Origin of the sequence: uncultured Brachyspira sp. (assembly GCF_944393015.1) — a bacterium.
Taxonomy (GTDB): domain Bacteria; phylum Spirochaetota; class Brachyspiria; order Brachyspirales; family Brachyspiraceae; genus Brachyspira.
This window is the reverse complement of sequence record NZ_CALXYQ010000024.1, coordinates 1-47445: the sequence shown is the minus strand read 5'-3', so window position 1 is coordinate 47445 and position 47445 is coordinate 1. Positions and strand designations below refer to the sequence as shown.

42 protein-coding genes are annotated in these 47445 nt (G+C 28.6%); 13 read left to right on the top strand and 29 right to left on the bottom strand.

Translation table 11 applies throughout. The features are described 5' to 3' along the window. Positions 1–1077, bottom strand: a 1077-nt coding sequence (locus tag Q0K19_RS09280) for a hypothetical protein (RefSeq protein ID WP_297247481.1), incomplete at its 3' end; no start/stop codon positions are given. 437 nt (positions 1078–1514) lie between these two features. Here Q0K19_RS09280 and Q0K19_RS09275 point away from each other — a divergent pair. The 3 genes from Q0K19_RS09275 to mltG all read left to right on the top strand — a co-directional run bounded on the left by Q0K19_RS09275 (position 1515) and on the right by mltG (position 5943). Then, on the top strand, positions 1515–3578 hold the full coding sequence (locus Q0K19_RS09275) for a hypothetical protein (protein ID WP_297247479.1): 2064 nt from the start codon (positions 1515–1517) through the stop codon (positions 3576–3578). A 27-nt stretch (positions 3579–3605) separates the two neighbouring features. Beyond that, positions 3606–4856: a histidine--tRNA ligase gene (gene hisS / locus Q0K19_RS09270; RefSeq protein ID WP_297247477.1), complete on the top strand. Its 1251-nt coding sequence runs from the start codon at positions 3606–3608 to the stop codon at positions 4854–4856. A gap of 79 nt (positions 4857–4935) precedes the next feature. Further along, complete coding sequence (mltG, locus tag Q0K19_RS09265) at positions 4936–5943, top strand: endolytic transglycosylase MltG (protein ID WP_297247475.1); 1008 nt, start codon at positions 4936–4938, stop codon at positions 5941–5943. A gap of 77 nt (positions 5944–6020) precedes the next feature. On the opposite strand, the gene trpS is transcribed toward mltG, so the two are convergent. Beyond that, on the bottom strand, positions 6021–7019 hold the full coding sequence (gene trpS / locus Q0K19_RS09260) for a tryptophan--tRNA ligase (RefSeq protein WP_048594319.1): 999 nt from the start codon (positions 7017–7019) through the stop codon (positions 6021–6023). A 418-nt stretch (positions 7020–7437) separates the two neighbouring features. Further along, complete coding sequence (locus Q0K19_RS09255) at positions 7438–8421, bottom strand: regulatory iron-sulfur-containing complex subunit RicT (RefSeq protein ID WP_297247472.1); 984 nt, start codon at positions 8419–8421, stop codon at positions 7438–7440. A gap of 194 nt (positions 8422–8615) precedes the next feature. On the opposite strand from Q0K19_RS09255, the gene Q0K19_RS09250 reads away from it, so the two are divergent. From Q0K19_RS09250 to mnmH, 3 genes are all read left to right on the top strand, one after another. Beyond that, positions 8616–9224, top strand: a complete 609-nt coding sequence (locus Q0K19_RS09250) for a hypothetical protein (RefSeq protein WP_297247471.1) — start codon at positions 8616–8618, stop codon at positions 9222–9224. A 133-nt stretch (positions 9225–9357) separates the two neighbouring features. After that, the gene (locus tag Q0K19_RS09245) at positions 9358–10032 is read left to right on the top strand and encodes a hemolysin III family protein (RefSeq protein ID WP_297247469.1); all 675 of its coding nucleotides are present in this window, start codon (positions 9358–9360) and stop codon (positions 10030–10032) included. A gap of 59 nt (positions 10033–10091) precedes the next feature. Continuing rightward, entirely contained in the window at positions 10092–11120 is a 1029-nt protein-coding gene (gene mnmH / locus Q0K19_RS09240; RefSeq protein ID WP_297247467.1) for a tRNA 2-selenouridine(34) synthase MnmH, read from the top strand. Between the two features lie 70 nt (positions 11121–11190). Here the strand turns inward: mnmH and Q0K19_RS09235 are convergent, their stop codons facing one another. From Q0K19_RS09235 to Q0K19_RS09225, 3 genes are all read right to left on the bottom strand, one after another. Then, positions 11191–13317, bottom strand: a complete 2127-nt coding sequence (locus Q0K19_RS09235) for a methyl-accepting chemotaxis protein (RefSeq protein ID WP_297247464.1) — start codon at positions 13315–13317, stop codon at positions 11191–11193. A gap of 145 nt (positions 13318–13462) precedes the next feature. Next, positions 13463–14164, bottom strand: coding sequence for a tRNA (adenosine(37)-N6)-threonylcarbamoyltransferase complex dimerization subunit type 1 TsaB (gene tsaB / locus Q0K19_RS09230; protein ID WP_297247462.1), 702 nt, complete (start codon positions 14162–14164; stop codon positions 13463–13465). Beyond that, entirely contained in the window at positions 14161–14616 is a 456-nt protein-coding gene (locus tag Q0K19_RS09225) for a YaaR family protein (RefSeq protein ID WP_048594312.1), read from the bottom strand. Before Q0K19_RS09225 ends, tsaB begins: the two co-directional genes overlap by 4 nt. A gap of 193 nt (positions 14617–14809) precedes the next feature. On the opposite strand from Q0K19_RS09225, the gene Q0K19_RS09220 reads away from it, so the two are divergent. Continuing rightward, on the top strand, positions 14810–15505 hold the full coding sequence (locus tag Q0K19_RS09220; protein WP_297247459.1) for a YggS family pyridoxal phosphate-dependent enzyme: 696 nt from the start codon (positions 14810–14812) through the stop codon (positions 15503–15505). Positions 15506–15740: 235 nt separating this feature from the next. On the opposite strand, the gene Q0K19_RS09215 is transcribed toward Q0K19_RS09220, so the two are convergent. Together Q0K19_RS09215 and Q0K19_RS09210 are read right to left on the bottom strand one after the other, a co-directional pair. Further along, positions 15741–16271, bottom strand: a complete 531-nt coding sequence (locus Q0K19_RS09215) for a hypothetical protein (RefSeq protein WP_297247457.1) — start codon at positions 16269–16271, stop codon at positions 15741–15743. A gap of 654 nt (positions 16272–16925) precedes the next feature. Continuing rightward, positions 16926–17075 carry a type I restriction enzyme endonuclease domain-containing protein gene (locus tag Q0K19_RS09210; RefSeq protein WP_297247454.1) on the bottom strand — a complete coding sequence of 50 codons (150 nt, stop codon included), beginning with the start codon at positions 17073–17075 and terminating at the stop codon, positions 16926–16928. Between the two features lie 254 nt (positions 17076–17329). On the opposite strand from Q0K19_RS09210, the gene Q0K19_RS09205 reads away from it, so the two are divergent. After that, positions 17330–18364, top strand: coding sequence for a LacI family DNA-binding transcriptional regulator (locus Q0K19_RS09205; RefSeq protein WP_297247452.1), 1035 nt, complete (start codon positions 17330–17332; stop codon positions 18362–18364). A 62-nt stretch (positions 18365–18426) separates the two neighbouring features. On the opposite strand, the gene Q0K19_RS09200 is transcribed toward Q0K19_RS09205, so the two are convergent. The 12 genes from Q0K19_RS09200 to Q0K19_RS09145 all read right to left on the bottom strand — a co-directional run bounded on the left by Q0K19_RS09200 (position 18427) and on the right by Q0K19_RS09145 (position 30855). Continuing rightward, positions 18427–19179 (bottom strand): ABC transporter ATP-binding protein, encoded by a 753-nt coding sequence (locus Q0K19_RS09200; protein WP_012669982.1) that lies wholly within the window; start codon positions 19177–19179, stop codon positions 18427–18429. A gap of 18 nt (positions 19180–19197) precedes the next feature. Next, a complete protein-coding gene (locus tag Q0K19_RS09195; protein WP_297247448.1) occupies positions 19198–19956 on the bottom strand; it encodes an ABC transporter ATP-binding protein in 759 nt (252 codons plus the stop codon). 21 nt (positions 19957–19977) lie between these two features. Continuing rightward, positions 19978–20778, bottom strand: coding sequence for an ABC transporter permease (locus tag Q0K19_RS09190; protein ID WP_297247446.1), 801 nt, complete (start codon positions 20776–20778; stop codon positions 19978–19980). Positions 20779–20791: 13 nt separating this feature from the next. Further along, a complete protein-coding gene (locus tag Q0K19_RS09185; protein ID WP_014487861.1) occupies positions 20792–21622 on the bottom strand; it encodes an ABC transporter permease in 831 nt (276 codons plus the stop codon). Positions 21623–21660: 38 nt separating this feature from the next. Then, positions 21661–22701: an ABC transporter substrate-binding protein gene (locus tag Q0K19_RS09180; RefSeq protein WP_297247440.1), complete on the bottom strand. Its 1041-nt coding sequence runs from the start codon at positions 22699–22701 to the stop codon at positions 21661–21663. A gap of 41 nt (positions 22702–22742) precedes the next feature. After that, positions 22743–24167, bottom strand: coding sequence for a sulfatase-like hydrolase/transferase (locus tag Q0K19_RS09175; protein WP_297247438.1), 1425 nt, complete (start codon positions 24165–24167; stop codon positions 22743–22745). Positions 24168–24400: 233 nt separating this feature from the next. Further along, the gene (locus Q0K19_RS09170) at positions 24401–25228 is read right to left on the bottom strand and encodes a carbohydrate ABC transporter permease (RefSeq protein WP_297247436.1); all 828 of its coding nucleotides are present in this window, start codon (positions 25226–25228) and stop codon (positions 24401–24403) included. Then, positions 25228–26082, bottom strand: coding sequence for a carbohydrate ABC transporter permease (locus Q0K19_RS09165; protein ID WP_297247433.1), 855 nt, complete (start codon positions 26080–26082; stop codon positions 25228–25230). The genes Q0K19_RS09170 and Q0K19_RS09165 overlap by 1 nt, the downstream gene beginning before the upstream one ends. A gap of 394 nt (positions 26083–26476) precedes the next feature. Next, positions 26477–27799 carry an extracellular solute-binding protein gene (locus Q0K19_RS09160; RefSeq protein ID WP_297247431.1) on the bottom strand — a complete coding sequence of 441 codons (1323 nt, stop codon included), beginning with the start codon at positions 27797–27799 and terminating at the stop codon, positions 26477–26479. 151 nt (positions 27800–27950) lie between these two features. Next, entirely contained in the window at positions 27951–29294 is a 1344-nt protein-coding gene (locus Q0K19_RS09155; RefSeq protein ID WP_297247429.1) for a sulfatase-like hydrolase/transferase, read from the bottom strand. Between the two features lie 216 nt (positions 29295–29510). After that, positions 29511–30494, bottom strand: coding sequence for a hypothetical protein (locus tag Q0K19_RS09150; RefSeq protein WP_297247427.1), 984 nt, complete (start codon positions 30492–30494; stop codon positions 29511–29513). A gap of 10 nt (positions 30495–30504) precedes the next feature. Beyond that, entirely contained in the window at positions 30505–30855 is a 351-nt protein-coding gene (locus Q0K19_RS09145; protein WP_297247426.1) for a hypothetical protein, read from the bottom strand. A 198-nt stretch (positions 30856–31053) separates the two neighbouring features. Between Q0K19_RS09145 and Q0K19_RS09140 the strand changes: the two genes are divergently transcribed. The 3 genes from Q0K19_RS09140 to Q0K19_RS09130 are packed head-to-tail and all read left to right on the top strand — an operon-like array spanning position 31054 to position 35642. Next, positions 31054–33201: an ATP-grasp domain-containing protein gene (locus tag Q0K19_RS09140; RefSeq protein ID WP_297247424.1), complete on the top strand. Its 2148-nt coding sequence runs from the start codon at positions 31054–31056 to the stop codon at positions 33199–33201. Positions 33202–33225: 24 nt separating this feature from the next. Next, a complete protein-coding gene (locus tag Q0K19_RS09135; RefSeq protein WP_297247422.1) occupies positions 33226–34266 on the top strand; it encodes a hypothetical protein in 1041 nt (346 codons plus the stop codon). A 14-nt stretch (positions 34267–34280) separates the two neighbouring features. Further along, positions 34281–35642, top strand: a complete 1362-nt coding sequence (locus Q0K19_RS09130; protein WP_297247420.1) for a tetratricopeptide repeat protein — start codon at positions 34281–34283, stop codon at positions 35640–35642. A 149-nt stretch (positions 35643–35791) separates the two neighbouring features. On the opposite strand, the gene tsf is transcribed toward Q0K19_RS09130, so the two are convergent. The 5 genes from tsf to Q0K19_RS09105 form a co-directional block, all read right to left on the bottom strand. Then, positions 35792–36646 carry a translation elongation factor Ts gene (gene tsf, locus Q0K19_RS09125; protein ID WP_297247418.1) on the bottom strand — a complete coding sequence of 285 codons (855 nt, stop codon included), beginning with the start codon at positions 36644–36646 and terminating at the stop codon, positions 35792–35794. 47 nt (positions 36647–36693) lie between these two features. Then, positions 36694–37509 carry a 30S ribosomal protein S2 gene (gene rpsB, locus Q0K19_RS09120; protein WP_297247416.1) on the bottom strand — a complete coding sequence of 272 codons (816 nt, stop codon included), beginning with the start codon at positions 37507–37509 and terminating at the stop codon, positions 36694–36696. Positions 37510–37745: 236 nt separating this feature from the next. Continuing rightward, a complete protein-coding gene (locus Q0K19_RS09115; protein ID WP_297247414.1) occupies positions 37746–38702 on the bottom strand; it encodes an ROK family protein in 957 nt (318 codons plus the stop codon). A gap of 83 nt (positions 38703–38785) precedes the next feature. Continuing rightward, positions 38786–39808: a sugar kinase gene (locus tag Q0K19_RS09110; protein ID WP_297247413.1), complete on the bottom strand. Its 1023-nt coding sequence runs from the start codon at positions 39806–39808 to the stop codon at positions 38786–38788. A gap of 165 nt (positions 39809–39973) precedes the next feature. Next, positions 39974–41356 (bottom strand): sialidase family protein, encoded by a 1383-nt coding sequence (locus tag Q0K19_RS09105; protein WP_297247411.1) that lies wholly within the window; start codon positions 41354–41356, stop codon positions 39974–39976. A 193-nt stretch (positions 41357–41549) separates the two neighbouring features. Between Q0K19_RS09105 and Q0K19_RS09100 the strand changes: the two genes are divergently transcribed. Next, on the top strand, positions 41550–41972 hold the full coding sequence (locus Q0K19_RS09100) for a hypothetical protein (RefSeq protein WP_297247409.1): 423 nt from the start codon (positions 41550–41552) through the stop codon (positions 41970–41972). A gap of 57 nt (positions 41973–42029) precedes the next feature. Next, a complete protein-coding gene (locus Q0K19_RS09095) occupies positions 42030–42221 on the top strand; it encodes a hypothetical protein (RefSeq protein WP_297247407.1) in 192 nt (63 codons plus the stop codon). A 75-nt stretch (positions 42222–42296) separates the two neighbouring features. Here the strand turns inward: Q0K19_RS09095 and epsC are convergent, their stop codons facing one another. The 4 genes from epsC to Q0K19_RS09075 form a co-directional block, all read right to left on the bottom strand. Next, positions 42297–43025: a serine O-acetyltransferase EpsC gene (gene epsC / locus Q0K19_RS09090; protein WP_297247405.1), complete on the bottom strand. Its 729-nt coding sequence runs from the start codon at positions 43023–43025 to the stop codon at positions 42297–42299. Positions 43026–43036: 11 nt separating this feature from the next. Next, positions 43037–43951 carry a PLP-dependent cysteine synthase family protein gene (locus tag Q0K19_RS09085; RefSeq protein WP_297247403.1) on the bottom strand — a complete coding sequence of 305 codons (915 nt, stop codon included), beginning with the start codon at positions 43949–43951 and terminating at the stop codon, positions 43037–43039. Positions 43952–44042: 91 nt separating this feature from the next. Then, entirely contained in the window at positions 44043–45482 is a 1440-nt protein-coding gene (locus Q0K19_RS09080; protein ID WP_297247401.1) for an aminoacyl-histidine dipeptidase, read from the bottom strand. 130 nt (positions 45483–45612) lie between these two features. Next, positions 45613–47235 (bottom strand): peptide ABC transporter substrate-binding protein, encoded by a 1623-nt coding sequence (locus Q0K19_RS09075; protein WP_297247399.1) that lies wholly within the window; start codon positions 47233–47235, stop codon positions 45613–45615. Positions 47236–47445 lie beyond the last annotated feature (210 nt).

The following is a 47445-nucleotide window of genomic DNA, read 5'->3' as shown; positions in this document are numbered from 1 at the left end:
TGATTTATCTTTTATATCATCTATAGACTTCTCTAAAGAATGTGCCTTCTGTTCTATAGAATCCAAAAACTCCTCTTTATCCTGACTTATTTTCTCAAGTCCTTCTTTAAGAGTAGAGTAGAGCATCTCTTTAGTTTTTTCCATTTCATCTTTGAATTCTAATACACTTGATTCAGTTATAGAATTAAGTCTGTCATGTATAGTATCTCTTAAATTGTTTAATTCTGTTTCAAGACCGTCTTTAGATTGGCTTAAAGTTTCATAACGATTTTCTATATCTTTAGATTTAACATCTATCTCATCAGCGAATGATGAATATTTGTTTATAAGCTCATCTCTACCTTTCTCAAATAGTTCTGCTAATTGTTCTATATTATGACGGGCTGTTCTTTCAGCAAGCTGAGTAAGCTGATTAGTAAATAATTCTTCTTTTTTAGCGACATGGAGTTTGAATTCTTCTGTAAGAGCTGATATTTTCTCTTTTTCTTGTTCTGCCATAGTACTGTAATGAGCATCACGAGCTAAAAGGTTAGTAGTAAGGGCATCAAATCTCTTATAAAGTTCGCTTTCAAACTCATTTAATTTAGAATTATAAGATTCTATCAATTTATCCTGTATAGATCCGACATTCTTTTCTAATTCTGTCATTTTAGCCTTAACATCGGATATTCTTTTATAAGTCTTTTCTATAGTATTACGTTCTTTTAATACAGTATCTACTTTATTCAATATCTCCAAATAAGCTTCTTCAAGAGAATCAACCTGCTCCTGATACTGAGATACCGCAGCCTTATAGTCTTTATATGACTCAATCCTTTTATTTAATTTAGCTAGATCCTCTTCCATAGATTTGCTTATAAAGCCAGCCTTTTTAACTGCTATTTCCAAATCTATAGCATTATCTCTAACTTCAGATATTTTTTCTTCTACAATACCTTCCAAAACAGCTTTTTCTTCAGCAAACATTTCATTAAAATCATTATTGCTGTAATTTTTTTTTCTATTGATTACGCTGTATATACCGATAAATAATAGAGGAACAACGAATGTTAGTATTAATTGAAGAACAGGGGTCATAAAAAAACTCCGTAAATATAGTATATTAACATAATTCTATATTATGTTAATGTATATGTCAATAGTATTTAAATGTTTTAGTTTCTTAGGATGGTAAAATTCGCTTAAAATTTCCATTTTTTCTATATTATCATAATATTTTCTTATGTAAACTATCAAATTTTACTATTATATATAAAAAATATTTAGCATAGTATTAATTCATAAATCTAAACAAGATATTGCAAATTATGATATAAAACATTAAAATATATAATATATTTTTATGATAGTAAAATTATGAGTTTATATTTTACTATTAAATTAATATTTAGTTTAATTATACACAAAAATATTTTATCATGCTTGATATTATATTTTTTTATAGTAAAATAACTTAAGTTTTTTAACAGATGTCGATATTTTAAAGAATAGTTAAAAAATATTCGGAGATAACAATGAAAAAAGTTATTGCATTTATATTGCTGCTATATTTCCCATTATTTTCCCAAAATAGTATAACATTTCCAGATTATATAGAAGATTTACAAACTAAATCTCCTAAAAAATCTATAGATTGGTTTAAGAAAAATTCTTATTCCGATGAATATGGTGTAAATGAATATGTATTTGACTTTTACAGAGGTGTAAGCAGATATTTATCATTTGTAAAATTTAGAAGTGCCAGAACAGAAGTTAATAGGGCAGCTAGTGATTTTAGAAAGGCTTTAGAATTACCTAACGACCCTGTATATTCTTACAATGATAGAGCTTTCCTATATTTAGGAGGAATACTTACAATACTACCTGGAGATAAAGAATTACCTGCTAGGATATTTAAATACTATGCTGACAATTGCAAAACTTCTAATCCCCACTATCCTACAGCAATATATTGGACTATGTATTTAAGTTATATTACTCCTATGGTTTATGAAAGTTATTATGAAACTTTAAATATTTTATCAAAAAATCCTAATAATAAGATATATGATTATTTTTCAGGGGAGAATAAGCCTATAAATGAAATGATGAAAAAGTTAAAATCTCCTCAAGATATGACTCAGAAGGTTTATGAATGGACTACTTCTAATATGGACGTTTATACATTAATAAAGAATTCTATTCCTATACTTCCAGAAGAAGAAGGACTTTCTGTATTTACAGCACAAAAATTCGATACTTTTGAAAGATATTCTCCTGCTAAAAATATTGATGAAATAGAAAAAGAAATAGAAAAAAATGAAGAGTCTGAAGAAGATTTAGTAAAAACAGAAATAGCTCCAGAGGAAAAAGAAGAATTAGATGAGCTTCAGGATATAGCTAAAAGAGAAAAAACTCCTGAAAATGCTTCAAATAGAAAAATACCTTCTATAGAAAAAGAAATAGTTGATGAAATAGTTATAGATGACCCTAAAACTATTGAATATAAAACAAATATACTAAGAGGTACAAAAGAGGAAAAAGATATTCCTGAACCTACAAATATAGAAACAGAAATTGAAAATGAACCTTTATACCCATTAACTATATTGATAGATAAAAGCCCTAATAATGGCCCTATAGGTGTTGATATAGAAGATTATTCATTCAATACGGAAGTTTCTACAAACTTCGTTATAGATGTTTCTGAAGGAATGTATGAGGCTTATATATCTTTCGGAGATAAACTGTATACTAATGCAGTAAAAGTTGAAAAAGATAAATACAATCTATTCTCTATAATAATAAAAGATCATACTAGTACTACTACAAATGATTTAGATGGACTAAAAGAAGAGATAAAAGAAGAATTAAATGATGGAGAAGAAGAAATAGTAGAAGAAGAAAAGAAAGAAGATGTTTCAGTAACAGTAGGAAAAGAAAATACACCTGTTAATAGATATGACGGAAATGCTGAAAACACAAGAAATATAATAAGAGATGTATTATCAAGACCTGCTAAAGTGGCAACAGAATGGTTTAATACCAATCCTTATAATGAATATATGGGAATATCCGTAGAGGAATATACATATTATAGAGGAGTTGCCTATTATTCAAGATTTCTAAATGAAGGAAGAAGATCTGCAGAATTTGCTGCTCAGGCTAAATCAGATTTAACATTTGCATACAATAAAAAAGATAATTCTAATCTTTTGATGAGAACTAGACTTTATTTAGGTGCAGTTAACTTATTCGCTTATAATGATTTATATGAAGCTGATAAGATGTTTGCTGAAGTTGGTTCTTCTTTAGCCGAAGATCATAGATATTATCCTACTGTTCTTTATTGGAGAAGCAAAATAGGTGTTGCAGATGCTGCTAAATTGGAAGAGTTTTCAAAAATACTATCATCCAAACCACAAAATACTCAAATATTAGATTATTCTTCTACAATGTTTAAAGATTTATCATCTATGCCTTCTTATGAAGAAAAAATAACAGGTATTAGAGCTGTTAGAAATTCAAAACCTATATATGAGCCTCCAAAGAATGCATCTAAGGCTGGAAGCAGTAAAACTCAGGAAGTTTTAAATTAAAAAAATAAATAATTAGGACAAGTTAATATGTTAGATATAAAAAAACCTAGAGGTACAAACGATTTTTTCTATGATTCTTCTAAAAGACTAGAATATATAGAAAATAAAATAAAAAATATAGTAAAACTTTATGGATACGGCAGAATAAGAACGCCTTTATTTGAGTATACAGACCTTTTCACTAGAGGAATAGGAGAGGGTACTGATATAGTAGGAAAAGAGATGTTTACCTTTGAAGATAGAGGAGGAAGATCACTCACTTTAAGACCTGAAGGTACTGCTTCTGTAGCTCGTGCTTATGTTGAAAACTCTATGCAAAATGAGTTTGCTATAAACAAATTATTTTATTTAGGTACTATGTATAGGGCGGAACGTCCTCAAAAGGGAAGATACAGAGAATTTAATCAGTTTGGAGTTGAGTGTATAGGAAATTCCTCTCCTTTGATAGATGCTGAAATCATACTTCTAAATATAAATGTATTAAAAGAATTTGGCATTGATGATGTTAATCTTCTAATAAATACTGTAGGATGTTCTAAATGTAAGCCTTCTTATAATAATGCTTTAAAAGAGGCTATTGGAAGCAGAAAAGAAGAACTTTGCGAAACTTGTCAAAAAAGATATGAGGGTAATATATTAAGAATATTAGACTGCAAAAATGAAAAATGTAAAGAAACAATAAAAGATATACCAAAATTCTATGATTATGTATGCGATGAATGTAAAGAACATTTTGATAAATTATGCGAAGAACTTACAAGAATAGGACAGAAATTTACTGTTGATCATAAACTTGTTAGGGGCTTAGATTATTATACAAAAACCGCTTTCGAAGTTCAAACAAATGCTTTAGGGGCTCAAAGTGCCATACTTGGAGGCGGAAGATATGATAATTTGATTGGTATTTTCAATAATGGAAAAGATGTTCCAGCTGTTGGAAGTGCTATGGGTATAGAAAGGCTTTTACTTGTATTAGAAAATCAAAATAATATCATTACTGAAAGACTTGATGCTTATATTGTGGCATTTAAAGAAACTGAAAATGAAGTTTTAAAAATTATGCAGTCTTTAAGAGCTAATAATATAAGCTGTGATTATGATTTTGCTGTTAAATCTATTAAAAGTCAGTTCAAATCCGCTAACAAAAGAAATGCTAAATATGCTGTTGTTCTTGGAGAAGATGAATTCAAAAGAGGAATGTGCAAATTAAAAAATATGGACAGCGGCGAAGAAAAAGAAATATCTATAAATGATATACATAACAATATAGAAAAATAATTATGTCAAAAATTATTACATATTGTATTATCATTTGTTTTATCTAAAAGCAATTACCTAATAAAAAAATGGGAAAATTATGAAAAAATTATTTATTATATTAATTATACTTGCTGCTATAGTATCCGCTTCATCTGTGGCATTCATTCAGTATATGATTAGTCCTATTAGCAAAGATAGTGAAAAAGTATACTTTGAAATAAAACAGGGTGAAGGTGCTTCAACTATAGCTAATAAATTGGAATTGCAGGGACTTATTAGAAATTCTAAAGTCTTCCTATTATTTGCTAAATATCTTAAATATGACAGAAAACTTTTAAGCGGCTATTATGAAGTTAGCAGAAATATGAACATGATAGACATTATGAAGCATCTTAATAGCGGAAAACAGGCTATGGTAAGACTTACTATTGCTGAAGGAAAAAATATTTATGAAATAGGAACTTATTTAGAATCTCAAGGCTTTACTACTAAAAAAGAGTTTTTGGAAGTTTGCCATGATAAAGAGATATTAAAAAAATATAATATTCCTTCCGATAGCGTTGAAGGCTACATATTCCCTTCTACTTACTATATAGTAAAAGGAAATCCAACTAAAATATTAGTTATGTATATGATAGACTCACTTTTTAAGCAATTTCCTGATTTAGAGGAAAGGGCCAAGAAAATGGGTAGAAATGTTCATGAAATATTGACTATGGCTTCAATAGTAGAAAAAGAGATGGGACCTCTTGATGATCCTAGATTAATATCATCTGCTTATTACAATCGTTTGAAAATAGATAAAAGATTGGAAGCTGACCCTACAACAATATATGCTATGACTTTGGTAAAAGGTGATTATATAGAAAAGCCAAATCTTAAATATGCTGATTTACGTATGGAACACCCTTATAATACATACAAAAATACAGGACTTCCTCCTGGTCCTATATGTTCATCTGGTGCTAAAGCTATAGAAGCGGCATTGGATCCTGCAGATACTGATTATATTTTCTTTGTAGCAGACGGAACAGGAAAACATGCATTTTCTGTTACTTATGAAGAACATGTGGAAAATATTAACAGATATATTTTCAAAAAATAATTATTTACAATTAGACAATACCAAAATTAATAATTAAGTTTATAAAAAAGGGGCTTTAATAAGCCCCTTTTTTTTACTTACTTTCTTTTATTATCAACTAAACCCATTAAATTTCTTACTTCATACAATGTTTTTTCAGCTACTTCAGAAGCATTTTTTGCTCCTTCTTTTAGTACATCATAAACATAATCTTTATCATTAGAGTATTTATTTATATTTTCTCTTATAGGTGCCAATTCATTATTAATATTTTTAGCAAGCATTCTCTTACATTGTACACAGCCTATAGAAGCATTTTTACATCCCTCACAAACTTCTTTCTGCTCATCTTCGCTTGAAAATATTTTATGATAGCTATAAACATTACATATATCAGGATTACCCGGATCAGTTTTAAGTTTTCTGTTAGTATCAGTCATTGCTTTCTGCATTATTAATTTTTCTGTTTCTTCTGCAGTTAAGGATAATGCTATATGGTTATTCAAAGACTTACTCATTTTATTTTGTCCGTCTAGTCCCAATATTCTCAACACTTTTCCATGATAAGTATCAGGTTCTTTGAAATATTCACCATATCTATTATTAAACTTTCTTACTATCATTCTTGTAAGCTCTACATGCTGTTCCTGATCTTCTCCAACAGGTACTATATCAGGATGATAAAGCAAAATATCTGCAGCCATTAAAGAAGGGTAGGTTAGAAGTGCTGCATTAATATTTTCAACATTCTTTCTTGATTTATCTTTATACTGAGTCATTCTTTCAAGCTCAGCTACAGGTATAATAGAATTAAATATCCAAGCTAATTCTGTATGTGCTCTTACATCTGACTGAACAAATATAGAACATTTATTAGGATCAAGACCGCATGCCAAATATTCAACAGCTGCATCCATTATTCTTTTTTGCATTTGAGAAACATCATATTCAACGGTTATAGCATGATAATCAACAATACAAAAAAATCCATAATAATCATTAAGTATATCAGCCCAATTCTTCAAAGCTCCAAGATAATTCCCAATATGAAGAGAACCAGTTGGCTGTATCCCACTTAACATAATTTTTTTTGACATATTTCAGCTCCATTTAATTTTTTTTCATTATTGCTATGTTCGCCTACGCCCAAAGGTTTGATTTAATAAATTAAATCAAAGGCTTCGGCTCACTTTTTATATTGCTATGTTCGCCTAGCGTAGCTACCTACTTGGTCGCCCAAATGTGTGACTTAATAAATTAAGTCACACACCTGTGTACCTTCGGTAAAGGCTTCAGCTCACTTTTATATTGCTATGTTCGCCTAGCGTAGATACCTACTCGGTCGCCCCCAAAGGTTTAACTTAATAAATCAAGTAAGATCCTGAGCACCTTCAGTAATAGCTTAATCTCACTTTTATATACCTAACTAATGACAAAACTAATTAGTAAATTAAGTTATATCATTAGTTAATAGCTTTTTTATTATTACTAATAAAATCCTAAATACTATAATATTTATTCTGCTTTAATATTAGCTATTAAAAAACCTTCCTCATTTGTTTTTAAATCACTTACACTAATATATATAAGTCTCTTATCTTCTGTTTCTATTAATAATTTTTTATTTAAAGGGTTCAATTCTTTTATAACAGCTGGTACATTATTAAATACTAATTTAGTACCAACTTTAGGCAAATCTTTTTTAAGAGCACAATAAGCCTTATATTCATGAGCCAAACAGCACATAAGTCTTCCGCATTGTCCGGATATTTTCATTGTGTTTAAAAGCATACCCTGTTCTTTTGCCATTTTTATAGTTATAGTTTCAAATTTACCCTTTATCACTTTACAGCATAATTCTCTTCCGCATATTCCGCATCCGCCTATGGATCTAGCCTCATCTCTTACACCTATTTGTCTTAATTCTATTCTAGTTTTGAAATGTGCCGCTAAATCTTTTACCAATTCCCTAAAATCTATTCTCTCCTCAGCTATAAATTCAAATAAAAGTTTTGCTCTGTCCAAAAAATAATAAGAACTTATTAATTTCAAATCCAAATTATGATTATTTACTTTTTCTTTGCATATTTTAAAAGCTTCAGCTGCATCTTCCATATTAATTTTATATTGTTCTAAATCTTTGTCATCTGCTATTCTTAGAATATTAAATATTTTATTTTTATTATTTTTAATTTTTACATTATTATTTTCTTCTTCAGCAGCAATGTCTTTTAATTCCTCAGATATTTCATCTTCATTAATAGTTTCATTATCTTCATGTATTTCATCATTATTTTCTATATTATCAGAGTGTACATTATTCTCTTCTTCTAATAAATCTACATCTATATCTTCAAAATTTAGCACATGTCCTATCTCTACACCTTCATCTGTTTCTATAACACAGGCATCTTTTACCTTTATATTTTCTATATGTAAATGTTCAAATTTACCTATATTAGATCCCCTGAACTTTATATGAGCTATATTTTTTATCATTATTAACTCTCCGCTTCATTACTATAAATTATAATATTTAAAGTTATTATATTTTATTTTTAAGTTGATATTATTGCAAGTATTATTTTCAATAATAATATAAAAAATATACATTATTAAATTATAAAATTAGTTGCTAAATATTTCATATAGTATATGATATAATATCTGAATAATATAGTATGCAGTTCATTATGAAGTTATTTTTATTGTTTCCATTATTTTTTTTTATGCTATCATGTCTAACTGCACCTGAAATTTATTTAAATAATAATGTAATATATTGGAAAGAATATGTAGTAAACAAATCAGCATCAGATGTTTATCAGAATATTTATAGATTCGATAAAAATGCTGATATGTACTTTATTGTATATGGTTATAAATCTAAAATAAAATATAAATTATTCTTAATGAAAGAGCCAGATGAAGCATTTTATTATAAAAATACTACATTAAAAAGTTATATAATAGGGAGTCTTCCTTCACTTAATTTATATGAAGATGCTTTAAAAAACAATAATAATTCTAGGTTATACATTAATGATTATTTTAATAGATCATTTTCTGACAGAACTATTTATATGCCTATAGGTTTAGCATTTAAAGATGGTAATTTGTATATAGCAAAAAACTATGGAAAAGATTATCAAGATAGATTATCACATTGGCTTAAAAAAAATGGTTATGGTACAGGTAAAGAATGGATACCGGCTATAAATGTGGATTGGAATTCATATCCTGTGCCTATTGAGCATGAAATTGATTGGAATGATTTAGAAATTGTAGGAAGGCTCTTCTAATATATGTATTAAATGTATTTTTAATATCATTATCTAGTTATAATATGCTAGTAATAATATAATAATATAGTTATTTTTTTCCATTCCTATTTTTAATTTATGCATTAGAATTGTAGATAATAGGAGGAAATAGATGGAGAAAAGCGCTTTTTATATTGATATACAAAATAAAGATCATAGATCAAAAAGAATAGGGGAGCTATACTCTGCAATATCCCATGGTATAGGTGCTTTACTTGGCATTGCCGGACTTGTTCTTATGCTTGTAAAAATAAAAGTTAATCCTATACCTATAATTATTTATGGTACAGGAATAATATTTTTATACACATTTAGTTCTCTATATCATTTCTTTCCTGATAGTAAGGTTAAGCAATTATTCAGAAAATTTGATCATATAGGAATATATGTATTTATAGCGGCAACTTATACTCCGGTTTGTATATTTTCTCTTCCTAGAAATGTAGGCATATTGATATTATCTGTTATATGGTCTTGTGCTTTGATAGGAATATTGTCAAATACAGTGATAAAATACAAAAACATTGTTCTAAGACTAGTTTTATATATATTAATGGGCTGGATAATTATATTTGCATTCAAACCTTTGATGAATAGATTTGATATTCTGCATTTAAATTGGCTTATATGGGGCGGAATATTCTATACTATAGGAGCATTCTTATATGCTTTGGGTAAAAAATGTAATGATAAAACTAAGCAATTTACTCATGATATTTTCCATATATTTGTATTAATGGGTTCTTTTGCTCATTATTGGTTTTTATATAGTTATGTTATAAATTAATGTCTTTACTTTTTTAATTTTTTCTATATTATATTTCCATAATAATATAAGAGGTTATTATGGTTAAAGTTATTGATATAGAAGAATTTTTGAAATTAGCAAATAATGATGAATTACCTATAATAGATGTACGTTCCCCAATAGAATATAATCATGCTCATATTCCCAATGCCCACAATGTATATTTATTTAATGATGAAGAAAGAAAAGATGTTGGTACCATATACAAGCAAATAGGAAGAAAAGAGGCTATATTGAAGGGATTAGAATATGTATCTGTTAGAATGACTGCTATATTAAAATCCATTGATGAAATAGCTAAGAAACATAATTCTACTAATAAAATACTTATGCATTGTTTCAGAGGCGGAATGCGTAGTGAATCAACTGCCTGGCTTTGTTCAAGTTATGGATATGATGTTTATATGCTAAAAGGCGGATATAAAAGATATAGAAACTATGTACTAGATTCATTTGAAAGGGATTATAAAATATATTTGCTTACAGGAAGGACTGGAAGCGGAAAAACATTGATATTAAATAAATTAAAATCCATAGGATATAATGTAATAGATTTAGAGAAAATAGCAAAACATAAAGGTTCTGCTTTTGGATGGATAAATGAAGGAGAACAGCCGTCTCAAGAACAATTTGAAAATAATCTTTCCTACGAACTATTAAAATATGATATTAATTCCACACTTTGGTTTGAAGATGAAAGTTTACTTATAGGAAGAAGAGCAATACCTAAATCATTATTCAATAAAATGAGAGAAGCTCAAAAAATCATATATTTAGACATACCAAAAGAGTGCAGAGCTGAATATATAGTTAATACTTATGGAAAATATAATATTGATGATTTAAAAGAATCTATTCTAAAAATAAAAAAACGTTTGGGCGGAGAAAGATTAAAAGAATCTTTAGAATTGCTTGATAATGGAAATATATATGAATGCGTACTTAATATGCTTTATTATTATGATAAGGCATACAAACTTAGTATAAACGAAGACAAATTAGTATCAATAAAATGTGAAGATAATAATTTTGACAATATAGTAGAATCTATTATAAAAGCAATATAAAATTAACTGTTAAACTAAAAAGCGATAGAGAAAAACTCTATCACTTTTTTTATTTATTATTTAATAAAGATTAAAATGATTCAAAACCATCTGAAGTATCTTTAGAAGTATCAAATGTATTGCCAAACTCATTATCTTTTACTGTTCTAGCTGGAGTTGGAGCAGGCATTTTTTCTTCATGATGTTTTTTAATAGGGCTTTTTAACTCTGGTTTTTTAGTAACAGGTTTTTGAGGTTCAGATTTTGGAGCAGGTTTATTTTCTTGTACTGCTTTTGTATCTGTAGTAGGTGAAGCTTTTTTTCTTTCAACTTTAGATATATTCTTTTTATAGTTAGAACCTCTTAATTTGAAGAATTCCATAGCAGATAATAATTCTTCAGCTTGAGAGAATAAAGCTTCAGAAGTGGCAGTAGATTCTTCTACTAAAGCAGCATTTTGCTGAGTAGTCATATCCATTTGAGTGATAGCTATATTAACTTGATCAATACCTGCCTGCTGTTCCATAGCTGTAGAACTTAGATCCTGCATAATTTTTGCTGTTTCTTCTATTTGAACTCTTAAGTTTTGGAATATTTCTTTAGATTCTCTTGCAGTTTCTGTAGCAGCAGCTATTTTTTCCTCAGAATCTGCAACTAAAATAGTAATATCTTTAACAGAAGTTTGAGTTGTTTGAGCTAAGTTTCTAACTTCAGAAGCAACAACTGCAAAACCTCTACCTTGTTCTCCAGCACGAGCAGCTTCAACTGCAGCATTAAGAGCAAGTATATTAGTTTGGAATGCTATATCTTCAATTATTTTAGTAATAGCACTAATTTTAGAACTTGATTCATATACTGCCTCAATATTTTGTGTACTTTCTTCTATGATTCTTCCAGCTTCTTCAATAGCTTTTTTAGAGCTAATCATCATATTATTACCTTCTAAAGTATGTTCAGCAGAAGATTTTATTGTAGAAGCAATCTCTTCCATAGACGAAGCAGTTTCTTCAAGTCCTGAGGCCTGATTTTCTGTTCTATTTGATAAATCTATATTACCTTGTACTACCTCATTAGCAGATGCCTTTACAGTATAAGCACTGTCATATACTATTCTTACTTTTTCATTCAATTGATCTAATGTATTTTTTAAAGCAACGGCTATTTCTCCAAATTCGTCTTTTCTTTTTTCAAATTCAGGAGGAGAATACCATGAAATATCGCCTTTTGACAGTCTAATTAAATCTACAGCAAGAAGATGTAGTATAGATGTTATCTTATGCATATAAGACACTATAAAAGTAGAAGCCAAAATAAGTATTGCTATTGCACCAATAATAGCATATCTTTTCATAGCATTTACATGTGAGAATAATTCATCAGATTCTATACTCATTACAACTGACCAGCCGGATATAGGTTCTTTGTAGAAAGTAGCTATTGAATCTTTGCCATTAAATGGAGATTTAAACTCATAATAGCCAGATTCATTTGCCACAGCATATCTAATATAATCTGCATTTCTTAAAACTTCACTTCTAACATGCGAAGGAATAGGGTCAGCAATTACCCATCTGTCTTTATCCACTATGAATGGGTGACCTGTATTACCAAATTTAACAAGAGTTAATTCTTTATCTATAAATCCTAACCAATCAATCATAGTTGATATTGCACCAACTATATTGCCTGTACTATCTTTTATTGGTGAAAAAATCTTAACTACATATTTGTTATTGTCTGCCGGAGAAGGATCAACAGTGTAATGCATTGATGATTGCCCTGTCATAATTTTCTGCCATAATTCTGTTCCGCTGAAATTTCTAGCAGTATTAACTACTTTACCATCTAAATTATCAGCTATTACATTTCCAGCATCATCAAGTATAACAATACCTTCAACATTATGATTATTAGCAACAATATTTTTTAATGTAGCTTCAACAGCCGCTTTTGATTCTGGTGTTCTAGTTCTAATATAAGTTATAAATTCAGGGTAACCGCTACTTATAGCTTCAGATGTAAATATCGCCTGATCTAACCATACATTAATCATTCTTGAATAAACTTTTGTAGTAGATTCAAAACCAAATATGGCTGAACTTCTTATTCCTTGAGAGCCTATATTAATTATTAATGTTACTAATATTATTGTCATAACAGTAACAAGCAGCATTACAAAGAACGGGATTTTAACTTTCAAGGATTGCAATTTTCTCACTTTTCAAACTCCAACAATTATTTTACAAAAATATTATAATTCATATATATAATAACAATATTTTTTATGAAGTCAAGATATATTTTTCATATATCGTAATAATTATCGGATATTTTTTATATATTTTTAATAATTGGAAGGTTTTCTATTGTTTTTCATTCATTTTTTTATTTTCAGCTTCGCTATTTCTCAAATAAAGAGGCAATAAATTGAAAATATTATCAAAATTATTTGATTTTATCCTTGGTATCGACAGTTTTATACTATTGGAGGCTTTTATTATATTGAATGATTTATCTATGTCATTTATTTTATAATTTTTTAATTTTTCTTTGAAATAATCTTGATTTTTATAAAATCCATCTCCGCATAGAGTAAGTGTTTTATCATTACTTTCTATAGAATTAATGATATTTATAAACTCTTCATAGGTTAAATCTAAATTTTCTTTTATTTTATTATTTCCGGAATATATATCAGCATAAATACTTCCTTTCCTAGCATCTATCATACTTGCTTTTATTCCGTTATAATCTTTGATATTTTCATACAATGTTTCTAAACTTGAAATACCTATAATATGTATATTTTTAGCATAGCAAATTGTTTTTACTGTGGCAAATGCTATTCTTAATGCAGTAAAAGATCCTGGGCCAATTCCCAATACTATATAATCTATTTTATCAAGTGAGATATCATTTTCTTTTAGAAAGTTATTTAAGACAGGAAGTATTTCCTCATTATGATTTCTTACATCTTCTTTATTATATTCAATGATAGAATCATTATCTTTTTGCAAGGCTATAGAAAAACTGCTGGATACTGTATCAAATGCTAATATATTCATGACATTAAATCTAATACTAAACCTTTAAGTCTCATAACTTTATTTGCAATAGCTATATGATTCTTTTGTTCTGACATTATTAATCTATATAATGAATCAAGTTCTTCATTTATCTTTGAAACTACTTGATATTCACGGCCTCTTCTCATATATGATGATACTATTCTTATTCTATAAGCATCTTTTACTAATTTATCCGTTAACGATCTTATTAAATCTCTAAATTTTTGAAAGTCTTTCATATTTGCACTTTTTTCAAGCATATTTCCAGCATCGTATATTTGTCTTTTTAATTCATCTAATTCATAAGAATATCTTTTAATTTCCTTTTCCTCTTCGAGCATTGCAGCAAATGGAGAAGATGATACAGCCATTTTCATAGAAGCATCTTGCGATGTCATCAATAGACTGTTTAAATTCATTTCTCTATTTCTTCTTTCCTGAACTCTCATTATTTTTCTCCATAATTTATTTTTATTAAAATATTATGTTAACTTAACATGAATCAGATAAAATTTCAATATATACAACATATAATAAATCGTATTTTTACTATTTTACTTTATAACTTTATTTTTATATTTATTAAATAATTGAAAAAAATACTAAAAGTTTTATAATATGATAAAGCCTAAGGAAGTAACTATGAATAGAAATGAAATATTAGAAAGATATAATCAAATATTAAATAATATTAATGCAGCAAAACAAAAATATAATATAGAATACGATATAAATATAGTAGCTGTGAGTAAATATTCTTCTATTGAAACTATAAAAGAATTTCTATCATTGGATATAGATTTACCTCTTGGAGAAAGTAAGGCTCAAAGTTTAAGAGATAGAGCAGGGGAGATTGCTCAATTAAAAAATAATGTTAGATGGCATTTTATAGGAAGAATACAATCAAACAAAGTAAAATACATAGTGAGATATGCTGACTTAATACAGAGTGTAGATTCTGTTGAAATAGCTGAATATATCAATAAAGAGGCGATAAAAAATAATAAAGTTCAGGATATATTATTACAATTCAATATAAGCGATGAAGATCAGAAGGGCGGATTTAATATAAATAATTATATAGATATATATGAAAACATTATAAAAATGTCTAATATATCTGTTAAAGGTTTAATGGGTATAGGGAAAGATAGTGAGAATTTACTACTCATTGAAGAAGAATTTGAAAAACTTAATACTATATATAAATCCATTAATTTAAAATACAATAATCCTTTATCAATACTTTCTATGGGAATGTCTTCAGATTATGAGCTTGCAATAAAACATGGTTCAAATATGATAAGAATAGGAAGCAGTTTCTTGGGTAATTCTTAATCTTATATATTGTATAAAATAGGCTAGGGTAGAGAAAGAAATTTTTTAAGAATTAAATATTATGATAACCTATAAATATAATAATCTTATAGCATAATAAATATGAATTATAAAATACTTAAAGTTAATATCAAATATTTATTTTAAAGTAGGTATTCAGACTAATATAAATGCTATATATTATAGAAGAAAATAAAAAATATCTTCTATAAATAAGAGCAAAATTAAATAATAATCACTGGAAACGTCTTGGTCTTTCTATTGTTATTAAATAATTCCAAACATAATAAAATACAGTATCTTCTGTTGTGAAATTCTCTACAGCTTCATCTTTTTTTAATTTAATCATAGAATTAGAGAAAGCTTCATCTTTTTGCAGTTCATCTATTTTCAATGATAATTGATCTGTATGAGCTTTTACTTTAGCCATAAGATCTACAGGCAAATTTCTTTCATAGTCTTTACTAGTTAAAGTTTCAAGGGCATATTCTATTTTATCTGGCGTTATTCTTGCTGATATTTCTTGTTCTCTTTTAGCTTCTTCATTAAGTATATTATCAGTCCAAGTATTGAACTCATTAATCCATTCTTTATACATATTACCATATTTATCAGAGTTTAAAGTATAATCATTCTTTACATCGTCTGGAAGTATATTCAAAAAATTTCTATATCTTTGTTCCATAGCATATATAGAACCGCCGTCATTTTTACATGCAACAAGTATTATAAATAAAGTTAATATTAAAAGTATTATTTTCTTCATTTTCTATCCAATTATATCCAAAATTATTTTTTTTATTATTGCTAATAAAAATTGTTCGCTAGCTTTGCATACTTACGGCAAAGGCTCACAATTTTTATAATTAATGCTAGATTATACTATAAATTATAAAAAAGTTCAAATTATTACTAATAAAAATTGCCAGCTGCTTATGTATAAAATTCTATATAATATCTGCAATGAGTAAACTTCTATACAATAATAATTTTAATATAACTTATAGCTAAAAAAACATAACTAAACTATATATTCTAAGCACGAACATATATAAAAAAATAACATGTATAAGTTAACATAATACACATTATCGGAATATAAATTTATTGTTTTTCCGGGGTATTTATTATTGGATATATAATTATTTGATTATTTTGATAAGTTATACTATTAGATTATATATAACTATTTATTACTATTCTTTATAGCTATTATTAGTATCAATAATAATAGCTATAACTATATTACAATTAAACTATTTTTAAGCTTGTTTGGTATATTATAGCTTGTAAATTAACTGTATTTTTAGTATTTTGGATACATTTATATATATGCTTTAATTATTGAAATTTACCCATAATACTATACCTTATTAGCTATACTTTAATATCTCATAATTCTCTGCCTGTCTTAATATTATTATGCAGTATTTTCAAACTCTTTATGATATTTATGCATTTTCAAAAATCTCTTTATATCCATTTTCATTTTGGATCCTGTGGATTCCTTGCTTTGCCAATCTATATCTTCAGAGTTCTTTTCTATTATAACAGCCAATTCTCTAGCCATTGTTTTAATTTCTTCTTTATTATAGTCTGTATTTATAGGACAAGCATAGCATCATATATAGCCTTTTCTCATTTGTAAGCCCTAAATCATTTAAAATATTTCGGATTATATTATGTTTACTTATATTTGTGTATTGATAATATATCATATACCATAAAAATATGATAGTTACAATACTTATTTTTTTAATAAAATATTTGACATATAAAATAAAAATATTTATTATGTTTATTAGACAATCAAAAGGAATTTATATGGCTACCATAAGAGAAATAGCAAAATTAGCAGGGGTTTCAATAGGAACAGTTGACAGAGCTTTAAATAACAGAGGAAGAATAGATCCTGATGTAGAGCAAAAAATATTGGATATTGCAAAGTCATTAAATTATAAACCCGATAAAATAGCCAAATCATTAGCCATTAGAAAAAAGAAATTCAAAATAGCTGCGGTTCTAAATACTTATAACAATTTATTTTTTGAAGATGTTATAAAAGGAATAGAAATAGCCGGAAAAGAAATAGAAGAATTCGGAATGTCTGTTATTATAAAAAGATGTAAAGACTTTGATGCTGATAATCAATTAGAACTCATTGAAGAAGCCATTAATGAAGGAGCTAATGCTATGGCTATAGTTGCCATAAATGATGAGAGAGTCATAAATAAAATATCTGAACTTTATAATAAGAATTTCCCTATAGTACTTTTAAACTCTTTTGTGAACAGTAAAGATTGTATAGCTTATGTCGGATGCAATTATGATTTGGCTGGAGAGATAGCAGCTTCACTTTTGAATATCATATCAAATGGAAATAATATTAATTTATTAGTTTTTTCAAATAATTTTAATAAAATGCTTGGAAACAAAAAACGTGTTGACAGTTTAGTGAGCAGACTTAATTCTGATTATAAAAATGTAAATGTACAATCAATAATAGAAATGGAAAAAGATAATAATCTTAATTTTGATAAAAGTAAAAATAATTTATTAAAACATATGGATACTGATGTTGTTATATGTCCGGGTGCCGAAACTAGTAAATATGTTATAAACGCTATTAAAGAATTAGGACTATACAATAAAATAAAAATCATCACTTATGACTTTTCCGATGTTGTAAAAGAAGGGCTTTTAGATAGAGGCATAATAGCTTCAATAACACAAAATCCTCAAGAGCAAGGATACAGAGCAATAAAAGTTTTATTTGAATACTTGCTTACAAAAACTATACCAGATAAAAGATACACTTATATAGAAACACAAGTGATATTCAGAGAAAATTTATTGTAACTCTACCCTACTCTATATTTATAATTTTAAATATAATAACAGCTTAAAATTGTAATAATGATTTACCACCATTTTATAAGTTCTGTTATTTCTTCTCTATATTCAACAAATTTAGGATCAGCTATGTTTCTAGGATGTTCCAAATCTATATGTATTTCTTTTTTTATAGAAGTTGGCTTATTGGTTAATACTAAAACTCTTTCACCTAAATAAACAGCTTCCTCTATGTTATGGGTAATAAATATAATTGTAGTACCCAAAGTTTTCCATATATTCAAAAGCTCATCTTCCAATTTGAATCTCAAAGAAACATCTAATTGTCCGTAAGGCTCATCCATCAAAAGTAATTCAGGCTCCACTGCAAATGCTCTGGCTATAACAACCCTTTGAAGCATACTAGCAGAAAGCTCGCTTGGATAAAAGTTTTTAAACTTCTCAAGCCCAACCATTTTTATTACTCTGTCAGCCCTCTCTTCAATAACATCTTGAGGAAGTTTTTTTATTTTCAATCCGAACTTGACATTCTCCTCTACTTTAAGCCAAGGCATAGTAGAATATTCCTGAAATATATATGCTATATCATGTTTTTTTAAGTCAACATGTTCGCCGTCTATCTGTATGGCTCCATAAGTTGGTTTGTATAACTTTGTAAGGCTATTTAAAAATGTAGTTTTACCGCAGCCAGTAGGTCCTACTATACATAAAAATTCACCTTTCATAACATTAAATGATATATCATTTAAAACCAATAAATCACCGAATTTTTTTGTTAATCTTGAAACTTTTACTTTTACTTCTCTAGTATCATTTGTCATAAATATATCCTTTTTATGTTATAAAGTTATATCCATATTATCATTTATTTCATTTCTAATTTTAAGGAAATTAGGATCAGTCAATCTTCTAGGTCTAGGCAAATCTATAATATATTCTTTTTTTACAACTGTAGGACAGTTTGTAAGAAGTATTATTCTGTCACCCAAATAAACAGCTTCTTCTATATTATTAGTAACAAATACAACAGTTCTTTTTTCTTTCTGCCAAATCTTTTCAACTTCTTCTTCCATCATATATCTAGTCTGTGCATCCAAGTGTCCAAAAGGCTCATCAAGAAGCATAACAACCGGTTCATTACAATATGCCCTAGCTATACCTACCCTCTGCCTCATACCTCCGGATAATTGATTCGGATAACTATTTTCAAATCCATTTAATCCCACCAAATCTATATAATATTTTGCTTTTTCTCTTCTCTCTTTCTTTGGTATTCCTCTTGCTCTAGGTCCGAACTCTACATTTTTCATAACAGTCAAAAAAGGAAATAAAGCAGTAGTTTGATATACAACACCTCTTTCAGGATGAGGTTCAGTTACTTTTTTACCATTAACTTCTATATCAGAATTTTCTGCTGTTTCAAGTCCTGCTATCAAATTTATCAATGTTGTTTTTCCGCATTGACCGGGTCCGAATAATACAACAAATTCATTTTCCTTCACTTCAAGACTTATATCTTTTATAACTTCTTTATATCCATGCTCGCTGAAAAACACTTTATTAACATGATTCATTTTTATAATAGTTTTATTTTCCATATTGACGCCTCAAATTAATTATTATATACCAGTAGAATTCCAAATAGTTAATCTCTTTTCTATATATCTCATTAAAGAAGATAATAATAAACCAACTATACCTATAGCTATCATACCAGCTAAAACTTGAGGTATATTTGCAGTATCAGAACCTCTTATTATAACCCAACCTACACCGGCAAAAGAACTAACCATTTCAGCTGCTAATACACCCATCCAGCTTACTGAAAAACCTACCTGCATACCATTGAATATTTGAGGTACTGAAGCCGGAAGTATAACATGCAAAAATATATCTCTGTCATTAGAACCAAGCATCTTAGCGGCACCTATTAAAGTAGGATTAACCTGAGAACTTCCTGCATAAGCATTCAAAGTAACATTAACAAAAGTACCAATAAATATTATAAATATTTTAGGTACTTCGCCTATTCCAAACCAAAGTATAGCCATAGGTATCCAAGCTATAGGAGGAATTTGTCTGAATACTTCAAAGAATGGTCTTACTATTGCTCTTGCATATTTATTAACTCCCATAGATATTCCTAATATAACACCTGTTACAGTACCTATAGCAAAACCTGTTAATACTCTGAATATACTTATTAATATATGTCCTAATATAGTTTGCTGCCCTATATCATGTGTTAAACTCCATACTAAAAACTTGAATACTTCTAATGGTTTAGGTGTGGTAATTTTTATAGGAGTATAAGTTGTTAATAATTGCCATACAATTAAAAATCCTATTATAGAAATAACAGCCCAAATAGGTTTTTCAAAATCAGATAATTTTAATCTTGTTTTTTCTTTATTTTTCATAAATTACCCCTAATTATCTTTTAACATATTTCTTTTCTAAATAACCTAATCCAACAGATAAAATTGCTCCTACAGCTCCTATTGTAAGCATACCTACTATTATTAAATCTGCTCTTGCTAATTGTCTGTTTAACTGTATCATAAATCCTAAACCTCTGCTTGCTGCTAACATTTCAGCGGCACATAAAGAAGTCCAAGAAGAACCTAAAGATACTCTAAGTCCTGTAAATATATAAGGTAAAGCTGTTGGTATAGCAACTTCTTTAAGCATTTGTCTTCTTGAAGCACCAAAAGTTTGTGCTACCCATAAATGCACTTGAGTGGTTGCTTTTATTCCACTATAAGTATTAATTACACAAGGTACAAATGCAGACATAAATACTATTGCTGATTTTGCTCCTAATCCTATTCCAAACCATAATATCATCATAGGTATCCATGCTATAGTAGGTATTGGTCTTATAAGGTCAAATAATGGAGTTGCAACTAAATTGAATTTTTTGAACCAAGCCATACATATTCCAAGAGGTATTCCTATAGCAGCACCTAAAAAATAACCTGTCAATGCTACCTGTAAAGATGCTAATATATGTTGAAACAATGTACCATTATCAGGTGCTTTATTTGTAAGTTTATAAATAAAAGATTTAAAAACTGTATAAGGACTTGGAAGAGAATATGAAGGAAACAATTTAAATACATCTGTTATTAACTGCCATATTATAAGAAATACTACAACTGATATTACAGATATAATAAAAAATTTACTCTTCTCTTTCTTTTTGTTGGCTATGACGATTTTTTCTTTTTCTTTTAATGAAATATTTTCTATATTCTCTTCCATATAGATGTCCTCTTTTATTAATTAATTTAAGATTATTTTTAATTTAATGCTTTACCTAATAATTCAGTATCTACATTTTGATCAACAACAGTTAATTTATCCTCTGTTATTAAAGATTGACTTGCAAAGAAGTCAGCTGTTATTCTTACAGAATCACCTGTTTTTATATTTTTAATTTCTTCTGTTGTAACAAAAGGACGAGTTTTAACTTCAGACTGACAAGCTTCTAAAGTAGAAGTAGAACCATTTTTTGTATACCAATTCAATAATTCTTGAGCAGCCATATTAGGATCAGCTTGTAATGCATCGCATGCTTCTAAGAATGCTTTAATATATAAAACTATAGTGTCTTTTTTATTTTTAAAAGCTTCATCAGATACTATTATTGAATCGTACTGAGGTATATTTAATGTAGTTAAACTTGAAACTATTTTCATTCCATCAGCTTCAGCAGAGAAAGAAGTTGGAGGATTCAAAGCAGCAGCATCTATTTTTTTAGCTTTTAAAGCCTGATATGCTTGAGGGAATTCCATATGAACTATATTAACTGTATTAGGATCAACATTTATAGCTCTAAGCCAATGTATAACATTCAAATGTGATATTGTTCCAGTAGGTACAGCTATAGTTTTACCTTTTAAAGTAGCAGCATCTCCATAAACTTCTGGGAAATCTTTATTAACACCTTTAACTTTTAATATATCAGAATCAGGATTAACTAATACTTCTATACCGCCTTCAGAGTGTCCTATATCAGCTACAACATGAGCATTATAATTAGCTAAAGAATATACAGAAGCAGCACTTAATGTACCAACTTCCCATAAACCAGCACCTAATGCTTCATTCATAGGACCGCCTGATGGAAAATATACAGTTTCAATTTTAAAACCATATTTTTCATCTAATTTGTTATTAATCATGTACTCAATAGGTACAGAGTTTAAAAAAGGCATTACAGCCACTTTTAATGTTTTTGCATCTCCAGAAGATGATGCACCTTTATTAGCACATGAAGCTAATAAAAACAAACATGTAATTAAAACTAATGAAGTAATAATTTTCACTGTTTTTTTCATTTTGATATCTCCTTAAAATTATTAATTTATTATAAAAATAATTACCAGCTAGCATATCTTTTGTTTAGAGGATCACTGCATTCTATCATTTTATGACACATCTCTAATAATAATTTATTTTTTATTTCATCATACTCTTTATTAAAAAACAAATTATTTTCCTCATTAGGATCTTTTTCTAAATCATAAAACTCTCCATATTCTTCATCTAAAAATATTGAAAGTTTATATTGTTTAGTTCTATATGTTTTTATAAATATGCCTCTGTCATGAGCATCATAAGTGATTACTGCACCTTTTTTATATTTTTTATTTTTGTCTTCACCTGTTAAAATATTTTTTAAACTATGTCCCTGTATTCCATAAGGTATTTCTTTTCCTAGCATATCTAAAAGCGTTGGAACTATGTCTACATTTTCTATAATTTCATCACTTCTATTCTTTACTATGCCTTTACCATAAAATAATAATGGAACTTTTATCAAACAATCATACATAAAAGGACCTTTTTTTAGAAGTCCGTAATCACCTAAATATTCACCATGATCGCTTGTAAATACTATTATTGTATTATCAAATTCATTCTTCTCTTTTAGTTTATCAATTATTCTGCCGATTTGTGAATCTATAAAACTTATCATTCCATAATAGAGTCTTTTTATTTCTTTTATTTCTTTTTCACTATAATTATGTTCTTCTCCGCCGCCAGGCCAATATCCTCTTTCACCTTGTTTAGTTAAATGTTCAGGTCTTTTCTTATCCAACTTCAATTTACTATTAAGTTCTTTAGGATTAATATCTTTATAAATATCATAGTATTTTTTTATAGGATCAAATGGATGATGAGGATCTACAAAACTTACCCACATAAATAAAGGATTATCAAAATTATAATTATCTATCTCATCTATAGCTTTTTGTGCTGTCCAATAAGTTTGATGTAATTCTTCCTTTATAGGATTTATTCCATCATATCCCTTACCTATTTCTAAATTGCCTCCATGACTATTAGCAAAATCTAAATACTCACCCTGTTTATCATCTTCTGTAATATGTGTTATATCGAATCCGTAATAAGTTTTATCTCTCTCTCTTACTCTATCTCTCTTTGGTACATCTTCAAATTCCCAATTTAGATTTTTAAGCTGAGGCCTGAAATGCATTTTACCTGAAGCAACATTGAAATAATTTTCTTTTTTCAAATAATCAGCTAAAGTTATTTCATCTTCATTTAATTCAGTACCTATATTCCAAGCTCCTATATTCATAGGATATCTGCCTGTAAAAATAGATGCTCTTGAAGGAGTACATACCGGACTTGTACAGAAAGAATTTGTAAATACTGTTCCATTTTCTGCCAGTTCATTTAATACCGGAGTTTTTACTTCCTCATTCATATACTCTACAGAATCAGCTCTCATCTGATCTGCTGTTATTAATATAATATTTGGTTTTTTATTATTCATAATTTTAAACTCTTTTATATTTTTGCGTGTACTGTAACATATTATAATTATAGTATAGTAAATAAATAATTCATTGTCAATTTTTTTATCAAATATTTTTTATTTTATTATTTTTATTGAATAAATTTTAATAAAAATTGATAATATTATTATAATTGCCTATACTTATAGAAACAAATCTAGAAATATAGGCAACTAATTATATTATAAAAGAATATTTTTATTAATTTATATTACTCTTTCACAGCTCCGCCCATAAGCCCTGATATAAAGTATTTGCTTGAGAATAAGAATGCTACCAAAACAGGAAGTACTGCAAAAATTGCCCCAACCATAATTTGTCCGTAATCTATACGAGTATCACCTTTCAATACAGAAAGTGCAACAGGTAATGTATACATATCTTCAGTATTTAATATTATAAGAGGCCAAGTAAAATCGCTCCATTGTCCCATAAAAATATATATTCCTAAAGCAGCAAGAGAAGGTATCATTAGAGGCATAACTATTTTAAAGAATATATATATTTCACTTGCTCCGTCTAACCTTGCAGCTTCTATTAATGCATCAGGTATACTTAAAAAATTCTGTCTCATTAAAAATACGCCGAATGCTCCAGCTAATCCAGGAAGTATAAGGGCTATATGTGTATTTTGTAAATTAGCAAATGTCATCATTCTATATAAAGGTATTAATCTGCTGTAAACAGGAATCATCATAGAAAGCAGTACGCAAGTAAATAAAAAATTCTTACCTTTAAAATCAAATTTAGCAAAAGCATAACCTGATAACGAACATAAAAGAAGATTAACAACTGTAAATATTATTGATACCTTCAATGAATTAAATAGTGCTGTCCATATAGGAATTCTATTGCTAAGTGAATTCAAATTTTCAAAGAAATAATTACCAAAAAATACAGGAGGCGTATTCATAAATATTTCTCCTGAACTTTTTGTTGCAGCTACAAACATAAAATAAATAGGATATATGCTGAAAAAAGCTCCTATAGATAAAAATACATATAGTATTACAGTGATTATTTTATTCTTTTTATCCATTATTTTTTATCTCCTAATTTCAATTGTAAGAAAGTCAAAGCACCTACTATTAACAATATTATTACAGATATTGTTGCTGCATAAGTCATATTCAAAGATACGAATGCCTGATTATATATATAAAGCCCCAGAGTCATAGTGCCATTATTAGGACCTCCATTTGTAAGCAGGAATGGTTCTGTAAATAAATTCAATGTTCCTATAGTAGACATTATAGAAGTAAATAAAATTATTGGTTTTAAAGAAGGCAAAGTTACATATAAAAATTTCTGCCAAGAATTAGCTCCGTCTATAGTTGCAGCTTCATAATAATCTTCTGGTATATTCTGCATGGCTGCAAGGAAAAGAATCATATTATAACCAGTCCAACGCCAAGTAACAACAATCACTATAAGAAGTTTTGCTGGTATAGATTGCTTAAGCCAAGGTATAGCGTCTATTCCGAATTTAGATAATATAAAATTGATTATTCCTCTGTCTTGAAATATCAATAAAAATATCATACTATAAGCTACAGCATCAACTAAAACAGGTATAAAATATGAAGCTTCAAAGAAAGATTTTAATTTCTTTACACCTCTATGAATAATACTTCCTAATAATGTAGAAGTAATAAGCATTATAGGAAGTCTTATTATATAAAATATAAGAGAGTTAATTATTGCTGTTCTAAATATTGTATCACCGAAAAGCCTTTGGTAATTTTTTATTCCATTAAATACAAACTCCCCTCTTCTTTGCGTCATAAAACTCAATACAATCGTTTCAACAAAAGGCCAAAAGTTGAACAATACTAAAGTAATAATGACAGGAATTGATAAATAGAATCCGAATCTCCTAGAATATTTCTTCATTATTCCTCCAATCAGAATTTAATATTTAATTTTAAAGTAGCATTCGCCATTTAAAAATCAAATTTGCTTTCAAATAAAATAATTTTTTCTAGTTTCTAATGATAAACTTTTTTATTTATATAATAAAAAATATATATCAGTTAAAGTCATAAACTATTCATTTACAGCTTTAAAAATGAATAACATAATTAATATGTTTTATCATATATACAATATAGTAAAAAAGATTATAAAACTCAAAAAATAATTTTACCGCATTAATACGGAAATTAAATTTTATATTTAGTTATTTATTATAATGAAATATTTTTAATAAAAAAATAAACAGTTAGTTCACATATTAATAAAGCAAACCAACTGTTATAAAACCTATTATAATAAATTTATATTTGTATTATTTAGCCATTTCTACGCCTGTAGAATTTTGTAACTGTTCAGCTGTACTTTGAAGAGTTTTTTCTACATCTGCTTTATCATTTACTATAGCCTGATATGCTGATTCCATAAGAGTTTGTGCCTCTGGGAATGATTCTGTATATTTAGCTGATAAAGGCATAGCTTTTACTAATTCACCCAACAACTCATTGAAATCTGCACCAAAATAAGGATCAGCTTCTAAAAATTTAGCATCTTCATAAGTAGGTAAATATGTAGGAATCAATCCATATTGCTTATATGCTATTAATTGTCCTTCTATTGTCATCATAGCATTTTTAACAAATTCTACAGAAGCAGTTTGTTTTATAGGGTCACCAACATTAACTATTGCCCCTGAAGCACCTCCCCATATAGAAGTTCTTGGCTGTCCTTCAACTAATACTGGTAAGAAAGTAACTTTCCATTTACCTTTCATTTCAGGAGCTTGATCTTTCAAAGTTCCGCCCCACCATATTCCATAAGGTATTGTAGCTATATCATCTGTTTTTGAAGCTCTTATAGTTCCTGTCCAATCTGTTGTATCAAAAGCTATACCTTCATTTACAAATCTCTGCATCAATTTTGCAGCTTCTATTCCTTCTTTTGAATATATAGCTATTTTTCCATCTTTATCAAAATAATCTTTTCCTTGCTGAAGCATAGTAGCTCTTATAAAATGTGAAAATCCTTGAGGATAAGGAAAACCAATCATTTTAGTATTAGGCAAAGCAGCCTGCAATTTCTTTCCTGCCTCAATAAAGTCGTCCCAAGTTACTATACTATTAACATCTATACCTGCTTTTTCAAATAAATCTGCTCTATAAAATAAAGCGGCAGGAGCTATACCGAAAGGCATTGTAACTTGTTTTCCTGTAGAATCAAAACTTGTAGGTATCTTTGAAGCAACTACAACATTACTCCAATTTTCAGGCATTTGATCTTTCAAATCCAAAAAATACTCATGATATTGTTCAGTAATAAGAGGAGTATCTATATCTTCCATTTGAACAACATTTGGTAAATCGCCATTACCGCCAAGACTAACAAATAATTTTTGTTTCAAAGCTGGAGGTCCTCCAAACTCAGTAACATTAACTTTAACTTTTGGATATTTAGCATTAAAAGAAGGAACAGTATCCTCCAAATGATTAGCTGCTACATTCCAAGCCCATACTTCTATTGTAGTTTCTGTATCTGGTGTTATTTCTGTCCAAGCATTAACATTATTATCAGATGTTTTTTTGGAACATGAAATAATAAACAAAATACTAAATGTAATTACGAGTATATTTTTTAACATAATAGTATTCTCCTTTTTACTATTTTATTATGTAAAATTTACTGATTCTACTATTATAGTATATGCATAAAAAGACTAAACTCAAAAAAGTATTTTACCGCATTAATACGGTAATTAATTATTACTATTTTAGTATTTTATATTAATCAAATTAATCTATTTTCACATACAATTTTTCTATACTCATAATCTTTTCTTTTATAATACTTTTCAATTTCATTTTTACATCATTGTAACTTTCATCATTAACTAGATTATTTAATTGATATGGATCTTTTTTCAAATCATATAATGAATAACTTTTATATGTTAAACTGTCTTTATCTTCAAGCGGATTCTTATCAGGATCATATATACAATATGAATAATCTTCTGTCCTTATTGCTCTTCCTACAAAACTTTCGCTTATCTGTAAAAATACTACATTTTGATAATTTTTATCTTCTATAATATCCTGTATAGATCTTTCATCCATATTTTGATATTTTATATCAGCCATTTTTAATAAAGTAGGAGGAAGATTTATCAAACTTACCAATTTCTCTTCTCTTTTTCCTGTATCGAATTCTCCTCCTTTGATAATCAAAGGTACATGTATTGCCGCATCTTCTGAAGTTCTTTTATAATCATCTTGTCCATTTTTAGGCATATTTTTATTTCTAGTTCTAAAATGCGAACCATGATCACTTGTATATACGATATAAGTATCATCCCAAATATTTAATTTTTCTAACTTCTCTCTTATTCTTCCAAAATTATAATCTATAGAATGACATGCTCCCAAATAATCAGCATAATTTTCTTTAGCATCTCCGCATCCAAGTGCCTCAATATCTTTAGGAAGTTCAAAATTTGAAAACTTTTCTTTAGAATATTCAGGCCCCTCATATCTTCCTTTATCATTTTGATGATGAGGCTCTAAATATGAAATAAATAAAAAGAATGGCTTATCTTTTTCTCTATTATCCAAAAAATCAAGAGCATAATCTGTAACAGCATCAACTCTATATTTATTGAATTCAACTTTTTTCATATCTTTATCAAATAAATATCCTCCGAATCCATGAGAGGTTAATTCTAATGCATCTGAAACAATCCAATAATCTTTATAGCCTCCCCTTTTATCTTCAGGTATAGGATTGTATATATAATCTTCACTAGACCCATCATTTCCTACACCTGTTGAAGCTAAATGCCATTTCCCAACATAAGCAGTTTGATAACCATTCTCAGAAAAATATGATGCAATCGTTTTTATATTTTTATTCAAAGGAATAGCATTTACAAAAACATCTGTCTTGCTAGAATATAAACCAGTTTGTAATGAAGCCCTTGCAGGTCCGCATACAGGCTGACAAGTAAAGGCATTGTTAAATATAGTAGATTCTTTACCTAATTTATCTAAATTTGGAGTAGTATTCAATTTTTGTCCGTAAATCCCCATTGTATCCCATCTCTGCTGATCCGAAAAAATAAATATTATATTTTTATTCATAAGAATTCTCTCTATTTTGTTATTTTATTTATTTATTATAATACAAATATAATATAACAAACTCTTTAATTGTCAATATTAATATATAATCTTATTATTTTATATTCTTTATATTAATTTTTTACATGTAAAAATATAAAAAAGTATCAACAATATAAAATTAGGCCGCCATTTAATAAACAGCAGCCTAACTTAATTAAATATTTAATTAATATTTTATTTTCTAGATTTAGCTCTTATAACTTCTTCAACTGTTAATACTTTATCTATAGGCATTCTACTAAATTTTGAATAATCAAAGTTAAGCATTTCGCTCTTTGATGTTGATGGTGTAGTAGAAATCTTTATTGGGGCAATCCATATAACATCATTAGCATTAATTTTACCTTCAACATCAACAGAATCAAATTTTGGATTCCATACTAAATAAAGATTATTTTCTGCATCCAAAACTTGTTTCTTAAGACCTTGAATATTATCTAAATTATATTTATTAGCATCATAAATTATAAATCCTCCAGGTGCTAAAGGCAATCTTTGACTAGAATCCATTAACGTACGATCAAAACGATCATCCATAAAATCCATAGTATCAAATTTAATATCACTAACTTTACCATTATACATATCTTTTATCCAAGATTTAAATATTTCCTCTACACTATTACCGATATTTAAACCTTGAACAGAATTAACCAATCTAGCTCTTGTCTCTAATGAAGGATCTGAATTTGCTATAGCTCTAATAGCTTCTTTACCGCCTTTCTCTAAAATCCATTTCATAAATACTGATGAAGAAGAATAACTTACATTAATAGCATCAAAAGAACTTCGTGTAGGTATTATATCATTAATATACCAAGAATAAAAAGAATAGTATGGTAATAAATTAAATATTTTGTTTCTACCTCTACTTATACCATGGGCAAATAAAACAGATGTTGATTCTGAAAGTGCTTCATTAAGCCATAAATTCATAGTTTGTTTTTCATTAACTCTATTGACACTAACATTAATCAAATGCTGAAATTCATGAAGCATTATGCCAGCTACCATATCAGGCTTTCCTAGATATGCGGCATATATATACAGATACTTACCATGATTGAGAGTTTTAGGATGATTATCATATAAATCATACGGATTAGAAAGTCCAATACCAGCTATACCACTGTTAAAATTATATATTAAAAATACCACTTTATCATCATTAATTTGGAAAAGATATTGGTTCTCCGTATATTCTTACTTCCTCATCATAATTTTCTTCAAATGCTGCAAAAAACTTCTTTACATTATTCATATCAAATGATTGACCGCTTTGAATATAAACTATAGCATGAGAAGATTCAGCAATTTTTTTAAACTCTGTATCCTTAACTATCTCTGGATTATTAGGGTCATTATGAAAAACGGCAATATTAAATTTAGCTGTTTCAGCATTATTAACATCATAATAAATTATATAATTACCACTTACTGATGGCTTTGTAACTTTATTACCGCATGATAATATAAATACAGTAAAAATACTTAAGTAAATAAATAATAATTTTTTCATTTTACTCACCATTAAATAATCAAAATAATATTATTCATAGATATACAATTTTTTAATAAATTGTAACACATATTCAATAATATTTAAATAATATTTACAAACTATATAATTAAAATTTCTCTAGTTTGGTATTAAAATTTCGATACTAATAACACTATATAGGAATATTTTAAATTAATTATAAAAGGCAATATTGATATGAAAGGCAAACGTATAATAATAATAGGCGCAGGACTTCTTCAAGTACCAGCAATACAAATAGCTCAGGAAATGGGACTTTATACAATAGTTTTTGATTATAATAAAGATGCTCCAGGTATGAAGATAGCAGATTATCCTATGATAGTATCAACTAGAGATGTTGATGGAAGTGTAAGGGCGGCAAGAGATTTAAGCCAGAAAATGGAAATACATGGAGTTATTACTGTAGGTACTGATGCTTCTACTACAGTTGCTGCTGTGGCTAATGCTTTAGGACTTCCCGGAAATAGATTTGAAGATGCTTATGCTGCTTCAAATAAGATAAGAATGCGTGAAAGATTCAAAAAAAATAATGTACCTCAGCCGAATTTCTTTCCTGTATGGAATTATGAAGAGGCAATGGATGCATACAAGCATTTAAATACACCTGTTGTTGTTAAGCCTGCTGATAATATGGGAGCTCGCGGTGTAATGAAAGTATCAAGTGAAAGCGATGTATTAGCAGCATTTAACAGAGCTAAAAGTGCTTCACCTTCAGGAGAAGTAATAATAGAAGAGTTTATGGATGGACCTGAACTTTCTATTGATATGCTTATATATAATGATGAAATATATGTTACAGGTGTTGCCGATAGAATAATAGAATTCCCTCCATTTTTCATAGAAACAGGTCATATAATGCCGTCTGCTTTAGAAAAAGAAAAGCTAGATGATGCTATTAATGTTATGAAAACTGGTATAAAAGCATTAAATTTGAAAATCGGAGCGGCTAAAGGCGATATAAAAGTAACAAAAAATGGTGCTATGGTTGGAGAAATTGCGGCAAGATTATCCGGCGGTTTTATGAGTGCCTATACCTACCCTTTTGCTACAGGGGTAAATTTAATAAAAAATGCAATAGAAATAGCATTAGGAAATCCTCCAAGCGATTTAAAGCCTAAATGGGATAAAGTTTCTGTTGAAAAAGCATTTCTTCCGGGTACAGGAATAATAGAATCTATTGACGGCGTTGAAAATGCTAAAAAAATAGAAGGTATTAAAGAAATATTTATTAAAACAAAACCTGGTGATATATTAGTTACACCTACAAACAATTTAGAGAAAGCTGGTAATATAATAGCCGTAGGAAATACAAGAGATGAAGCTATAGCTATGGCAAATAAAGCTATGAGCTGCGTACATTTCAAATTAACAGATGAAAAAAGTATCACTATAGATGAAATCAAAAAAGTTGCTAAAGAAAAATTGTCATCTAATTCAAATGCTTCATATTTATTTGTTGAAGATACTGAAGATAAAACAGGACTTTCTGAATATAATTTCAGCCCTAGTATAATTCATAAAGAACCAGAGGCAAATATAGAAGCCAATCTATTTAATATGCATATATCTCAGCCTACTATAATAGATACAATCCATAATTTAAGAGAAGCAATAAACGGTATTATGGATATAAAAGAATATTATGAAACAGTTATAGATGTAGCTTCTAATTGTGAAGTACTTGCCATATTCAATGACTTTAATGATAATGAAATATTTGAATTATCCTTAAAAACTATAAAAGGAAGAAAAAGAGGTATTATTATGATAGATGGTAATAATACCCAAGAAATAGTAACACAGAAATTACAATCAGCAGAAAGAAATGGGGCTTGTGCTGTTGGTATAGATTTTACTTACTGCTATAATATAAATGAATTAAATAAGATACATTTTAAAACTGAAAAAGATTTAGCAAAAATATCCAAGCAATTAGATATACCTTTAATCATAAAAGGTATATCAAGCAATAGAGATTTAGATAATATGAAAATATCTCATATAAATAATGTTTATTTTTCAAATAATAATAAGTATGCATTAAAAGGTATGGAAAAAGTTGCCGATACTGTAAATAAAGTAGATTTTAATTCAAATCACCACTTTAATATACTTGCAGAATCTCCTAGATATGGAGTTGATGTATTTAAATATTTAGTATTAGGAGCAAATGCTGTTTGTGTTACTGAAGAAAGTTTTATCTCTATTATAGGAAAAGGAAGAAAGGGACTTGAATATTTATTATATTCAAATAGAGATAAACTAGAAAAGATGATAAAGCTATTTGGACAAACAGGTGATGTTAATTATATTAAATATTAATTAGTACAAAATTAGGTAGCTATTATGGAAGATAAACAAATAAACTTATCTAAATCATATATATACGGCTTTTTTGCTGCTATGATATGCACTTTGATATATAGTGCTGTAATTATACCTATATACATATTGCTAATATCACCTAATACTCAAAATTTCTTTGTGTATTTATTATATGCACTTGATGTTTGGGTTTGGATATGGATTGGAATTTCTATATTATATGCTTTTATTATAGTATTAATGCAGCCTACAAAAAGTTATACAGGTGTTTCTAGAACAATAGAAAATTTACTTTTTTTTGTTGTTACTTCCGTAATATTAATATTATCTTTAAGTTATGTTCCTGAAGTACAAAAGTTATTATATAAAAGAGATTATACATTCTATAGCAGCATATTAGCTATAGGATTATTCTTTATATCTATACAGTTATCATATAATTTGAAAAAACTTATGATATTTATGTATAAAACTATATTATACAATTTGGGCTATAATATAGGCGATGATACTGTAGAAGAAGATAATGAAAATTATTATGAAAACAATGAATATGAAGTAGTTAGAATAGATAAATCAGAATATGAAATATTTTCAAGCACTATAAAAAATATAATAGCATTTTCACAGAGATATAAGCATGCTATAGGAATAATAGCTTTCAAAATATCAAATGCAAGCTCTATAAGAGAAGAATATGGAAATGCTGCTTATAAAAAATTAGAAGATGAACTTATAAAAGCTATAAAGAAAAATGCAAGAATTGGAGAAAACCAATGCCTACTTTATGAAGGTATTATATATTCTGTGATTTTTGCCAATGAAGAAGAGGCTTGGAAAGCTACAAAAAGATATTTTAAAGCATTAAAAAATTATAATTTTGAATACAATGATGAATCTGTAGATATTAATGTATCTATGGCTGTAAGCGGATTTGATTTTTCTCATAATATGTCAAACAAGATGTCTGTATTTGTTGTTAAAGACAATATGATGAAAAAAATCAAAGATGCTTTAAATGAATCAGAAGAAACTGGAAGTCCAGTTATATATTATGAATAAAAGGGATAAGAACCGTGGAAGCTTCATTAATTGTAATATTAGTCTTAATTGTTTTATTAGGTTTCGCCACTCAATATGTTATAAAGAGCGGCTCATACCCTATTAAACTTAAAAAAATTGTTCAGGCTTATAATGAACAAAACTATGATGTAGCCATGCGCGAGATTAATACTCTAGACCCTAAATATAAAAAAGATGCTAATATATTATGGATGACTGCTAATATGTATTATAAACAACAGCAATATATATTGGCTATGGCAGCATTGCAAAATATGATAGATGGGGCTTATTTTACAAAAGAATTAACAGAATTAGCTGTAAGAGAATTCTTAGCAAAAATATATGAGCAGACAGGAAACAGTAAAAAAGCTATAGATGAATATGATATGATTACAAAAATTAGGGATCAGGATTATGATTCATTATATAAAGCAGGACTTGTTTGTTATAATTATGGTGAATGGGTACAAGCACAAAAATATTTCTCATTAGCCGTAGCTCAAAATGACAGCAACCCTCAGTTATTATATATGTTAGCTTTTTGTTTTTACAAAATTCGTTCATATCATGCAGCTCAGCAGCAAATAGAAAAGGCTATTGCTTTGGATAATTCAAACCCTGAATACCATTTACTTTTAGGGGAAATATTATCTTCAAGCCGAGACTTCCAAAATGCTATAAAAGAATTAGAAATAGCTTATGAAAGTAATGAAATATCAGATAAAGATGCAATATCTTTGAATCTTGCTAACTCTTATTATGAACTTGGCAACTTCTCTAAAGCTAGAGAATATTACGGACAGGTTTTAACTAAAGAAAATATAGCAAGCGAAAAAGTTGTAGATGAAAGGTACAGATATGCTGAAACTTTGGTAAAAAACAAACAGTTTGAAGCTGCTGTTAAACAATGGGAAATAATTAAATCTATAAGAAATATATACTTAGATGTTGATCAAAAATTGAAAACTTATAGTTCTATTATTGCCAATAATGCATTCAGAACTGCATTGGAAATGGATATTATAGAATATCTTGAAAAATACTTCTATAGAATATTAACATTAAACGGATATGTAGTTACAGATCATACTAAAAAATCCGACACATTAGTATTCTTCGTAACTATTAAGAAATTCGGTTCTGAAGGTCAGTCATATAAGAGTACATTTGCATTAGATACTTCAGGATATCCTATGAGACAGGATACTGTTGATCAGTTTATGGAATATGCAAGACAATACAAGAGTGCCCACTCTTTCTTAATAAGTATAGGTGATTTCGCTCCTAACTTGAAAGTAGATGATACAGTAATGATCATTGAACCTGAAAGATTTGAGGCTATTATTGAAGGTGTTATATCATTCAGCGATTAATGAACTAATAACTCATTTATTATACTCTATTAAAAAAGGTTATGATATTTGTCATAACCTTTTTTATTATTTAAAACTAATTGATACAAAATAAAAGCGGACTGCCAAAATGACAATCCGCTTAATTTTTATTTTAAGTAATTATTTAATTATAAACCTAATGAAACAATTACAAAGTTTTTAATAGTTGCAGTAGAAGCTGCTTCTTTAGAAACTTCATCTATTAAACTTTTAATAGAAATTTTGTTGTCAGTAAATAATTTTTGGTCTATAAGAACACTTTCAGAATACCAAGAACTCATTTTACCATCAACGATTTTTTCTATCATGTTTTCAGGTTTTCCAGCATCTCTAACTTGTTTTTCAAATATTTCTTTTTGCTCTTTAACAGCATTAGGGTCTATTCCTTCCCTATTCAAAGCTAAAGGTTTTTCACTAGCAACATGCATAGCTATTTGATCAGCTATTTCCTGACATTTACCTTTAGGCTTAACATCAAATTCTACTATAGCAACAAGTTTATTATTGAAGTGAGCATAAGTACCGAAGAAACCATCAGTTTTCATAACTTTAGCTTCAGCAAGTACAGTTTTTTCACCCCATTTCTGTATGCCTTCATTTATCATACCTTGAATAGTGTCGCCATTAGAACCTTTAGCATTCAAAACTGTTTCTACTGATACATCATCTAATCCCATAGCAGTATTAGCGATTTCTTTAGCTAAATTGATGAATAATTCATTTTTAGCAACGAAGTCAGTTTCACACTGAAGTTCTATACAAGCAACTTTTGTTTTATCATCATTAACGCAAAAACCTATAGAACCTTCTTTAACAGTACGTTCATTCTTTTTAGCAGCAACAGCCGCACCTTTTTCTTTAAGAAGGCGAATAGCTTTATCCATATCGCCGTCAGTTTCTTGAAGAGCTTTTTTACAGTCCATTATACCTACGCCTGTACGTTCTCTAAGCTCTTTAATAGTATCCATACTAATATTTGCCATTAATTTTTCCTTTATATTAAATATTTTATTATTAACAATTTATATTATTACTGATCATCTTCTTGAGAAACACCATATTTTTCAGCAACAGCCTCAGCAGCTTCTGTAGCGCTATTATCATAAACTTCTTCAGCAACTTCATCAGAAGAACTTTCATGTTTAGCTAATGTTTCTTTTCCAGCTTCATTTTGTCCTTCTATAACAGCAGAAGCAACAACACCTGCAAATAAGCTGATAGCTCTTATAGCATCATCATTACCAGGTATTGGGTGATCAATAACTTCAGGGTTACAGTTAGTATCAACAACTGCTACAACAGGTATTCCTAATTTTCTAGCTTCACTTACAGCAATAGCTTCCTGCATTGGGTCTATTACGAAAAGCATATCAGGTAAATTTTCCATATCTTTAATACCTGCAAAGTTTTTCTCCAATCTTTCTTTTTCTTTAAGAAGAAGTATAACCTCTTTTTTAGGAAGTTTATCAAAAGTACCATCAACCTCTTCTTTTTCTATCTTTTTGAGTCTTGCAATACTTTTTTTGATAGTAGCAAAATTTGTAAGCATACCGCCTAACCAGCGATTATTAACATAGTACATATCGCATTTTTCAGCAGCTTCTTTAATGCTCTGAGAAGCTTGTTTTTTAGTACCAACGAAAAGAACGTTTCCGCCGTTTCTAGCCATTTCTTTTACTGCTTCATGAGCTTTTTTAACATAAGTTAAAGTTTTCATAAGGTCAATGATATAGATATCATTTCTCTCTTGGAAAATAAAAGGTTTCATTCTAGGATCCCATTTTCTAGTTGGGTGTCCGAAATGTACGCCTGCCTCTAAAAGGTCTTTCATAACTGGTAATGACATAATCATATCCTTTAAAATAAAAATAGAGTACCGATTAAGGCACCCTATCCATAAATTTCATATATAAACATTAGTATTATAAAAATCATAATGCTTTGATTACTAAATTAGTAACAATGTCTTTTATGTATTCTAAAATAGAATAACTAAGAACATTTTGCTATTATGGAAAAGTTTACCAATATAATCGGTTTAATTTATAATACCATAAATATAAAAAAAGTCAATTACAAATATCAATTATTTCTAAAGAATAAAGCAGCACATCCTAAAACACCGGCATCATTTCCTAAAGAAGCAGGTTTTATTTCAAGATTACCAACCATCATTCTAAGCCCATAATTTCTTACAGCTCTATTAATATGCTCTATCATCATATCAAAGTCCTTACAAAGTCCTCCGCCTATAAGAACCAAGTCTAAATCAAGCATATTCAAAGCCTGTGCTATGGACATACCTAAATAGTAGGAACATTCAGCTATAGTTTCTTTTGCAAGTATATCCCCTTTTTTTGCAGCATCAAATAAAGCCTTAGCCTTTCCTTTATCTAATTCTTCATAAGTTAAAGTAGTAGGAATAACCCCTTTATGAATTTTTTGTTTAGCCATAGCAATGAATCCTGTAGCAGAAGCATAACGCTCAATACAGCCGCTTGATCCGCAGTTACATTTATCACCATCAGGAACTACAAATACATGTCCGATCTCTCCTGCTCCTCCTAAAGAACCTGTAAATAATTTTCCATTAAGTACAAATCCGCCTCCAACACCTGTTCCAAGTGTAACAAACATTACAGACTGATAATCCTTTTCTTTACCGCTTCCATATTTTGCCTCGCCTAAAGCTGCCATACTTGCATCATTAGCTGTCTTTGTAGGTAAATTAAATTTATCGCCTATATCAGAAAATTTTAAACCTTTAAGCCCCGGTATATTTTCAGCTCCTCCCATATGAAGTGTTTCTCTATTCATAACTCCCGGACAGTCTATTCCCAAACCTACAGCTTTATAATCATTAGGTATATTGCTTTTTAATTTTTCAATAAATTCTGTAATAATTTTTTTATGTTCTTCTGTTGTATGACTAGGATTTACATCAAAATTATCTTTATATAAAATATTGCCGTTTTCCTCTATAACAGCACCTTTCATAGATGTTCCGCCAATATCTATAGCTATAACTGCTTCTTTCATAATTTAAAACTCCTAGTTATTTATTTTATATATATAATTGTAGTCTTAAGACTATAAATTGTCAAGAATAAAATAAATTATAATTATCTTTGAATACGTCCTGAAGCATCGCCATTATAAACAGTCATAACCTCATCAACAGTTACAACATTAAAATCACCTTCAATAGAATGTTTCAGACAGCTAGCAGCAGATGCAAACTCTAATGCCTCTCTGTCATCTTTACCATTTAAAAGTGAATATATAAGTCCGGCAGCAAAACTATCTCCGCCTCCTACTCTATCCACTATTTTTATTAAATACTCTTTTGAAAAGAAATATTCTTCTCCATTATAAAGCATACAAGACCATAGATTCTCGCTTGCAGAAATTGAACCTCTTAAAGCAATTCCAACTTTTTTTACTTTAAATCTATCTACTATTTCTTTAGCCACATCTTTATAGCCTTCATGGGATAATTTACCTTCTATTATATTACTATCTTTTGCTTTAATGCCGAATACTTTTTCAGCATCTTCTTCATTAGCTACACATATATCAACATAAGGCATTAATTTACTCATAGTTTCATTAGCTTCTTTTGATGTCCATAATTTCTTTCTATAATTTAAATCTAAACTAATAGTAATATTTTTTTCTTTAGCTTTTTTGCAAGCTTCAATACAAACTTCAGCAACATTTTTTCCAAGTGCAGGAGTTATACCTGTAAGATGAAACCATTTAGCTCCGTCAAAAATTTTATCCCAGTCAAAATCTTCTTTAGTGCATTGTGATATTGAAGAATTAGCTCTATCATATATTACTTTAGAGCCTCTTTGACTTGCTCCTTTTTCAAGGAAATATATACCTATTCTATTACCGCCCAAAACTATATTAGATACATCTACACCATAACGTCTTAATTCATTAATACAAGCCTGACCTATATCATTATTAGGAAGTTTAGTAACAAATGAAGCATCAACTCCAAAATTAGACAAAGCAAAAGCAACATTAGCCTCGCCGCCTCCGAATCTTACGTCCAATGAATTAGCCTGTACAAATCTTAAATTTGAAGGGGGAGAAAGCCTAAGCATTATTTCTCCAAAAGTAACAACTGAAGCCATAGAAAAATCCTTTGTATTTATAAAAATAACCAATCACATAATTAACATAATTAACTTAACATAATAGTACATTATATTTATAATTATTTCAATGAAATTCTATAAATAAAAAAAGAAAGGAAACAAATTCCTTTCTTTTTTATAGTTTTATGTAGTATCAAATTACTATCTTCTTCTAAGAGCTTGATTAGGAGGAGTATAATAATCTTTCATATCTGTCAACCATCTTAAATTAAATCTTCTAAATACAATATTATAAAGTTCATTCTTAGTATTAGGTAAGTTTGCTTGTCCGCCCTGCTCCTCACTTAAAGTAACTATTGTACCATCTTTTAATCTAGCCAATGCAGCATATCCTGCCCTTCCTGAATTTAAAACCTTTTGCTTTTCCCAAGACATTCCCTCATCATAACTTATAAAAGCAGTTAAATTCTGTCTTGTAGCTGACTCTGAATCCAATGCTAAATGTATAAGTCTATTTTTATCGTAACCATCTAGAGTAGAAGTAAATAAAATACCCTCAGCATTACAAGCCCCATCAAAAAAATTACCCTTAGGGGTAAATTCTTCCCAAGCAGAGCCCAAATTAGCTTGAGATCTGAACCATACTCTTTTCTTCACTTTAGTTTCCCAGTTTCCAGAACGGACAGATAATAAAATTCTTCCGTCATTTAATTGAGTAATAACTTTAGGCTCATCCTGCTCCTTAGTTCCTTGTGTTCTTTTAGCTACACTTCTAACTGTCCAAGTATATCCATTATCTGTTGATACAATTACAGCAGCAGCAGATTGAACTTTCATTGATGAATTATTAACAAGCATAGCTCCCATTAAAGTACCAAAAGAATCATTAAGCCTTGCACCTGTACCTGAAGCAGCAAAACCTCTGTCATATCCCTGTAATTTACCAGAATTAAAATTATTAATATCCCCCTGTACATCTTTCCAATCACTCCAAGTAAGCCCATCATCTGTACTTCTCGATATCATAATCTTAGAAGCTCCAAAACCCTGATCTCTTTTATATCCACCTCCCGCAGCACATAAAACTACTAAATCACCATTAGCACAAGAGAAAAATAGAGAATCTCCATGAGCATTTTTATTATCTGTAGCCACAGGAGGTATAATTATCTCAGGCCCCCAATTTTTACCACCGTCTGTACTTCTTCTTACAACAATATCTATATTTTTGGAACCTGTAAATCCAACATCTTTATAGCTTCCTTTTCTATTATCAGCAACTGCTATTATAGTATTTTTTTCAGAAACTGTTATTCCTGGTATTCTATATATTTTTTTAGGTAAAGGATTGCCGCCTGCATCTTCTTCAGGACCTGCTTCGCTTTTAAAAATAATAGTCTGCTCCATAAAAGGTTTAATTTGTTCTTCAGGAGGTAAAAACCATTCTGGATCATTTTCACCGCCGCCATTACCACTGCCGCTATTTGGAATAAAAGGATTTAACCTTTTAGAACATGAAACCGCTCCAAACACTAACAACCCAATAACTACACAAATCAACAAAATAAAACTCTTACTATTCATACTTTAAAACCTCTCCAACACTTTTAATATTTTCAGTATAATGTACTTGCAATATATAAAAAATTATATTATTTTTTAATAATAAACAATATAATACACCTTAATAATAATAATAAGTATTACACTTAATAGCAATAGTAATATACCTTATTTTAATTAAAAAGTTAATATTTACAATTTTATTGGAGTTTATATGGCACAGAAAAGAATATTTACATTAATTATATTATTTATAATGATATGTAAAACAACATTTTCAGAAGTAAAAGGAGGTTTTGAAGCAATAGTTAATGTTCCTTTAGGTATGGGTATTACCGTAATTCATAAGAATGTAAATGTAGAAGGCAACCCTAAAGGTGAAGTAAATTTTCAGGGAGGCATTGAAGCAAATCTCGGTTATATGTTCCAAATAAAGAAAAAAATGGGAATTAGCTTATTAGGAGTAATGGGATATAGTTATACTGAAACTAAATATTCTAAATATAATAATACAGTACGTTATAAATTTACAGATAATGATTTGTATTTTGGAATAATGCCTAAATTCAATTTTTATTCTTGTTCAATAGGATTAAATATAGGATACAAAATCATATTAACACCAAATTCTTCATAATATACTCCAGAATTAGGCAATATAGAAATAAAACATGATTATTATGCTAGACTTTATATGAGAGCTACATTTGATTATTCATTTTTTGTAGGTATAGATTCAGCAGTTAATCTGGGATTCTATATAGGATATGATTTTGGAAATTATTGGGCTCAAACAAGCAGCTATTTAAATGTTGTAGAGAACGAAACATTTGGTAATGTAGATATAGGCATACAATTTGGATACAGATACGGACCAAAATTCTAAGAATAGTATAGTTAATATAAAAAATAAAGCCTGTATTCAATTAGAATTCAGGCTTTATTTTTATGATATTACAGATTATACAGACATATTATCATTAAGAGTTAACTTTCTATTTTCTTCAACCGACTCTAAAACTATACAGTTAGCTCCTATCACAGCATTTGCCCCTATAGTAGTGTTTCCGCCAAATATAGAAGCATTAGCATATATTGTAACATTATCACATACTGTAGGATGTCTTTTCTGACCTTCTAAAGCTCTTCCATTAGTTAATGATAATGCTCCCAACGTAACACCTTGATATATTTTTACATGATGTCCAATAACAGTAGTTTCACCTATAACAATGCCTGTGCCATGATCTATAAAGAAATAATCCCCTATTTCAGCTCCGGGGTGAATATCTATACCTGTTTTTGAATGTGCAAATTCGGATATAGTTCTAGCTATCAAAGATTCATTTTGCTTATAAAATATATGCGCTATTCTATAATGAAATATAGCTCTGAATCCCGGATATGTGAATATTATTTCATCATAAGATTTTGAAGCTGGATCTGACTGATAAAAAAATTCTAAATCATGTTCTAAACTTATAACAATATCATCAAGCTGTTCTATAAAATCCAATAAACGAGAATCATCAGTAACTATTTTCATATAAAGTTTAGCTATGCTTTTTTTAACAATATCTCTATTAGGGCTCTCTCTAAAAAAATTAGGAAACGTATAATCTCTTATAAGTTTAACTATATCCCTAATATCTTTTTGATTAGGAAGCTCATTAAAAGTTTTCAATTTCATAAAAGTACCCATCAATTCCAAGAATATCTTTCACCTGTATCAGGCAATATACAAAGCATTTTTATTTTATAATCTTTTTTTCTTAAATTTCTATATAAATCTATTGCCGCATAAACATTTGCACCTGAAGATATTCCTACAAGCAATCCTTCATTGAAACATATCTCTCTTGCTGTGTTTATAGCGTTCTCATCAGATACATCCATTATTTTTGATATAACATTTAAATCTAAAATTTCCGGTACAAAATTAGGTCCTATACCCTGTATTTTATGAGCAGAAGCACGTCCTTTTGTAAGTAAAGGAGATGACTCAGGCTCTACACCTACAACTATAGTATTCTTATTTTTATCAACTACATACTTTCCTATTCCTGTTATAGTACCGCCTGTACCAATACCAGCAAATATATAATCAACATCTGGAAGATCACTAAATATTTCAGGAGCAGTTGTAAGATAATGAGCATCTATATTAGACTTATTAATAAACTGACCGGGTATAACAGAATCAGCTATTTTTTTATTTAATTGTTCTGCTCTTTTTACAGCAGCATCCATACCGCCGTCTACTAGCTCCAATCTTGCCCCATAATTTCTTATAAGTTTTCTTCTTTCTTCAGACATAGATGAAGGCATAACTATTATAACATTTAATTTTAAATACTTTCCAATGGCTGCCATAGCAATTCCTGTATTACCCGAAGTAGGTTCTATTATAGTTGCCCCTTCTTTTAATTTGCCTTCTTTAAATAGATCTAATATTATTTGTTTAACAGCTCTGTCTTTTATTGAACCAGCTGGATTATTCTTTTCTACTTTACCATATAACTCTACATTTTCACCTAAATTAAATTTAGATTCTATATTTTTTAATCTTAAAATAGGAGTATTTCCTATCATGTCAAGTATGCTATTATATATCATGATACCTCCAAAAAATATATTGAACATTAATATATATTAATAAATAAATAAAAACAATAGTATATAAAAAATATTTCTAATATAAAATTAATTATTTAATATTTTTAATAATCTCTTTTAACACTTTCCATACTCTATCAACTGAAGATATACTTAAATATTCTCTAGGAGTATGAACATTATAAATATTAGGTCCCATACTAATAATATCAGCATCTTTTAAAGCTTGTTTTAATATTCCGCATTCTAAACCAACATGCACAGAAGATACATCAGCATCTTTGCCTGTAACTGTTTTATATGCTTTTACCGCTATATCTCTTACTTTTGAATTAGGATCATATTCCCAAGCAGCATATCCGTCTTGATCTATAAAAGAGGCATTTGTCATAGATGCTAAAACCTTAACCCTTGAAACTATTTCATTTGATGAACTCGCTACACAACTTCTAATAAATACTGTAAATGTCAATTTATTATCTTTTTCTTTAAGCACGCCATTATTAGCACTTGTCTGAACTAAACTCTCTATATCTTTACTCATATAAAGAATTCCATCAGGCGATAGCATCATGAAATTTATAACATTATTGCTTAATTCTTTTTTATAGCATTCTTTAATATTTTCAGCATTTGAAACAGCTATCTCCATATCAGGATCAATAACTCTATATTCAAATTTTATTTTTTCAGAAAGCTCTTCTATAATACTTTTTACTTTATTCGTATCTTTAGCAGTAATAATAGCATAAGCACTCTTAGCTATGGCATTATGAACAGAACCACCCTCTATATAGGAAATATTTATATAATCTTTCACAGAATATAAAACTCTTCCAAGTATTTTTATAGCATTAGCTCTCTGTTTGTCAATTTCCATACCGGAATGTCCGCCTTTGAGTCCTTTAATTTCTATTTTTAATGCGGGATTATTATTAACTTCTCTATCTATATTAAATTCAGCTACAGCATTAATACCGCCTGCACTGCTTACCCAAAGTACGCCTTCAGCCTCAGAATCTAAACTTATAAGAGTTTTACCATTTAAATGTTCATCAGTAACAGAAAATGCTCCAGACATACCGTCTTCTTCATCAGCTGTAATTAGAATTTCCAATGCTGGATGAGGTATATCCTTTGAATCAAGCAAAGCAAGACCATAAGCAACAGCAATACCATCATCTGCACCTAAAGTAGTATCATTGGCCCTTAAAATATCTCCTTCAACTATTAATTCTATAGGGTCTTTATCAAAATCATGTTTTGACTCGCTAGTTTTTTCACAAACCATATCCATATGCCCTTGTATAATAACAGGTGCTATATTCTCATAACCTTTTGTAGCTTCTTTCTTGATTATTACATTATTTACTTTATCCTGATATACTTCTAAATTTCTATCTTTAGCAAATTGAACCAAAAAATCACTAATCTGTTTTTCATGTTTAGATCTTCTAGGTATTTTACTTATTTCAGCAAACCATCTGAAAACCTCTTTAGAATCAAGATTATCAAAATTATTTAAAAACATATAACTTTCCTCCCAAAACTGTCATAATAACTACAATAATAAGATATTATAACTATAATCGTATAATTTCAAAATAAAAAACAAGGGTTTTTACTCCCTTGTTTTATAATATATAAAATATAATCAATTTTTAATTTTCATTATTTTCTAAATAAGCATAGAAAAATTTATGCTTACCCAAAACATCATACTGTACATCTTTCAAATTAGGATTAACAAGTACAGGTAAAGTATAGAAATATAAAGGTATAATAGGCATTTCAGACATAAATAAATCTTCTGCTTTATGAAGTATAGGCATTCTTACATTATTGTCCCCTGTAGAAGAAGCTTGTGCCAATAATGCATCATATTGAAGACTATTATAACATTCTACATTTTGAGCACTATGACTTAAGAACATACCTAAAAATGTCATAGGATCATCATAATCTCCAACCCAAGCGTTTCTAGCAATTACATAAGATTTATCCAAACGAGTTTGTTGGAATACTGCCCATTCTTCGCTTGATATTGTGCTGTCTATTCCTAAATTATTTTTCCACATCTGCTGTATAGCTTCAAATATAGAAGTATGCTCTCCAGGGTTAGTTTTAAAATCTAATACAGGAAAACCTTGACCATCAGGGTATCCTGCTTCTGCTAATAATTTTTTAGCTTCTTCTATATTTTTTGTATAATCTTCTGGTTTTAGGCTGTAATAATCGCCGCCATTAGTTCTGAAACTTCCGCTGACATCTGATATTAAAGCTGGTACAACTCCAGCAGCTGGAATCTGTCCGCCCCTTGTAACCTGCTCTACTATATAATTTCTATCTATAGCCAAAGATAATGCTTTACGAACTCTTACATCTTTTAAAGTATCATTAGTATTATTTAAGCTATAATAATAAAGAGCTAAATAAGGTTTTATTTGTAAATATCCTTCCTCTTTTAAAACATCCATATCTTGAGTAGGAACTCTATCAGAGAAATATATAGAACCTTCTTTAATACCTGCTACTACAGATGTTCCATTATCCATTAAAACAAATATTAATTTTTTAGGTACTATAGATGAAACATTCCAATAATTAGTATTAACTTCCATAACTATTCTGTCATCAATAGATCTTTCAGTCATTTTAAAAGGTCCGTTTCCTATATAAGTTTCAGGACTCATAGTCCATGTATCAGGATTAGCTTCTATAATATCCTGTCTTAAAGGGAAATAAACAGGATAAGCCATAAGCTGATCAAAATATGGAATAGGTGCTTCTAATGTTACTTCCAATGTATTATTATCTAAAGCCTTAACACCTAATGAATCCACAGGCATTTCACCTGCTGTAATTTTCTTAGCATTTTTCAAAGGCTCCATTTGATAACTATAATTAGCGGCAGTTTTAGGATCAGTTGCCCTTCTCCAGCTATAAACAAAATCATTTGCTGTTACAGGTTTTCCATCTGACCATTTAGCATTACTTCTTATATGAAATACATATTTAGTTCCGTTATCGCTAATATCCCAGTTTTCAGCAACACCTCCAACTATTTTACCTTCTTTATCTTTTGTAGCTAGTCCCTCAAAAGCGTGAATTATATACATACTCCCGTCTATAGCCGAATTCAATGTCGGGTCTATAGTTTGAGGCTCTGGACCAACATTAAGCCTTAATACTCCGTCCTCATATTTAGAGCTTCCGCCTCCGCAAGAAATGGTAAATACAAATATAGCCGCACAAAAAATTACAGATTTTAACAGTTTAATCATAAAATAAATCTCCAAAAAATAGTTAATATATTTTATCACAGCATAAAACTGCAGTCAATAACACATTAATTGAAAATCATTATAGATAAATATTCCTAATTTATATTTATAATCAAATACTATTTTTTTTAATATGCACAGGAGCCAGACATATTGCATTAAGTATTCCTTAATTTCTTGAAGTATAACACAGGTGTATAATAATTTAAA

Excerpts from the sequence above, each read along its gene's own strand:
- Q0K19_RS09275 (WP_297247479.1), top strand. The coding sequence starts at position 1,515 with ATGAAAAAAGTTATTGCATTTATATTGCTGCTATATTTCCCATTATTT.
- hisS (WP_297247477.1), top strand. The coding sequence starts at position 3,606 with ATGTTAGATATAAAAAAACCTAGAGGTACAAACGATTTTTTCTATGAT.
- mltG (WP_297247475.1), top strand. The coding sequence starts at position 4,936 with ATGAAAAAATTATTTATTATATTAATTATACTTGCTGCTATAGTATCC.
- trpS (WP_048594319.1), bottom strand. The coding sequence starts at position 7,019 with ATGTCAAAAAAAATTATGTTAAGTGGGATACAGCCAACTGGTTCTCTT.
- Q0K19_RS09255 (WP_297247472.1), bottom strand. The coding sequence starts at position 8,421 with ATGATAAAAAATATAGCTCATATAAAGTTCAGGGGATCTAATATAGGT.
- Q0K19_RS09250 (WP_297247471.1), top strand. The coding sequence starts at position 8,616 with ATGAAGTTATTTTTATTGTTTCCATTATTTTTTTTTATGCTATCATGT.
- Q0K19_RS09245 (WP_297247469.1), top strand. The coding sequence starts at position 9,358 with ATGGAGAAAAGCGCTTTTTATATTGATATACAAAATAAAGATCATAGA.
- mnmH (WP_297247467.1), top strand. The coding sequence starts at position 10,092 with ATGGTTAAAGTTATTGATATAGAAGAATTTTTGAAATTAGCAAATAAT.
- tsaB (WP_297247462.1), bottom strand. The coding sequence starts at position 14,164 with ATGAATATATTAGCATTTGATACAGTATCCAGCAGTTTTTCTATAGCC.
- Q0K19_RS09225 (WP_048594312.1), bottom strand. The coding sequence starts at position 14,616 with ATGAGAGTTCAGGAAAGAAGAAATAGAGAAATGAATTTAAACAGTCTA.
- Q0K19_RS09220 (WP_297247459.1), top strand. The coding sequence starts at position 14,810 with ATGAATAGAAATGAAATATTAGAAAGATATAATCAAATATTAAATAAT.
- Q0K19_RS09215 (WP_297247457.1), bottom strand. The coding sequence starts at position 16,271 with ATGAAGAAAATAATACTTTTAATATTAACTTTATTTATAATACTTGTT.
- Q0K19_RS09210 (WP_297247454.1), bottom strand. The coding sequence starts at position 17,075 with ATGGCTAGAGAATTGGCTGTTATAATAGAAAAGAACTCTGAAGATATA.
- Q0K19_RS09205 (WP_297247452.1), top strand. The coding sequence starts at position 17,330 with ATGGCTACCATAAGAGAAATAGCAAAATTAGCAGGGGTTTCAATAGGA.
- Q0K19_RS09200 (WP_012669982.1), bottom strand. The coding sequence starts at position 19,179 with ATGACAAATGATACTAGAGAAGTAAAAGTAAAAGTTTCAAGATTAACA.
- Q0K19_RS09195 (WP_297247448.1), bottom strand. The coding sequence starts at position 19,956 with ATGGAAAATAAAACTATTATAAAAATGAATCATGTTAATAAAGTGTTT.
- Q0K19_RS09190 (WP_297247446.1), bottom strand. The coding sequence starts at position 20,778 with ATGAAAAATAAAGAAAAAACAAGATTAAAATTATCTGATTTTGAAAAA.
- Q0K19_RS09185 (WP_014487861.1), bottom strand. The coding sequence starts at position 21,622 with ATGGAAGAGAATATAGAAAATATTTCATTAAAAGAAAAAGAAAAAATC.
- Q0K19_RS09180 (WP_297247440.1), bottom strand. The coding sequence starts at position 22,701 with ATGAAAAAAACAGTGAAAATTATTACTTCATTAGTTTTAATTACATGT.
- Q0K19_RS09175 (WP_297247438.1), bottom strand. The coding sequence starts at position 24,167 with ATGAATAATAAAAAACCAAATATTATATTAATAACAGCAGATCAGATG.
- Q0K19_RS09170 (WP_297247436.1), bottom strand. The coding sequence starts at position 25,228 with ATGGATAAAAAGAATAAAATAATCACTGTAATACTATATGTATTTTTA.
- Q0K19_RS09165 (WP_297247433.1), bottom strand. The coding sequence starts at position 26,082 with ATGAAGAAATATTCTAGGAGATTCGGATTCTATTTATCAATTCCTGTC.
- Q0K19_RS09160 (WP_297247431.1), bottom strand. The coding sequence starts at position 27,799 with ATGTTAAAAAATATACTCGTAATTACATTTAGTATTTTGTTTATTATT.
- Q0K19_RS09155 (WP_297247429.1), bottom strand. The coding sequence starts at position 29,294 with ATGAATAAAAATATAATATTTATTTTTTCGGATCAGCAGAGATGGGAT.
- Q0K19_RS09145 (WP_297247426.1), bottom strand. The coding sequence starts at position 30,855 with ATGAAAAAATTATTATTTATTTACTTAAGTATTTTTACTGTATTTATA.
- Q0K19_RS09140 (WP_297247424.1), top strand. The coding sequence starts at position 31,054 with ATGAAAGGCAAACGTATAATAATAATAGGCGCAGGACTTCTTCAAGTA.
- Q0K19_RS09135 (WP_297247422.1), top strand. The coding sequence starts at position 33,226 with ATGGAAGATAAACAAATAAACTTATCTAAATCATATATATACGGCTTT.
- tsf (WP_297247418.1), bottom strand. The coding sequence starts at position 36,646 with ATGGCAAATATTAGTATGGATACTATTAAAGAGCTTAGAGAACGTACA.
- rpsB (WP_297247416.1), bottom strand. The coding sequence starts at position 37,509 with ATGTCATTACCAGTTATGAAAGACCTTTTAGAGGCAGGCGTACATTTC.
- Q0K19_RS09115 (WP_297247414.1), bottom strand. The coding sequence starts at position 38,702 with ATGAAAGAAGCAGTTATAGCTATAGATATTGGCGGAACATCTATGAAA.
- Q0K19_RS09110 (WP_297247413.1), bottom strand. The coding sequence starts at position 39,808 with ATGGCTTCAGTTGTTACTTTTGGAGAAATAATGCTTAGGCTTTCTCCC.
- Q0K19_RS09105 (WP_297247411.1), bottom strand. The coding sequence starts at position 41,356 with ATGAATAGTAAGAGTTTTATTTTGTTGATTTGTGTAGTTATTGGGTTG.
- Q0K19_RS09100 (WP_297247409.1), top strand. The coding sequence starts at position 41,550 with ATGGCACAGAAAAGAATATTTACATTAATTATATTATTTATAATGATA.
- Q0K19_RS09095 (WP_297247407.1), top strand. The coding sequence starts at position 42,030 with ATGAGAGCTACATTTGATTATTCATTTTTTGTAGGTATAGATTCAGCA.
- epsC (WP_297247405.1), bottom strand. The coding sequence starts at position 43,025 with ATGAAATTGAAAACTTTTAATGAGCTTCCTAATCAAAAAGATATTAGG.
- Q0K19_RS09085 (WP_297247403.1), bottom strand. The coding sequence starts at position 43,951 with ATGATATATAATAGCATACTTGACATGATAGGAAATACTCCTATTTTA.
- Q0K19_RS09080 (WP_297247401.1), bottom strand. The coding sequence starts at position 45,482 with ATGTTTTTAAATAATTTTGATAATCTTGATTCTAAAGAGGTTTTCAGA.
- Q0K19_RS09075 (WP_297247399.1), bottom strand. The coding sequence starts at position 47,235 with ATGATTAAACTGTTAAAATCTGTAATTTTTTGTGCGGCTATATTTGTA.